This is a genomic window from Salinimicrobium sediminilitoris (assembly GCF_020866905.1).
GTDB classification, from domain to species: Bacteria; Bacteroidota; Bacteroidia; order Flavobacteriales; family Flavobacteriaceae; genus Salinimicrobium; species Salinimicrobium sediminilitoris.
In genome coordinates this window covers 1-51383 of the sequence record NZ_JAIVCC010000015.1, presented here as the reverse complement: position 1 = coordinate 51383, position 51383 = coordinate 1, and the positions used below count along the sequence as shown (strand labels likewise).

40 protein-coding genes are annotated in these 51383 nt (G+C 42.7%); 17 read left to right on the top strand and 23 right to left on the bottom strand.

Annotated elements, in window-relative coordinates; all coding sequences use genetic code 11:
* Window positions 1-116: 116 nt before the first annotated feature.
* Together lipB and LA313_RS13615 are read right to left on the bottom strand one after the other, a co-directional pair.
* Window positions 117-815: a lipoyl(octanoyl) transferase LipB gene (gene lipB / locus LA313_RS13620; RefSeq protein WP_228915907.1), complete on the bottom strand. Its 699-nt coding sequence runs from the start codon at window positions 813-815 to the stop codon at window positions 117-119.
* A gap of 47 nt (window positions 816-862) precedes the next feature.
* The gene (locus LA313_RS13615) at window positions 863-991 is read right to left on the bottom strand and encodes a YqaE/Pmp3 family membrane protein (protein WP_228915915.1); all 129 of its coding nucleotides are present in this window, start codon (window positions 989-991) and stop codon (window positions 863-865) included.
* Between the two features lie 146 nt (window positions 992-1137).
* On the opposite strand from LA313_RS13615, the gene lysS reads away from it, so the two are divergent.
* Complete coding sequence (gene lysS, locus LA313_RS13610; protein ID WP_228915905.1) at window positions 1138-2835, top strand: lysine--tRNA ligase; 1698 nt, start codon at window positions 1138-1140, stop codon at window positions 2833-2835.
* 149 nt (window positions 2836-2984) lie between these two features.
* Here lysS and LA313_RS13605 read toward each other — a convergent pair whose 3' ends face one another.
* Both LA313_RS13605 and LA313_RS13600 read right to left on the bottom strand, forming a co-directional pair.
* The gene (locus LA313_RS13605; protein WP_228915903.1) at window positions 2985-3986 is read right to left on the bottom strand and encodes a PorP/SprF family type IX secretion system membrane protein; all 1002 of its coding nucleotides are present in this window, start codon (window positions 3984-3986) and stop codon (window positions 2985-2987) included.
* Window position 3987: 1 nt separating this feature from the next.
* Complete coding sequence (locus LA313_RS13600) at window positions 3988-5847, bottom strand: T9SS type B sorting domain-containing protein (RefSeq protein ID WP_228915901.1); 1860 nt, start codon at window positions 5845-5847, stop codon at window positions 3988-3990.
* Between the two features lie 245 nt (window positions 5848-6092).
* Here LA313_RS13600 and LA313_RS13595 point away from each other — a divergent pair, with 245 nt between their 5' ends.
* Window positions 6093-8570: a zinc-dependent metalloprotease gene (locus LA313_RS13595; RefSeq protein ID WP_408641378.1), complete on the top strand. Its 2478-nt coding sequence runs from the start codon at window positions 6093-6095 to the stop codon at window positions 8568-8570.
* Between the two features lie 56 nt (window positions 8571-8626).
* Here LA313_RS13595 and LA313_RS13590 read toward each other — a convergent pair whose 3' ends face one another.
* From LA313_RS13590 to LA313_RS13540, 10 genes are all read right to left on the bottom strand, one after another.
* Complete coding sequence (locus LA313_RS13590; protein WP_228915897.1) at window positions 8627-9850, bottom strand: permease; 1224 nt, start codon at window positions 9848-9850, stop codon at window positions 8627-8629.
* 43 nt (window positions 9851-9893) lie between these two features.
* Window positions 9894-13187, bottom strand: a complete 3294-nt coding sequence (locus LA313_RS13585) for a heavy metal translocating P-type ATPase (RefSeq protein WP_456300206.1) — start codon at window positions 13185-13187, stop codon at window positions 9894-9896.
* Window positions 13188-13269: 82 nt separating this feature from the next.
* Window positions 13270-13764, bottom strand: coding sequence for a DUF305 domain-containing protein (locus LA313_RS13575; protein WP_228915895.1), 495 nt, complete (start codon window positions 13762-13764; stop codon window positions 13270-13272).
* A gap of 31 nt (window positions 13765-13795) precedes the next feature.
* On the bottom strand, window positions 13796-14341 hold the full coding sequence (locus LA313_RS13570) for a DUF3347 domain-containing protein (protein ID WP_228915893.1): 546 nt from the start codon (window positions 14339-14341) through the stop codon (window positions 13796-13798).
* Between the two features lie 137 nt (window positions 14342-14478).
* Window positions 14479-15018, bottom strand: coding sequence for a helix-turn-helix domain-containing protein (locus LA313_RS13565; RefSeq protein ID WP_228915911.1), 540 nt, complete (start codon window positions 15016-15018; stop codon window positions 14479-14481).
* A gap of 27 nt (window positions 15019-15045) precedes the next feature.
* Window positions 15046-15639 (bottom strand): DUF3347 domain-containing protein, encoded by a 594-nt coding sequence (locus LA313_RS13560; RefSeq protein ID WP_228915891.1) that lies wholly within the window; start codon window positions 15637-15639, stop codon window positions 15046-15048.
* Between the two features lie 24 nt (window positions 15640-15663).
* The gene (locus tag LA313_RS13555) at window positions 15664-17424 is read right to left on the bottom strand and encodes an efflux RND transporter periplasmic adaptor subunit (protein ID WP_228915889.1); all 1761 of its coding nucleotides are present in this window, start codon (window positions 17422-17424) and stop codon (window positions 15664-15666) included.
* Window positions 17408-18661: a TolC family protein gene (locus LA313_RS13550; RefSeq protein WP_228915888.1), complete on the bottom strand. Its 1254-nt coding sequence runs from the start codon at window positions 18659-18661 to the stop codon at window positions 17408-17410. The genes LA313_RS13555 and LA313_RS13550 overlap by 17 nt, the downstream gene beginning before the upstream one ends.
* Window positions 18658-22488: an efflux RND transporter permease subunit gene (locus LA313_RS13545; RefSeq protein ID WP_228915886.1), complete on the bottom strand. Its 3831-nt coding sequence runs from the start codon at window positions 22486-22488 to the stop codon at window positions 18658-18660. Before LA313_RS13545 ends, LA313_RS13550 begins: the two co-directional genes overlap by 4 nt.
* A 76-nt stretch (window positions 22489-22564) precedes the next feature.
* The gene (locus LA313_RS13540; protein WP_408641377.1) at window positions 22565-22963 is read right to left on the bottom strand and encodes an HYC_CC_PP family protein; all 399 of its coding nucleotides are present in this window, start codon (window positions 22961-22963) and stop codon (window positions 22565-22567) included.
* Between the two features lie 184 nt (window positions 22964-23147).
* On the opposite strand from LA313_RS13540, the gene LA313_RS13535 reads away from it, so the two are divergent.
* Window positions 23148-23345 (top strand): Rossmann-fold NAD(P)-binding domain-containing protein, encoded by a 198-nt coding sequence (locus tag LA313_RS13535; RefSeq protein ID WP_228915882.1) that lies wholly within the window; start codon window positions 23148-23150, stop codon window positions 23343-23345.
* A gap of 234 nt (window positions 23346-23579) precedes the next feature.
* On the opposite strand, the gene LA313_RS13530 is transcribed toward LA313_RS13535, so the two are convergent.
* Window positions 23580-24017: an exosortase F system-associated membrane protein gene (locus LA313_RS13530; RefSeq protein WP_228915881.1), complete on the bottom strand. Its 438-nt coding sequence runs from the start codon at window positions 24015-24017 to the stop codon at window positions 23580-23582.
* A complete protein-coding gene (xrtF, locus tag LA313_RS13525) occupies window positions 24001-24558 on the bottom strand; it encodes an exosortase family protein XrtF (RefSeq protein ID WP_228915879.1) in 558 nt (185 codons plus the stop codon). Before xrtF ends, LA313_RS13530 begins: the two co-directional genes overlap by 17 nt.
* A gap of 87 nt (window positions 24559-24645) precedes the next feature.
* Between xrtF and LA313_RS13520 the strand changes: the two genes are divergently transcribed.
* A complete protein-coding gene (locus LA313_RS13520; RefSeq protein ID WP_228915877.1) occupies window positions 24646-25101 on the top strand; it encodes a GAF domain-containing protein in 456 nt (151 codons plus the stop codon).
* Window positions 25102-25198: 97 nt separating this feature from the next.
* Here LA313_RS13520 and LA313_RS13515 read toward each other — a convergent pair whose 3' ends face one another.
* Together LA313_RS13515 and LA313_RS13510 are read right to left on the bottom strand one after the other, a co-directional pair.
* Window positions 25199-26518, bottom strand: a complete 1320-nt coding sequence (locus LA313_RS13515) for a serine hydrolase domain-containing protein (RefSeq protein ID WP_228915875.1) — start codon at window positions 26516-26518, stop codon at window positions 25199-25201.
* Between the two features lie 77 nt (window positions 26519-26595).
* On the bottom strand, window positions 26596-27849 hold the full coding sequence (locus LA313_RS13510) for an ABC transporter permease (protein ID WP_228915873.1): 1254 nt from the start codon (window positions 27847-27849) through the stop codon (window positions 26596-26598).
* A gap of 147 nt (window positions 27850-27996) precedes the next feature.
* Between LA313_RS13510 and purH the strand changes: the two genes are divergently transcribed.
* Genes purH through rodA form a run of 6 tightly spaced genes read left to right on the top strand, consistent with a single transcriptional unit; the run spans window position 27997 to window position 35093 of the window.
* A complete protein-coding gene (gene purH / locus LA313_RS13505; protein ID WP_228915871.1) occupies window positions 27997-29523 on the top strand; it encodes a bifunctional phosphoribosylaminoimidazolecarboxamide formyltransferase/IMP cyclohydrolase in 1527 nt (508 codons plus the stop codon).
* A 39-nt stretch (window positions 29524-29562) separates the two neighbouring features.
* Entirely contained in the window at window positions 29563-30591 is a 1029-nt protein-coding gene (locus LA313_RS13500) for a rod shape-determining protein (protein WP_029034217.1), read from the top strand.
* A gap of 9 nt (window positions 30592-30600) precedes the next feature.
* On the top strand, window positions 30601-31428 hold the full coding sequence (mreC, locus tag LA313_RS13495; protein ID WP_228915869.1) for a rod shape-determining protein MreC: 828 nt from the start codon (window positions 30601-30603) through the stop codon (window positions 31426-31428).
* Window positions 31421-31927: a rod shape-determining protein MreD gene (locus tag LA313_RS13490; RefSeq protein ID WP_228915867.1), complete on the top strand. Its 507-nt coding sequence runs from the start codon at window positions 31421-31423 to the stop codon at window positions 31925-31927. Before mreC ends, LA313_RS13490 begins: the two co-directional genes overlap by 8 nt.
* Window positions 31924-33837 carry a penicillin-binding protein 2 gene (gene mrdA, locus LA313_RS13485; RefSeq protein ID WP_228915865.1) on the top strand — a complete coding sequence of 638 codons (1914 nt, stop codon included), beginning with the start codon at window positions 31924-31926 and terminating at the stop codon, window positions 33835-33837. The genes LA313_RS13490 and mrdA overlap by 4 nt, the downstream gene beginning before the upstream one ends.
* Window positions 33838-33842: 5 nt before the next feature.
* On the top strand, window positions 33843-35093 hold the full coding sequence (rodA, locus tag LA313_RS13480; protein ID WP_228915863.1) for a rod shape-determining protein RodA: 1251 nt from the start codon (window positions 33843-33845) through the stop codon (window positions 35091-35093).
* Window positions 35094-35409: 316 nt separating this feature from the next.
* Here the strand turns inward: rodA and LA313_RS13475 are convergent, their stop codons facing one another.
* On the bottom strand, window positions 35410-37542 hold the full coding sequence (locus LA313_RS13475; RefSeq protein ID WP_228915909.1) for a carboxy terminal-processing peptidase: 2133 nt from the start codon (window positions 37540-37542) through the stop codon (window positions 35410-35412).
* Between the two features lie 146 nt (window positions 37543-37688).
* On the opposite strand from LA313_RS13475, the gene surE reads away from it, so the two are divergent.
* The 5 genes from surE (at window position 37689) to LA313_RS13450 (ending at window position 42469) form a co-directional block, all read left to right on the top strand.
* Window positions 37689-38471 carry a 5'/3'-nucleotidase SurE gene (gene surE / locus LA313_RS13470; RefSeq protein ID WP_228915861.1) on the top strand — a complete coding sequence of 261 codons (783 nt, stop codon included), beginning with the start codon at window positions 37689-37691 and terminating at the stop codon, window positions 38469-38471.
* Complete coding sequence (locus LA313_RS13465; protein ID WP_228915858.1) at window positions 38464-38745, top strand: hypothetical protein; 282 nt, start codon at window positions 38464-38466, stop codon at window positions 38743-38745. The genes surE and LA313_RS13465 overlap by 8 nt, the downstream gene beginning before the upstream one ends.
* A gap of 1 nt (window position 38746) precedes the next feature.
* Window positions 38747-39865 (top strand): lipid-A-disaccharide synthase, encoded by a 1119-nt coding sequence (gene lpxB, locus LA313_RS13460; RefSeq protein WP_228915856.1) that lies wholly within the window; start codon window positions 38747-38749, stop codon window positions 39863-39865.
* Window positions 39862-40416 (top strand): C40 family peptidase, encoded by a 555-nt coding sequence (locus LA313_RS13455; protein WP_228915854.1) that lies wholly within the window; start codon window positions 39862-39864, stop codon window positions 40414-40416. Before lpxB ends, LA313_RS13455 begins: the two co-directional genes overlap by 4 nt.
* A gap of 118 nt (window positions 40417-40534) precedes the next feature.
* Complete coding sequence (locus LA313_RS13450) at window positions 40535-42469, top strand: ComEC/Rec2 family competence protein (RefSeq protein ID WP_228915852.1); 1935 nt, start codon at window positions 40535-40537, stop codon at window positions 42467-42469.
* Window positions 42470-42527: 58 nt separating this feature from the next.
* Here the strand turns inward: LA313_RS13450 and LA313_RS13445 are convergent, their stop codons facing one another.
* The 4 genes from LA313_RS13445 to LA313_RS13430 form a co-directional block, all read right to left on the bottom strand.
* Window positions 42528-43079: a thioredoxin family protein gene (locus LA313_RS13445; RefSeq protein ID WP_228915850.1), complete on the bottom strand. Its 552-nt coding sequence runs from the start codon at window positions 43077-43079 to the stop codon at window positions 42528-42530.
* 93 nt (window positions 43080-43172) lie between these two features.
* On the bottom strand, window positions 43173-44960 hold the full coding sequence (locus LA313_RS13440) for a peptide MFS transporter (RefSeq protein WP_228915848.1): 1788 nt from the start codon (window positions 44958-44960) through the stop codon (window positions 43173-43175).
* Entirely contained in the window at window positions 44960-46555 is a 1596-nt protein-coding gene (locus LA313_RS13435) for a peptide MFS transporter (RefSeq protein ID WP_228915846.1), read from the bottom strand. The genes LA313_RS13440 and LA313_RS13435 overlap by 1 nt, the downstream gene beginning before the upstream one ends.
* Window positions 46555-48756 carry a S9 family peptidase gene (locus LA313_RS13430; RefSeq protein ID WP_228915844.1) on the bottom strand — a complete coding sequence of 734 codons (2202 nt, stop codon included), beginning with the start codon at window positions 48754-48756 and terminating at the stop codon, window positions 46555-46557. Before LA313_RS13430 ends, LA313_RS13435 begins: the two co-directional genes overlap by 1 nt.
* Window positions 48757-48965: 209 nt before the next feature.
* On the opposite strand from LA313_RS13430, the gene LA313_RS13425 reads away from it, so the two are divergent.
* The gene (locus LA313_RS13425; protein ID WP_228915842.1) at window positions 48966-50279 is read left to right on the top strand and encodes a hydroxymethylglutaryl-CoA reductase, degradative; all 1314 of its coding nucleotides are present in this window, start codon (window positions 48966-48968) and stop codon (window positions 50277-50279) included.
* The gene (locus LA313_RS13420; protein ID WP_228915841.1) at window positions 50279-51202 is read left to right on the top strand and encodes a GYDIA family GHMP kinase; all 924 of its coding nucleotides are present in this window, start codon (window positions 50279-50281) and stop codon (window positions 51200-51202) included. The genes LA313_RS13425 and LA313_RS13420 overlap by 1 nt, the downstream gene beginning before the upstream one ends.
* Window positions 51203-51383 lie beyond the last annotated feature (181 nt).

Here is a 51383-nt window from a genome sequence, read left to right as displayed (position 1 = left end):
AAAGGAATTAGTAATTTTACAATGAATAGATTAATAACCAACTTCTAAAAATGGTCAACTCTATTTAGGACTCCACACTATTAAAACCTTAAACCATGAACCTCAAACTTTGAACCTTAAACTAGTGACGCTTCAAAAAGGGCGGAAAAGTGCTTCTTTATTTTTTGTTTCACCTCGTCCACAGGAACTTCTTTGACTCCAAGCTCCACATTTAATGAAGTAACCGCTTTACCTTTTATTCCGCAGGGAACGATATTGTCGAAATAGCCAAGATCTGCATTCACATTAAATGCAAAACCGTGCATGGTTACCCATCGGCTGGCGCGAACGCCCATCGCACATATTTTCCTTGCAAAAGGAGTTTCGGAATCCAACCACACTCCTGTTTCCCCTTTACTGCGGCCGGCTTTTACTCCGTATTCCTCAAGCGTGAGAATTATAGTTTCTTCTAAAAGTCTGAGATATTTGTGAATATCTGAAAAGAAATTTTCAAGGTCAAGAATAGGGTATCCCACTATTTGTCCGGGGCCATGATAAGTAATATCCCCTCCCCTGTTGATCTTGTAAAAAGTGGCATTTTTTTGTTTTAATTGCTCCTCATTGATCAAAAGATGGGAGATATCTCCGCTTTTTCCAAGGGTATAAACATGGGGATGCTCTACAAAGAGAAGGTGGTTTTTTGTAGCTTCTACAGTTCCTTCTCTGCGATTGGAAATTTTTTGATCCAGAATCTCCTTAAAAAGTTGTTCCTGGTACTTCCAAATTTCTTTGTAATCCCGCAGTCCTAATTCCTGAAAATTTATGTTTTTATTCAAATCGTATATTTAGAATTGAAATATGAGCTCGAGAAGTGAGATTGGTATTACCTCTTGTTATTTAAAATGATCAAAGCTGCGATCACACCGGGAATCCATCCCAGAAGGGTAAGGATCAAAACAATTAAAATAGACCCACAGCCTCTGTCCATTACAGCCAGCGGTGGGAAAAGAATCGATAATATTACTCTCCAAAGACTCATAAGTATTGCAAAGATATCAAAATTTACCGCAACCTTCTAAACGGCCTCCTCCTCAAAAAACAATTGATTGGTAGTCCATTAGTCTGTATCTTTGCCAGTCGAAATTTGAAATTAAAAACATGCATTTATCTGAACAGGAAATCATTCGTCGTGAGAAACTTGACTCTCTGCGAAAATTAAATATTGATCCTTATCCCGCAGCTCTTTATCCCGTTGACCATACTACTTCGGAAATTAAAGCTGAATTTGAAGAAAACAAGAAGGTGGTAATCGCCGGTAGGTTAATGTCAAGAAGGATCCAGGGAAAAGCTTCATTTGCTGAAATTCAGGACTCCACCGGAAGGATTCAGGTGTATTTCAACCGTGATGAGATCTGTACCGGGGATGATAAAAGCAAGTACAACGATATTTACAAAAAACTCCTCGACATAGGAGATTTTATAGGAATTGAAGGAGAGCTTTTCAAGACGCAAGTAGGAGAAAAGACGGTAATGGTTAAAAATTTTACCCTTTTAAGCAAGTCTTTAAAACCTCTTCCGCTTCCAAAGACCGATAAGGAAGGTCACATTTTTGATGAATTCAATGATCCCGAATTACGTTACCGTCAGCGTTATGCCGATTTGGCTGTAAACCCAAAGGTAAAAGAGATCTTTATCAAAAGGACAAAGCTGTTCAATGCGATGCGTAACTTTTTTAACGACAAAGGTTACTTTGAAGTTGAAACGCCCATTTTGCAATCCATTCCGGGGGGAGCAGCTGCAAGGCCGTTTATCACGCATCACAATGCGCTGGATATTCCACTCTACCTAAGGATCGCGAACGAACTTTACTTAAAGCGTCTTATTGTAGGTGGTTTCGACGGAGTATATGAATTCTCAAAGAACTTCCGCAATGAAGGTATGGATCGTACGCATAATCCCGAGTTCACTGCCATGGAGATCTATGTAGCTTACAAAGACTACAACTGGATGATGGAGTTTACAGAGAATTTGCTGGAGCATTGTGCAATAGCCGTAAATGGCACTACAGAGGCTACCTTCGGAAAGCATCAGGTGGACTTTAAAGCTCCGTATGCCCGAATCACGATGACCGATGCCATCAAGAAATTCACCGATTTCGATATTACCGGAAAGTCTGAAAAAGAACTTTTTGAGGCTGCAAAAGGCATGGGTATAGAAGTAGATGAAACCATGGGTAAAGGAAAGCTTATCGATGAGATCTTTGGTGAGAAATGTGAAGGCAACTTTATTCAGCCAACATTTATTACAGATTATCCTAAAGAAATGAGCCCGCTTTGTAAAGAACACCGCGAAAACCCCGAATTGACCGAAAGATTTGAACTCATGGTTTGCGGTAAAGAGATCGCTAACGCCTATTCTGAGCTAAACGATCCTATCGACCAGCGAAACCGTTTTGAGGAGCAACTAACACTGTCTGAAAAAGGTGATGATGAGGCAATGTTTATTGACAATGATTTTTTACGTGCCCTGGAGTACGGAATGCCACCATCATCGGGCCTTGGTATTGGGATGGACAGGTTGATCATGTTCCTTACCAACAAGCAGTCCATTCAGGAAGTACTTTTCTTCCCGCAAATGAAGCCGGAGAAAAGAGCTGCCACTCCAAAACCTGAAGATTTTATAAAAATTGGGGTTCCTCAGGAATGGGTAGATACCGTTATGCACGAGTTTGGAACGGTTGCCAAGCTTCAGGAAAATAAGGCCACCCAGGTCCACCAGAAGCTGAATGGTCTTCGTAAAAAGAATAAACTACCCGTTGCTGCGCTGCAGCTTGACGAAGTAGAAAAGTGGTTTTAAAATACCCTTTTTGACACTATAACAGAAACGGTCTTAAAAGCCTTGATTGCGTCAACCTGATCTTGTTTCAGGTTCTGGTTTGTTTTCAACCAAAATAAGATTCTGAAATAAATTCAGAATGACGTAAGATGTACTTTTAAGACCGTTTCTTAATTTATGGCAGGGCAGCCGCAATGGTAGCGTTTACGTGCGGCACCAAAATTATAACCCAAAGTGATCTGATGAAAACCGCTGTTGCTTAATACCACATCATTAAACTGCTGTGAATAGGTGTATCCAATAAGAAAACTGCGATACTCCACGCCGGCAAAAGGAGTGACATATCTCAAATTTTCATTATTCTCTTCTACTTTGTCAAGTCCCTGCCGGTAAGATAAACCTGCCCAAACCTGGCCAAAATCAAAATTCCTGTAGCCTTTGAGGTTTGCGTCAATTGCTTTTTCACCTGTATCTTCAGCCAGTTGTAGCATAGTAGAAGGTTCCAAAAACCAGTCGTAAGAAGGAGAAAAAATATAACCGGCCGTCAAAAAGTACTTCCTTTGATTCACAGCGATATTTTCAGAATTAAATAGTTCTCTGTTAACCGGCAACAGATTTTTAGCGGCAAAATGAACATAAAGTTCCTTTTTAAAGTAGGACATTCCCACGTCCATATTGGCGTAAGCCACAGAAATCTTTTCCTGCCCCAGTACAGGATCTGGCTGAGTGAAGCCACTTTGATCGAGCCGGTGCTGGATCACACCTGCGCTTATCCCAAAACTCAACCTGTGTAACTCAAGGTCTCGGGAAGGCAGCCTCAAATGATAAGCAAAAGTTCCGTAGGCTCCCGATTTTGAAAAATTGCCATTACGGTCATTAAATATTATAGCTCCTATCCCTTCTTTGTTTCCTAGTCTCCCATTGATTGTAAGAGTTTGCATTCCAGGTGCGTCGTCTGCATCAAACCATTGCTGCCTTGCAGTGATCCGCAATTGATTTCTTCCCGCTGCTCCAGCAAGTGAAGGATGAAGAAGAAATAAATTATCTGTGAGGTAATCTGAATAGGTCGGAATAATTTCCTGGGCAGTTACAACACTTACTTCCAATAAAAATATGAGGATCATTATCCAAAAAGGGGATTCTTTGAGTATATTTTTTTTGTTTTGGCGCATCCTAACGTTTTAAAGTAAAATGTCCCTTAACAGGTTCAAAACCTTCTATTGAAAGGTGAAACCAGTAATCATCTGAGGGCAGATCTTTTCCACTAAAGGTTCCATCCCAGTAAAATCCTTCTCCTTTTCCGGAAGCCAGTATTTTTCCATAGCGGTTAAAAATTCTTATCTCTGAACTGCTGAAATATTCGATCCCTTTCAATTCAAACCTGTCATTGATTCCGTCATTATTGGGAGTGATAAATTGAGGCATCACAATATGAGGGAATTCTTCAGAAACTGTGTTGCAGCCTTCATTATCCCGTATATAAGCAGTGTAAACTCCGCCGGAAATATTTTGGAAAATATTAGATTCCTGGAAATTGTTACCGTCCAGGGAATACTGGAACTCTCCTGCATTTGCCGGTTCAATAATAACAGAAGTACCTTCGGAAGTTATATTACCAATACCTGCAATATCTACTGCATTTACTTCAAATCGCTTTGTTGAACTACAACCATTGGAATTGGTAATTATGACTGAATAATTCTGGGGTTGACCCACTGATATTTTTTGGGTGGTGGCACCGGTATTCCATAGATATGTGAAATTACCCACCCCGGCGTCAAGTTTAATTTGATTTTCTAAACAAAGTTGCCTCTCTTCATCGACAACCTCGGGTTTTGAAAAGATTTGTAGTTTCACCGGAGTTCTCGGGCCGGGATTACAATCAAACCCCGTCTTTTTAGCTTCGGCATAATACGTTCCTTCAGCAGGAGGAACAAAAGCGCTTCCCGATGCCACTTCCACCCCGCCTGTAGCACTATCATACCACCTAACCGATTCGTCACTCTCCACTACGACCTCAAGCGATGGGACCGGATCCCCTTCACAAGCATCCTGATCACCCAGACTCACCGGAGCTTCAGGAGTTTCCACTATAATTACTGCAAAAGATTCAGAAACCGAACTGCAGAGATTAGTAACCAGATTCACTGCATCTTCAGCCACTTTCACCCTGTAATATCGGGTCGAACTAATGGGAGAAGCAGAAAAATTCATTCCTGTTTCCCCCGCAATATCCTGCCAGTTCACCTCATCTACACTTTCCTGCCACTGGAAAGCGTGACTGGTATATACTGTATTATCCGGAGTTGCGGTAAGTTCAACTGTGACAGGAGCGTCAGGTTCGCAAACTTCAAGAAAGGTTTCAGAAAGATTCGGAGAACTTACTTCAGTCAGGTCGCCACAGGATCTAAAAATAATATCATCAATTGCCAGATCATTTCCGCAGCCACCAACTCCGTTATTAAACATTTTTAATATCACCTTATTCTGACCTGCCTGAGATCTGAAGGTAAGGGCTTTTTGAGTCCAGACGGGATTAACTGAGGAATAAATATCTCCGGTACTCCCTTCAGCCAGAACAATATTGCCTGTTTGATCAAGGATCTGGAATTTTACATTAATAGGAATTTCCCCATTAGGACAAATACTTCTTGAAGCATTGAAAATATTTATCAGGAAAGCAGAAAATTCATAAGTTGTGGCCTCACAAAGACCAGAAATTTCTCTTTGAAAGAACAGTCCGGCATTATTGTCATCTGCATTGACAATGAGCGCATTTCCATTGGACATGGTGGTATTAGGCAAATATGAATGCCAGCCGCCAATTTGCTGCCCAATAGTGCTCGAAATGGTATAAAAGCCATCGTAAGGATCCCCCGACACAGGAATATAGGTTGTGGTTCCTGCAGGCAAGGAGCCAGAGGAAAAATCCTCATGAAAAATTGGAACTCCTTTACTTCCCTCACAAAAACCCAGCTGGGAAAAAACATTCCCAGAAATGGCGAAAAAGATAAGGAATAAGAGGTTTTTCATCTTCCTTCAAAGGTACGGGAATGAAGATAGACTTTAACAAAACCTTAGCAGCTTCTTTTTATGATCTTTATCATGATTTTCATTCCTCTCTATTTCATTTTAAACCTTTTACTCCCTCTTCTGTCCAAGTATTAGCAAAATGCACCTCACTTTATTTTAACAGGTTTGGGTTAGGCAACCGAAATCGGTTTTTATAAATTGGGCAATTCTTAACTAATTAATTCTAATTAATGAACAACCGATTAATGTTCCGGCTGGTTATTGTTTTTTTCTCTTTCTCAATAACCAGTTGTGCTGTATTTCAACCTGAAAAGGACAAGAAAACGGCAGCCGCTAAAGACTCTTCAGAAAAAGATAAAAACGGGATCAAAGCCTACGATAAGGTGATCACCAAAAAAGCAAAATCCGACACCGGACTTTTCACAGTACATCAAATTGATGACGATTACTACTACGAGATCCCAGACAGTCTTTTTAACCGTGAAATGCTTATGGTTACCAGGATCGCCCAAACAGCATCGGGCATTGGTTTTGGTGGCGGAAAACAAAATGAGCAGGTGCTTCGCTGGGAAAAGAAGAACAAGAACGTCCTTTTGCGTGTGGTATCACACGATGTATATGCTGCCGATTCTTTACCGGTTCATGAAGCTGTAAGGAATTCCAACTTTGAACCTATCCTTTTCTCCTTTGACATTGAGGCTTTTCATAAAGACTCAGTGAACAATTCAACAGTGATCAAGGTTACCGACCTTTTTAAAAAGGATGTACAGGCTTTAGGTTTTCCTGAAGGACGCCGCAAAAGCTACAAAATAAGCCGCCTGGATGATAGTCGTTCTTATATCGACACCATCCGCAGCTATCCTAAGAACATCGAAGTTCGCCACGTAAAGACTTACAATGCAGGGGAACCACCTTCTAATTCAAGCACGGGATCAATTTCAGTAAAAATGAGTAATTCCATGATCCTGCTCCCAGAAGTTCCTATGGAAAGAAGGTATTATGATGAGCGGGTAGGTTGGTTTACTACAGGCCAAACTGATTATGGACTGGACGCTCAAAAAAGTGAAACTGTACGCTATCTTGACCGCTGGAGACTAGAGGTGAAGGAAGAAGATATGGAGAAATTCAAGCGAGGAGAACTGGTTGAACCCAGGGAACAGATCGTTTACTACGTAGATCGTGCGACTCCAAAAAAATGGATCCCATACATCAAACAGGGAATTGAGGACTGGCAGGTTGCGTTTGAAGCTGCAGGCTTCAAAAATGCGATTATTGCAAAGGATCCTCCATCAAAAGAAGAAGATCCTGACTGGAGCCCGGAAGATGTTCGCTACTCTGTAGTGCGCTACCTGGCTTCTCCAATCCCAAATGCCAATGGTCCTCACGTAAGTGATCCACGTTCGGGAGAGATCCTGGAATCAGACATTAACTGGTACCACAATGTAATGACCCTCTTAAGAAACTGGTTCTTTGTACAAACTGCAGCTATTAATGAAGATGCCCGCGGAGTTGAATTTAAAGATGAGATCATGGGTCGTCTAATAAGATTTGTCTCTGCTCACGAAGTAGGACATACCCTTGGACTACCACACAACATGGGAAGCAGTGTGGCTTATCCCGTAGAATCTCTTAGAGATCCTGAATTCACTAAAAAGTATGGAACTGCTCCATCTATAATGGACTACGCTCGTTTCAATTATGTAGCTCAGCCGGAAGATGGTGATGTAGCGCTAATGCCAAACATAGGACCATATGATAAATATTCTATCATGTGGGGTTATAAACCAATTCCTGAAAAAGAAGGACAAGAGGAGAAAGAAATTCTTGATTCATGGATCCTGGAAAAAGCAGGAGACCCTGTTTACAGATTTGGAGCTCAGCAAAGCGGGGTGATCGACCCTACTTCACAAACTGAGGATCTTGGAGATGACGCTGTTCTTGCCAGCCAGTATGGGATCAAAAACCTTAAAAGGATCATCCCAAACCTCATCGAGTGGACTGCCGAAAAAGGTAAAGATTATGATGATCTTGAAACCATGTATGAGCAGGTGCTTGGACAGTACAACCGCTACATGGGCCATGTTGCTGCAAATGTGGGTGGTGTGATCAAGGAAACCAAAACCTACGACCAGGAAGGTGCAGTGTATTTCCACGTTTCCCCCGAAAAGCAGAAGAAGGCAATGAACTTCCTTCAGGATGAGTTATTTTCTACCCCGGAATGGCTACTGGACCAGGAGATCTTTAACAGGATCGAATTTGACGGTAGTGTGGAAAGGATCAGAAATACTCAGGAAAGAACGCTTAACAACCTGCTTGACTTCGGAAGAATGGCAAGATTGATCGAGAACCGTGAAATGAACGGAAGCAGCGCTTACGGACTTCTAGACATGATGCAGGACCTTAGAACTGGTGTTTGGAGTGAATTGAGAAAAGGTCAAAATATCGACACTTATCGAAGAAATCTTCAAAGAGCATACATCGATCGCATGGAATATCTAATGACCGAAGAACAGTCTGAAATTCCAGCCCGCTACCGTTCATGGGTTACAAGATCAAATGTTGATGTTGCACAAAGTGATATTCGCCCTGTTGTTCGAGGAGAACTGAAAAAGCTTCAGCGTGATCTTCGCAACAGCATTGGTCGAAGCAGAGACACACTTACCCGTTACCATTTAGAAGACGCTTTGGAAAGAGTAAGTCTTATTCTGGATCCAAATAGCTAAATCCTATTTCTGAATAAATGAAAGAGCCGGATGTTTCGTCCGGCTCTTTTCTTTTTTTATATCACCCATAATCTTACAATCCAGCCCCCTAAAAGCCATACATAAGAAATTAAGGCAAGGTACTTCATGATATTTTCCATCACCTGACTCTTCGGAGCCATTTCTTTCATATGGTCAACATCTTTCCTTTTAAAAAAGCCGATGTAGATAAGAATTCCGGAAAGGATAAGAAATATAAGGTTAAGGAAAAAAGTGTAGTCGATCTGGAAATGTTCAGATTCAAGGATCTTCACGTTTTTCGGATCGGGTAGCAGACTTAACAGGTCAAAAGAATAATGCAAAACCAGGGAAGTTCCAATAAGTGCAGTAAACAGCAAAAAGAGGATAAAAAGTGACATCTTCCAGCCATAATATTTTGCATTGATCCGCAACACCGGAAATACTACCAGGTCACTGAAAATAAAAGCCATTACTCCTGCAAAACTCACTCCCTTTCCGAAGAGCAGCGCCGCCAGCGGAATATTCCCCATAGAACCAATAAAAGTCAAAAACGCAGCAACAGGCCCGACAATAATATGCTCTAAAATGGTAAAGAAGCTATAGCTTTCAACCTCCGGGCCGCTGTTGATGAAGAGGGTTCTAAAAAAAGAATCGGGCACAAAGGCAGCTACTATTCCGGCAATGGTGAAGCCAATGGTTACATCCTTCCACACCATCTTCCATTCCATGGCATATTGCTTTGCCACCTTGGCCCAGGCAGTTTCAGACTTCATCTTCTCCTTCCAGGCTTTATCTGATCCTTCATCATCATCCTCTTCTCCTTTAAGCCGCTCCCGTGTCTTTTTGATCAGTTTCTTTGGATTAATCAGCCTTACAATGAGCCAGCTGATGAGGATAAGCAGGATTCCTCCCACATACTCCCCTACCACAAATTGCCAACCCAGGAAAATGGCAATGATGATCCCCAGCTCTATTACTAGATTTGTGGAGGCAAGAAGAAAAGCTATAGAAGGAACAAAACCTGCTCCTTTTTTAAAAAGACTTTTAGTAGAAGCAAGGGCAGAAAAGCTACAGGAACTGCTAATAAAGCCGAAGAAGGTACCAAGGAGCACACCTTTCGCGTCTTTTCCTCCCATGGTTTTTTCCATCTTCTTTTCGGTAACAAAGATCTGGATCCCACTGCTAATGATATACCCGAGAATGAAAGCCCAGAGAGCCATCCAAAAAAATCCCGTACTTGTGTAAGCAGCTTCTGCCCAGTCTTTCCAAAAGTCCTGCATTCAATCCTGGTTTTAAAATTATATACTAAAATGCCATTTTTGACTAGTCAATTTTGGCAGTTCTTAATCTTAACGCATTTGCGATCACCGACACCGAACTAAAGCTCATCGCTAAAGCCGCGATCATCGGGGAAAGTAAAAGTCCGAAGAACGGGTAAAGCACTCCGGCCGCGATAGGCACTCCCAATGTATTATAGATCAACGCAAAGAACAGGTTTTGTTTGATGTTGGTCATCACTTTTGAGCTCAGCTTTTTGGCTTTTACTACCCCGTGTAAATCCCCTTTTACGAGGGTGATCTCAGCGCTCTCAATGGCAACATCGGTCCCTGTACCCATAGCGATCCCGATATCGGCTTTGGCAAGTGCGGGTGCGTCATTAATTCCATCTCCGGCCATAGCCACTTTTTTTCCTTGTGCCTGAAGTTTTTCAACCTCTTCCAGTTTGTTCTGCGGAAGCATTCCGGCTTTAAAGCCAGTGAGATGCAGTTCGGAAGCCACAGCCGCGGCCGTAGTTTGATTATCACCGGTAAGCATGATCACCTCCACTCCATCATCCATAAGTTCTTGGATGGCCTGGCGGCTTGTTTTTTTAATAGGATCGGTAATGGTGACATAACCTGAAATTTCATTGTCAATAGCGATGTATGAAACGGTTTTGCCCTGCTCCTGCTCTTGTTTTACTTTTTTCTGAAGCTCCTCTGAAACTTCAGCATTAAGCTGACTCATGAGTTTCTCGTTTCCGATTGCAACTTCTTTTCCTGAAGCTGAACCGGTCACGCCTTTCCCTGTAACCGCATTAAAGTCTGATGCTTCAGAAATAGCTATTTTTCGTTCCTTCGCATAATTCACCGTTGCTGAAGCTAAAGGGTGCTCACTCTGGGCATTTACCGATGCCATTAATTGGATCACCTCTTCTTCGGAATAACTTCCATAGGCCACCACTTTTTCAACAGAAGGCTTGCCTTCAGTTATGGTACCAGTCTTATCGATGATCAAAACATCAATTTTGTTCATTTGCTCCAGGGACTGTGCGTTCTTGATCAACACCCCGTTCTGGGCACCTTTTCCCACTCCTACCATGACAGACATTGGCGTCGCAAGGCCCAGGGCACAGGGACAGGCAATGATCAACACAGCAATGGCGTTGATGAGTGCATATACATACTGGGGTTCAGGTCCATAGATCGCCCAAATAACGAAGGTTATGATGGAAATGAACACCACTACCGGTACAAAGTAGCCTGAAATCCTGTCCGCCAACTTCTGAATAGGTGCCTGTGAGCGGCTTGCGTCGTTTACCATTTTAATGATCTGGGCGAGCAGGGTTTCATTTCCTACTTTTTCAGCCTTCATGGTGAAACTGCGGTTTCCGTTAATGGTTCCAGAAGTCACCTTATCGCCTTCAACTTTTTCCACCGGTATAGGTTCTCCCGTGATCATGGATTCGTCGATATTGGTTTCCCCTCTTTGGATACTTCCATCCACAGGGATTTTCTCCCCCGGCTTCACCCGAAGAATGTCGCCGACTTCTATCTTGTCTGTATCAATAACTTTTTCTTCTCCATCAACTACAATAGTCGCTTTGTTAGGAGCCAGTTTTAGCAATTCCTTGATTGCAGAATTCGTACGACTGTGCGCACGGGCTTCCAGCACCTGTCCCATTAATACCAAAGTGAGAATTACTGTGGCGGCTTCAAAATAGACATGCACAGTGCCCGCATGCGTCTTAAATTGCGCCGGAAAGAAGTCAGGAAATACCATCCCGAAAACACTAAATAGCCAGGCAACTCCCGCACCAATCCCAATCAAGGTGAACATGTTAAGGTTCCAGGATCTTACCGATCTATAGGCTCTTTCAAAGAACATCCAGGTTGCGTAGAAAACTACCGGCAGGGAAAGCACAAACTGTATCCAGTTCCAGGCTTCCATGCTCATCCATTCATAAATTGGGTTGCCGGGGATCATTTCTCCCATGGCAATAAGAAAGATGGGCAGTGTAAAAGCAACGGCAATTTTAAACTTTTTGACCAGCTTGTTATAGGTTTTCTGCTCCCCGGTAAGGTCAGGCTCTATTCGTACGAGATCCATTCCGCAGATGGGGCAGCTTCCAGGCTCATCCTCAACTACTTCAGGGTGCATGGGGCAGGTATATTGATCTGGTTGCACGGTCAAACTCACTTCTTCCACCAGGTCCATTCCGCAGACAGGGCAGTCTCCCGGTTTGTCATAGGTTTTATCGCCTTCACAGTGCATGGGACAGTAATAAGTTCCCGTGCCTTTCCCCTGTGGTTTTTTGGGTTTAGGTGGCGCAGAGGAATCCTGTCCGGCCAGGAAGATATTATAAGAACCCGCCTCTTCCAACAAGGCTTCCTGTAAGGCAGTTACAGGCACAGGTTTATTCATGAAAACAAAGGCCTCTGCCTTTTCCAGGTCAACTTTTGCTTTCCCGACTCCATCCACCTTCTGCAGCACATCCTGCACGTGTTCTCTACAGCCGCTACAGGTCATACCTACGATCTCAAAACGCTGCTCAAGTTGTCCATTTTTTGGAGCATCCAATATGTGATAATTCCCGCCGTCTTTTTGAAGGGCGTCTTCGAAAACCCCAACCGGAATATGCTTTTCCATGTCAATGACAGCTTCGGCTTTCTCCAGATCCACCGCTGCATTTTTTACTCCTTGAACATTGTTGAGAGTTTCTTCCACATGAGCACGACAGCCGTTGCAGGTCATACCTATGATCTTGTAGGTGTGGCTCATGCTTGCCTCAACTTTGCCAAAGTTTTCATCATCAGCGGCAGTATTATCATCAGAAACCGAACTATTTTTTTGTGGAACTTTGGCAAAGTTTGAGTTTGCTTCAGCAGTACCAGGAGCGAGGATGTGATAATTTCCACCTCCTTTTTGAAGGGCTGTTTCCAAGATGTCCCAGGGAATATGCTCATCCATTTCGATCACCGCTTCAGCCTTTTCAAGATCTACAGAAGCAGATTTCACTCCGTCAACTTTCCGTAGAGCTTCCTCCACATGAGCACGGCAGCCATTACAGGTCATGCCGGTCACCTGATAGGTATGGGTCATGCTTGTCTCAACTTTGGCAAAGTTTGAGTTTGCTTCAGCAGTACCGGGAGCGAAGATGTGATAATTTCCACCGCCTTTTTGCAGGGCTGTTTCCAAGATGTCCCAGGGAATATGCTGGTCCATTTCGATCACCGCTTCCCCTTTTTCAAGATCAACAGTGGCATTTTTCACCCCGTCAACTTCCTGAAGCGTCTTCTCAATATGAGCACGACAGCCGTTGCAGGTCATGCCGGTTATTTTATATGTATGTACCATTTTCTTTCACTTTAGACTCCAAAGTTCGCAGGAAAGAAGCCGAATGTGTTATACAATTCGGGAAAATTATGGTAAGATTCTCCTATTCCTCCTCATTCTCCAGGCGGTAAATTATCTTTTTCATTTGCGCGATCTCCCTTTTCTGAGCTTCTATAATTTCTTCAGCCAGTTTTTTAGTTTCGGGGTCATCAATATCTGCGCGTTTACTGGTCAAAATTGCGATCGAGTGGTGAGGGATCATCGCTTTCATGTACAAAACATCCCCAATAACAGGCCGCTGCGCTCTAACTAAACCTAATGCCGATACAAATAAGACAAGGCTACCCAGATAAATGGCAATATTCTTTTTTTTGTTTTTATACATTTTGAGCATAAGAGAAAGCATGATCACCGCCATAGCCGAAATACCTAGGCAAGTCATATAAAACCGGGTCATACTAAAATAAACATGATCCCATTCATAGGTGTTCATATACATCGTGATATACATAGCCACAAAGGACAAACCGAGCATTAACAAGAACCTGCCGTAATTGCTGCCACTCATTTTATGCTGTTTTTTATCTTCTGAATTCATCTTATTTTGGTTTTTGATTGGTTAAGCTTTTTTATTTTTTAATCGTCTTTTCTACCGAACCACAATCTGGCATCTTATCGCCGAAATATGGATTGTTTATTTCTTCAATATCGGCATACCAGTAAGCTCCTTTATTATCAAATGCCATTGGGCAGAACTTTTTATAAATTGTACCACCAGATAATGCATCTTCAAACATAGGTCCCGCTTTTTCTGTAAATGCCGCGAACAATTCCCTTTGCTCCTCGAGGTCCTCGGTTTCAGACATTTGCTGGGCTATAGCTTTCATCTCGGCACGCTCTGCCGAAAAGGAGGCGATCATACTTTGAGCCACATCCTGTACCTCGTCTGCATCTGCATTGGTTAAAGCCATTTTAATCTCCAGATAGTTATGCCATATTTTCCCTGTCATACCATCAATAAAATGCTGGTCGGCAATATCCGGGGTTTCTTTTGCTGCTTCTTTAATTTCTTCGGAAGTATTGATTTCCACGCTTTGTTGTTTTTCCTTGTCCTGACAGGAGTGCAGCAGGATAAAACTGAAACAAAGCATCATTAATTTAAAATAAGCTTTCATGAGTTTATGATTTAAATTTAATCTTATACTAAGTTCGGAAAAAGCCAAGGCAAAGACTCATAAAAAATTCGTAAAACCCAATATTTATCGGGTTTTTCAAGGACAGTCTTAACCACTAAAAAGGAAAGAACAAAAACCTATAGTTCGTCAAGCGGTGTGCGCTTATTTTCCTTTACCTGCTTAAAATGGGTGGGAGTCAAGCCCGTGACCTTTTTGAACTGTTTGCTCAAATGGGAAACGCTGGAATAATGCAGTTGATGGGCGATTTGGCTTAGAGAAAGCTCATCATAGACCAAAAGTTCTTTGACTTTTTCGATCTTTTGAGTGATAACGTATTGTTCAATGGTCACCCCCTGCACTTCAGAAAATAGTTTGCTGAGGGCCGAATAATCCTGATGGAACTTTTCAGAAAGAAATTCCGAAAATGTCATTTTTGGGAGATCATCAGAATTATGGATCAACTCCACAACTGTAGTTTTTATGCTCTCAATGAGCCGGGTCTTTTTATCGTCAATAAGTTCGAACCCCAATCTACTAAATCGCTCATTAAGAAGCTTCTTCTCTCCGGGAGTTAATTCCTTTTCTATCTCGGCCATACCCAACTTGACTGTAACAGGATGAAGCCCGAACTTTTCCAGTTCAGACTTCACCATCATATTACAGCGGTTACAAACCATATTTTTGATAAAAAGCTTCACCTGCTACTATTTGATAGTATCGCGAACGCTTCCACACTTCAGCATCTTGTCACCGTAGTACGGGTTACGGATCTCTTCTGAAGATGACAACCAGTAAGCTCCTTTTCCGTCAAAAGCCATAGGACAATACTGCTTGTAAACTTCTCCTGAAGATAATTCTCCCGTTAACATATTTTCCATGGCATCAGAAAGGTCCTGGAAAGTGGTTCTCTGTACATTGATATCATCTGTCTGGGCGATAGTTTGAGCCGCATTCAAAGCTTCCTCGTTACCACCGGCATTTTGTAGTGCTTCAGTCATCATTTGGGCTCCGCTCTTTGCTTCTTCAGCATTGGTATTCACCAAAGCGGTCTTGACGTGCATATAGTGGTTGTAGACAGCCTCCATGTTCTGGTTGTTGAAGGCAAGATCACCCTGGGCACCGTCATCAAGGTTCACGTTCATATTGTCCATATTGTGATCATCGGTCTCTTCCATATGCATCTCGTTTTGCATTGGCATTGCACCGTCTTCAATTTCATTTTCTTTTTTTGTCTCTCCGCATGAAGCAAGTAAAAATGCTCCAGCAAGGGCCATAATTGACATTTTTGTTCTTTTCATTTTTCTGTTGTTTATAATTATTGATTATTGAATTTGTTCTACAATTTCGCCACAAGTGAGCATGGCATCCCCGTAGTAAGGATTTCTTATTTCGGCCACGTCACTCAGCCAGTACGCACCTTTATCTGAATTCGCCATAGGACAATAGTCCACATATATAGTTTTATCACCTGTTCCAAAGGCAGCTACGGTTTTGATGAGCGCTTCAGAAAGATAAACAAAATTCTCCCTTTGCTTTTTAAGATCAGTTGTGTTGAGCCCTTCTTCAGAATGTTGCAAAAGGAACTTCTTCTTCTCCTGCCAAAAAGCTTCTGCTTCTCCCGCCATTCCTGTTGCTGTTATTTGCTGAAGGCTATTGGCAAACTGTTTTGTAAACTTCAGACTTTCCTCTGCCTGTCCCTCCACAAGGGCATCTTTTAGCTGAAGATAATCTCTCACGAGCAAATCCAGTTGCTGCTGAAATTCTCCTGAAGCCTGCGCCCTGTAGTCATACCCGCTATCCTGCAGATACTGCCTTACATCGACCTGCGCTGCGGCTGAAGTTGCGGTGGCCGGATTCATCATACTGGGTTTTCCTGCAAGTTGAGCAGCAGCATCCACAGTGAAAGTTCCATTTACCACGATCTCTTCTCCCGCAGCCAGTCCTTCCTGAACCACGTAAGCCGATCCCAGGAGTTGCCCCAGCACCACCTCTCTCATCACAAAAAGAGGATTATTTGCAGTGCCTTCGTTCACATAGACGATGCTGCGCTTCCCGGTCCACAGCACTGCCGACCTCGGAATAGTCAATCCTGAAGCTGCTTCATCGTCACCACCTCCCGTCACTACCCCCGAGACAAACATCTCCGGCTTCAGCCTTTGATCAATATTTGAAACTTCTACCCTCGCAGTAGCCACTCTGGTTTGACGGTCAATTATGGGATCTATGAAATTAATAGTCCCGGTAAAGGTTTCTCCCGGGATAGAAGCTACAGTAAATTCTACTGTGTCTCCTACATTAACCATTCCTAAGGTCCTCTCATAAAGGTCAAAAAGAACCCACATTTTTGAAAGGTCGGCAATCTGGTACAGTGGCATTCCTCTTTCCACATAATCTCCTACCTCCACTAATTTTTCTGTCACCACCCCGTTCACATCGGCGGTGATGGTAAAACGGTCTGTAGCCTTTCCGCTCTCGAGGATCCGGTTGATCTGGTTTTCCCCGATCCGCCAGTTTCTCAGTTTTTGTTTTGCAGCTTCAAAAAGTTCAGGTTGCGACTCACGAATAGCATAGGCCTGTAAAAGTTCCTCCTGTGCCGTAACCAATTCGGGTGAATAAACTACTGCCAGCGCCTGTCCCCTGCGGACTTCCTCTCCCGTAAAATTGACCATCAGCCTTTCGATCCTTCCCGGCACGTGAGTACTCTGAGTATAGGAGATCCTTTCGTCTACCACTACTTTTCCATTAAGCTCTATCTCCCTTTCTGCAGAAGTGCTACCGACTTCCTGCGTCTGGATATTGGCTAGTTTCATAGCGTATTCTGTCATTTGCACAGCATCGGGATTTTCCATGGCGTCTGAGCTTTCCAGCGGAATAAGATCCATTCCGCAGATAGGACATTTCCCCGGTTCTGTCGCCCTTATTTGTGGGTGCATGGAACAGGTCCAAACAGTTTCCTGCGCGACTTCTGAGCTGTGGTCATGAATTTCGGCATCATCGCTGCCGCCAAAAAAGAGCCAGCCAAGCAGGATCCCTGCCACCAGTGTACCGGCTATGATGAGTATATTTTTATTTCTGCCTGTCATAATCTAAAGTTTTACCCGATAAATAATCGATTCTTGCCAGTGCGGTGAGATAATTGGCCTCTGCCCCTGCCACCGCCAGCTGATATTTTAAAAGTTCCTGCCTCACCCGTAGCACCTCCTCAAAATCTGAAGCTGCATTTCGGTAAGAGGAAAGCAATAAGTTGAGTACCTGGTCTGAACTTTCTACCTGTCGCTTGTAAAGTTGCAGCATGGCTTGCGCCTCCCGGACTTCAAAAAGGGCTGCCTCCAGTTCTGCTGAAAGTTGATTTTTCAAACCTTCTTTTCGCTGCTCATAACTCTCGGCCAAAAAAGCCGCCTGTTTGCGCGCAGCTTTATACTTCCCGCGGAAGATGGGCAGACTCACCGAAAGCATCGGCATAATCGCGTCACGACCGTTATCTTCTACCGCCATGTCCATTCTCTCCCCGACGATTACATAATCCAGTCCAATTCCGACATTTGGCATTCCCTCTTTCTTCGCCAGTTCTTCACGTGCACGCGCCGATGCTGCCATATTCTCCAGTTCTTCCAGCTGAGGATTGTCTTCCACTAAGGTGTCAAAAATGGCATTTTCGGGAACTATTTCCACCTCATCCGGCACCACTACTACTTCAGATTTTTCACGGTCCAGTAAGGCATTGAACTGAGCGACCAGCACATCCTCTCTGAGCCGGATCACGTCCAAACCTGTAATGGATTCATTTCGCATGATGTCTGCCTGTAAAACATCAGACAATGCTCCGCTTCCTGCACTCACGCGGGAAAGCGCTAGGTCCTTATAGTTCTGAAGTATGTCCAGGTTCTCCTGTTGATACTGCAGCTGTTGCTCGAGCTCGTAAAGTTCATAGTATTTACTGCTCACCTGCAACAGGATCTCATTGCGGGTTTCCAGGAAAGCCTGGAATTTAGCTTCGGCCATTAAAGTTGCCACATTCTCCCGTGCCTCAAGAGTTCCAAACCAGGGGAACATCTGCATGATAGAAAACCGGGCTTCCTGCGGACCAAGCCGAGTTTCCACCATTTGGCCAAAGGCCGAAACGGTGAGGGTGGGATCGGGCAGGCTCTTCACCTGCGGTGCTTCCTGCAGGGCCGCCTCAAATTCGGAATATGCAGCCTTCACCTGCGGATTATTTTCCGCAGCGATCAACAGATAGTCCTCCAGCGTCTGAGCTTCTATGCTTCCGAAGAGAAGAAAAAACAGACCTGTCAAAAATGATATTTTTAGAGAATCTTTCATTCTGCTGTTATTTTGTTTGAGTTTCTTGTAACTACGGTTTCCCTCCATATAGCCTGTAAAACAGGTACTACGAAGATGGTCATGATCTGTATCACCATTCCGCCCACAATAGGTATTGCCATAGGAACCATAATATCTGCACCCTTTCCTGTGGAAGTAAGTACCGGGAAGAGGGCGATTATTGTTACCGCTGTCGTCATCATTGCCGGCCTTACCCGCTTTTTACCTGCTTCGAGCACTGCAGCTCTTACAGCCGGAACTGTTTGTGGATCCCGCTTCTCAAAGACCTGATGGATGTATGTTCCCATAAGCACCCCGTCATCTGTTGCGATCCCAAAAAGGGCGATAAATCCTACCCAAACCGCAACACTTAAATTGATCGTGCCCATTTGGAACAGGTCTCGCATGTTCATTCCCGAAATGCTGAAGTCCATAAACCAGGGCTGCCCGTAAAGCCAGATCATGATGAATCCGCCGGCAAAAGCCACAAATACTCCCGAAAAGTGAATGGTAGATGCAATTACAGTTTTAAACTGGAAATAAAGAAGCAGGAAGATAATGACCAGCGAAATAGGAATTACAATAGCGAGCCTCTTGACTGCCCGTACCTGATTCTCATAATTCCCCGAAAACTCAAAGCTCACCCCGGGCGGAACTACCAGTTCTCCTGTAGCAATTCTTTCAGCTATTAGATCCTGTGCGTCATTCACCACATTTACTTCGGCAAAATCCTCTTTTTTATCGAAAAGCACATAACCTACTAAAAAGGTATCCTCACTTTTAATCATTTGAGGCCCTTTTACGTACCGCACCTCTACCAGCTGTCCCAACGGAATTTGCGCTCCAGTAGGTGTTGGCACCAGGATCTGCTCAATCTCCTCCGGCGAATTTCTTAGCTCCCGTGGATACCGCACCCGGACAGGATAACGCTCCCGGCCTTCAACGGTAGTGGTGATCTCCATCCCGCCGATTGCAGTTTCAATAGTTTGCTGTACTTTTTCGATACTGAGGCCGTAACGGGCGATATTCTGTCTGTTGATGTCGAGTTCGAGATATGGCTTACCGACAATTCGATCTGCAAAGACCGCTTCCTCTTTCACCGAAGGAACCTGTTTTAGGATCTCCTCCAGTTTAAATCCAAAATTCTGGATCGTCTCCAGGTCAGGCCCGTAAACCTTGATCCCCATTGGAGCTCTCATTCCGGTTTGAAGCATCACAAGCCTGGTTTCAATAGGCTGCAGCTTGGGAGCCGAAGTAATTCCCGGAAAGCGGGTGGCACTGACGATTTCATCCCATATATCATCGGGGCTGTTGATATGCTCCCTCCAGTTTCTAAAATATTCCCCGTCTTCATCGGCTATCAGATCTTTAGCTGTGATATTCTTAAGGACCACTTCTTCATGAGGAAAGGCTTCCCCTGACTTCAGAATGAAATTTCCGTCATCATCTACCCTGAAGCGCTGCATTTCTCCATCTTCGTTCAGCATATATTCGGGTTTGTAATTGATGACATTCTCGTACATGGAAATTGGAGCCGGATCTATTGCAGTCTCCGCCCTTCCCAGTTTCCCTACAGCAACCTCAACTTCCGGAATATTAGTGACCGCCATGTCCAGCTTTTGAAGTACTTCCTTGCTGCCTTCAATTCCCAGGTGCGGCATTGCAGTAGGCATCAGTAAAAAGCTTCCTTCATTCAGCGTTGGCATAAATTCTTTACCTACGCCGGGAAATGCCTCGGAAGCACCTTCCCAGGCTGCAGTTTCCCTTAATTCCCAGCCAATTTCTTCTGCGCCGTCACCAATGAATCCGAAAATTTTTGGGAATCCCTGCCAGATCAAAAGTCCGATCAAAATGGTGATTACCGGAAGCATTAAAAAAGTTTTCTTGTTCTCCAGACACCAGGTCAATATGTTCTCATAGAACCTTACGACTGCCAAAAGCGCGACCAGAGTAAGTGCTAAAAGCACAATTACGAACAGGTAATTTTCTATAATGTGGTTACGCACTCCCAATGGCATCCAATGCCTGGTGAGGAAAAATATCGTTACGGCCAGGATAATGAAAAGTGAGATTTCTTTTGAATATTTCCCAAGGAACCCACGGCTTTTAGGTTCAAGTAGTCTCAAGACTCCAATTACCGTTAGCGCCAGGGGCAGCCACATCCCGAAGAGGAGAGCAAGGACAATTCCGCCGGCAATAAGGCTGTAGTTCCAGATGCGGTTCACTTTCTCCTTTTTCAGCTTTAAAGAGAAGAAATAGTAAGACAACATTGGCAGCACGATGATTCCGAGCAAAAAGGCTGCTACTAAAGCGAATGTTTTGGTAAAAGCCAGCGGAATGAAGAGTTTACCTTCGGCATTTTCCATGAAAAAAACCGGAAGGAAACTCACTACTGTTGTAGCCAGTGCAGTCGTGACAGCAGGACCTACTTCTATGGTAGCGTTTCGAATTACTTTTAAAAGCTTGGACCCCTGAACATCTTTATTCTCAGGGAGTTCGAGATGTCGCAGCGTATTTTCGACGAAGACAATTCCCACATCGACCATAACCCCAATGGCAATCGCAATACCAGAAAGCGCAACTACATTCGCATCCACTCCAAAGTACCTCATGGCAATGAAGGTCATGAGCACCGCGATGGGCAGCAGACTTGAAATTAAGATAGAAGCGCGAAGATTCAAGACCAGAATAATAACAACTATGATGCTGATAAGAATCTCGTCTGAAAGGGCATTTTCAAGGGTTCCTAAAGTTTCATGTATCAACTGCGTACGATCATAAAACGGAACTACGGTCAATTTACTCACCGTTCCATCCTGCAAAATCTTTGTAGGCATACCCGGAGCGATTTCCTCAATCTTATCTTTGACATTGTTGATCACCGCCAGCGGATTAGATCCGTAACGGGCAACTACCACTCCCCCGGCGACCTCAGCACCGGCCTTGTCTAAAATCCCGCGTCTTTCGGCAGGCCCCAGTGTTACAACACCAATATCAGAAATAAGGATCGGCTTGTTCTCATTGACCGCGACCACAGTGTTTTCTATATCTTCAAGAGATTCAATGTAACCCAGCCCACGGACCAGGTATTCCACTTTGTTGACTTCAATGGTCTTGGCACCAATGTCGCGGTTGGAGTTCTTCACCGCCATCATCACATCGTCAATGCCTACATTAAATGCCTTTAAAGCATCGGGATCTACATCGACCTGATATTCACGAACAAATCCTCCAACAGAAGCTACTTCTGAGACTCCTTCTACTCCGCTCAAACCGAGCTTTACATAGTAATCCTGCACCGATCTTATTTCGTGCAGGTCCCAGCCGCCGGTAACATTACCCGCTGTATCCCTTCCTTCGAGCGTGTACCAGAAAACCTGGCCCAGAGCAGTAGCATCGGGTCCCAAAGTAGGTTGGGCATCTTCGGGTAAAAGTCCGGGTGAAAGAGAGTTGAGCTTTTCAAGAATCCTGGTGCGGGACCAGTAGAATTCTACATCTTCATCAAAGATGATGTTGATGCTGGAAAACCCGAACATGGACGTACTACGAATAGACTCCACCCCCGGAATTCCGAGTAAGGCGGTGGTGAGCGGATAGGTGATCTGGTCCTCAATGTCCTGTGGCGATCGGCCGGGCCATTCGGTAAAGACGATCTGCTGATTCTCGCCCAGATCGGGAATCGCATCTACCGGCACAGGATCCCGAGGTAGGAGATCAAAATCCCAGTCGAAGGGAGAAGTGACCACACCCCAACCAATCATTAAGATTAGCAAAAGGCTTGTCACCAGCCGGTTATAAAGGAAATAACTTATTATTTTAGAAAACATTCTTTGATATTAAATTGATTAAATGTGAACAAACACAGCAACCCCGGCGTGCAGGGTCAAAAAATCAGGTTAAATATCAAATAAGGAAAGTCTCGTCAAGCAACTGTATGTCATAGACGAGCAAGGGAGGTTTGTAATGGAAAAAAGGAGTTTCAGCCTGAGGCTCTCCTTCAAAAAGATTAGCATAAGACCAGGTGAAAGAAGACAGGAAAACCTGTTTGTCAAGGTCAAGATCATCGAAAGAGATCTTTAATTCCTTTTGGCCTTCAACTACAACTTTCTCTTCATCGCAGCATTCATCTTCAGCCGAAGTAGTAATATCGCCATGCATTCCGCAGGTCTTAGCTTCAGAAAAAACAGCCTGGTCCACAAGAATTTCTCCACAGAAATGCTTGTCCACCGTAAAAGACACGGTGGAGAACAGCACCAAAAATGCCATTATTAAAGATCCGGATTTTTGAAAAAGTCTTTTCACAGAAGACAAAGGTATATATTTTTTAATTATCTGCAGCTAAGTACAAAAGTCTTCCATAATTATACAAAATCTGCTCCTCCCTAAAGACGCCAAAGGAGAATCTAATAAATATTTTGAAGACAGCGGGGTTCCCTATACCTTATTCCGCACTTCTTTTTATTGGGATAATTTCATCAACTTCTGAATGGTTCCTCAAAAAGGCGCAGATGGGGAACTATATTTTACTTTTCCTATGGCCGATAAGAAATTGCCTGGTATTGCAGCAGAAGATATTGGTAAGATTGCCTATAGAATTTTCAAGGCAGGAGATAAACACAAGAAAAAAAGCGTGGGCATTGCCGGGGAACATCTTACCGGAGATCAAATGGCCACCACTTTTTAGGAAGTCTACGGAAAGAAGGTCCGGTATAATGCTGTGGAACCTGCTGTCTATAGAAGCTTTAATTTTCCCGGAGCCGACGATCTGGGAAATGTGTTTCAATTTAAAGCAGATTTTGAAGGAGAATATTGCAAAGCAAGAGACGTGGAAAATACAAGGAAGTTAGATCCTGAATTATTAAACTTCATCCTGGCTACGTAAGAATAAGGACAGGATGCAGATTAGCCATTTTTAGGTTTAATCTGCAACAGATCTCTGCAACCTGTAATAATAAAAAGCCGGTAGCAAAATCAAAATGAGCAGTGGATGGGCCAAAAACCGCCGCACGTAAAAAGCGGCAAGGTAATCCTGTGGCTGCACGTGATGCATTAAGTAAACAAAAAACGGAAAAAGCACTATAAAAAAAGTAAGATAAATAACTCCAGAGAATTTGATGATCCCCCAACTTTGAAAGGCTACCCACAAGATCAAGAGGGAAACAAGAGTATTAAGGGAAAATCGCAAAAAGACGTTAAAAAACATTTCAAAAGAGAAATCTATCGTTTCCCCGCTTTGATAAGCCTGTTCGAAAAAATACATAAAGGGATCGTAGAAAAATTTGTATTCATAAACCCTTATAAGCGCCAGTACGCCAACAAGTCCCAGGATGATAATGATCTTAACGACTCCTTTCATATTTAATTTGTTTACTGTAAATAATAATCCAGAGCACCCAAAGAAGGAAAACAACTCCATAGATCACCAACGGGAAAGCTATGGAATGCAGAAAATGGGCATATTCAGGAAGTTCATAAATCCCAATGGCCATAAAGGCAATTCTTAAGATGTTTATCACATAAATTATTACGACTCCCGCCAGGGTGAAGAAAAACGTAGTCTTTAATTTTCCCGAGAAAGCCAACATAAAAGATACGAAGAGGATAATAATACTGGCGGCATTACAACCTTCGATAATCCGAGCCACAAATTTGCCGTTGACCATCAAATGCATGTTGGTCTCGGGGTATCCCGGTGTTACTTCCGAATTATAGTTAAGAGCCGATACCACGGCTTCACTTTGAACCGCCACAAGGTGCGTAAGAAAATCGGGGTAGTAATCTCCCCAGTCAAAATTTTGCAGGTACAAATTGTACAGCAATGCTAACAGGAGATAGGCACCTAAAAAGGTGAAAATAAACCGTATTACCGGGGCGTATTTCTGAATGAGGCGGCGCAAATTTAGCTTATGCTTTCATCAAAAGTATTTATTTAAAATCAAAGGCTAAGCTGAATTTTTAAATACTTTTGCTCAAAAAAGTAAACAATGTCATTTGATAAATTAAGAAAAGAGTCCGCTGATATTCTTGCCAATGAAAAAGCTTCTGTGGAAGCACGTCTCACCCAACTTTGTGAGTTGCTTAAAGCTGAAGTTGATTACTATACCTGGGTGGGTTTCTACTTTAAGAACGGCGATAAAAATGAACTGAAACTAGGACCTTTTGCAGGTGAACCTACAGATCATACCATCATTCCCTTCGGAAAAGGCATTTGCGGACAGGTAGCTGTGTCCAACCAAAATTTTGTGGTACCCGATGTGAAAGCTCAGGATAACTATATTGCCTGCAGCATTCATGTAAAAGCTGAAATAGTAGTGCCTTTGTTCAAAAATGGCGAAAACATTGGTCAAATAGATATTGATTCCAATGTCGCCGATCCATTTACTGAAGAAGATGAGCGCTTCCTGGAATATGTGAACGAAAAAGTAGCGGAGATACTATAATTAAGATCCTGAAACAAGTTCAGGATGACGGAAATAAAATAAGGGGTGCCAAAAAAGTCATTTTTGGCACCCCTTATTTTTTAGATTCTTTACCGCCCTATTCTTCGCGGGTCAATTCATAAGTACCACCGCCCTGCATCAATATCATTTTATCGGCTTCTGGTTCGAATTCCAATTTTAATCCGGCGCGGGTGAACTGGAACTTATTTTCATCATAAGCTTCAAGAGGAAAAGATGGCTGCCCGGTTCCCTGCCCCATCAAAGTTCCATCTTCTACAAAGATCTCCAGCTTTAGCGGGAAGGTTTCATTGCCATAAGTACCAGTATATTCCTGAAGTTTTTCTTCGGGCACTTCCATGGAAGGCTCAAAAGAAGGGAGTGTGAAGTCCAATCCCCAATAGATACTCATAGCTCCAATCACTATTTCATTAGGTGAAAAATCGGTACCGTTGGAAATATAAGATACGGCCAGGTCTTCTTCGGGATAGTAAGAACTCATGGAATTGAATCCATCTATTCCCCCGGTGTGACCGTACAGGGTTTTATCGTTAAAGGGAAAATTAAAAAGCCCCATTCCGTAACCATTTTTGAAAGTTTTCATCTGCTCAAAAGTTTCCTGTTGCAGCACTTTCCCTTCAAAGAGAGCTGTGTAGAAGGAATTAAGATCTGAAGGGGTGGAAACAATTGCTCCTGCGCCCATGGGGATGCTCATATCGGTTTCGGTAGCAGGTTTCCAATCCTTTTTCTTTTGGTAAGAAAAGGCTTCAGCATTATCTGAATTTATTTTTCCGCCGTAATATGTATCTTTCAGCCCAAGCGGTTCTATGATTCGCTTTTTAAGCACCCCGGCATAGCTGTCATTCTCTACGTCCTGCAGGATGAAAGAAAGCAGCACATAATTAGTATTGGAGTATTCGTTCTTTTCCCCCGGCTGGAAGGAAGGTTTATGGGCTTTAAATATTGCCAAAAGCTCCTCTTTGGATTTAGGCTCCTCCATGTAATCAAGGTAAGCGTCTTCATTAGTGAAATTAAAAAGCCCGCTTTGGTGCCTTAGCATATCTTCAATGGAAATTTTTTCTGCATTAGGAAGAGTAGGATAAAATTCTGAAAGTTTGGTGTCAAGCGACAATTTTCCCTCTTCTACCATTTGCAGGATCATAGCGGCAGTAATTGTCTTGGAGATAGATCCAATGCGGTATTTGGTTCGCGCGTCGGCCTTAATATCTTTTGACACATCGGCATATCCAATACTTTTTGTGTAAACAGGTTTGCCGTTCTTATGAACAGCAAAGCTACCCATCCCCTTGTTATTCTCTTCAACAGCTTCAAAAAGACCGTCCATTTTCTGAACATCGAATTCCTGTGCCCCGACTATCGAAACACAAATGAAAGCCAGAATTGTGAATAATTTTTTCATGTTAGGTTGATTAAAAGATTGACTGACAAATTAATCTACATACGGTAATTTGATGTTATACAAAGTGATGTGAAGTTTTACATTCCGGTTCTAATAGCTTCAACAGGATCCAGTTTCGATGCTGAAATTGCCGGTACTATCCCCGAGATTAACCCAATGACTGCCGATACTGCTGTACCTATAAACATATTCGAGGAAGAAAGAATGAACTGAAAACTTCCTGTGAACTGGGAGACCACAATAGAACCGACCCACACGAGGAGTAGACCTATAAGACCACCTATAACAGAAAGTATTATTGCCTCAAATAAAAACTGAAACAAGATGAACTTGTTCTTGGCTCCGAGAGATTTTTGAATACCAATAAGGTTCGTACGTTCTTTCACACTCACAAACATGATGTTAGCAATTCCAAAACCACCGACAAGGAGAGAGAAACCACTGATTATAAGTCCAAAGAAATTCAGCTGACCTGTCATGTTATCAATGAGATCGGTAAAACCTTCCAGTTGATTCACAAAAAAGTTGTTGACATCATCGCGTCGTAACCCCCTGAAGTTTCGGAGCTGTTGTGAGATATAGGCTATTAATTCATTGCTGTCAACATCTGGATCAGGCTTGATAACCACCTGCGGAAAGGTACCGCGATTGCTTCCGCCGTAGATCCTTCTTACAACATTAACAGGTACAAACACATTAGTATCGTGACTACCACCAAAAAGACTCGCTCCCTTCTTTTCCAGTACGCCAATTACGGTAAATTTCCTTCCGTATAGCCTTACCTCCTGCCCCAGGGCATTACGGTTTCCAAAGAGGTTCTCGTAAACATCATGCCCCAGCACAATGACGGGTGTACCACTAACAGATTCAGCCTTATTAAAGAAGCGGCCTTCTTCAATCTCAAGAGCTTCAATATCATAATATTCTGAAGAAACAGCAGCAATACCTACATTTGATGCTGTTTTATCGCTGTACTTAATATTTTCGGGGGGCACATTGAGCACGTAAGACATAGCCGAAACATCGGGTACAGAGCGGCTTAGATATTCATATTCCTCATAACTAACATCGGGGAATTGTTCCCTTTTCCATTGTGGCACCTCTGTGGGGCCAAAAGAAAAACGGGTGAGGATCATGGTGCGGTTATCCAGCGAGCTCAGGCTTCCCTTAATTTCCTTCTCCAGTGAATCTACTGCGGCAAGTACAGCAATAATCGAGAAAATCCCAATGGTGACTCCCAGAAGAGACAACATGGTTCGCAGTTTATTGTTTTTGAGAGCGCTTATTGCGAAAAAAAAACTCTCTTTAAGAACCCTTAAATATATTAACATCGTAGTTTTTATGAGTTATTAGATACCTGCACTCCATAAGACGCCGGGTTTGAAAATTCGTTACAAAATAATTATATAATTAAAGGTAGCAGCCCCTTAATTTTATATCGAAATAATTACTTTTGCAACCTCAACAAAACCAACATAATGAGCGACTTCAAATCGGCTAAATCTGCACTTATTTCAGTCTTTGATAAAGACGGGCTTGAACCTGTAGTAAAAAAACTTAATGAGCTGGGAATCACCATCTATTCTACGGGAGGAACCGAAAAGTTTATTAAGGACCTGGGGATAGATGTAGTTCCGGTTGAGGATATCACCTCTTATCCTTCCATTCTTGGGGGACGGGTTAAGACCCTGCACCCAAAGGTTTTTGGAGGCATTTTAAACCGAAGTAAAAATGCGCAGGATAAGGCTGAACTTGAACAATATGAGATCCCACAGATCGACATAGTGATCGTGGACCTTTATCCTTTTGAAAAGACAGTAGCTTCGGGTGCTTCCGAAGAAGATATCATTGAAAAAATTGACATCGGCGGGATTTCCCTCATAAGGGCAGCCGCCAAGAATTATAATGATGTGACCTGTGTATCATCTGTAGATGATTATGCCGAATTTTTACAGATCATATCAGACAGCAACGGAAAAACCAGCCTTGAGGATCGTAAAAGATTTGCTGCAAAGGCTTTTAATATTTCCTCACATTACGATACGGCAATTTTTAATTATCTCAATGAAGATGAATTGACCTTCAAACAAAGTTTCAATGGGGGACAGGAATTAAGATACGGTGAGAATCCCCATCAAAAAGGGCGTTTTTACGGAGACTTTTCTGCCATGTTTGACAAGCTGCATGGGAAGGAACTTTCATATAACAATCTGCTGGACGTTGATGCTGCAGTGAACCTTATGAACGAATTTCAAAATGACGCACCTACTTTTGCTATTTTAAAGCACAACAATGCCTGCGGACTGGCACAGAGGGAATCTTTGCTTGAGGCTTATAAAGATGCTTTGGCAGGGGATCCTGTTTCAGCCTTCGGTGGAATATTGATCAGCAACACCGAGATTGATGAAGCTACTGCCGGGGAGATCCATGAATTGTTCTGCGAAGTTGTTATAGCTCCGGGTTATTCCGAAGCAGCTTTGGATATTTTAAAAGGAAAAAAGAACAGGGTATTACTGGTTCAGAAGAAAACAAATCTTCCGGAGAAGCTGGTACGCACCTGCCTTAATGGAATTTTGGTTCAGGACAGGGATTCAAAAACAGATTCCAAAGAAGATTTAACTTACGCGACAAACAATAAACCTTCACAACAGGAGTTAAATGACCTGTTGTTTGCCTCCAGAATTTGCAAACACACAAAGTCAAATACTATCGTCCTGGTAAAAAACAAACAATTACTTGCGAGCGGTACCGGTCAAACCTCCAGGGTAGATGCCCTTCGACAGAGTATCGACAAAGCAAACTCCTTTGAATTTGATCTTAAAGGAGCGGTAATGGCAAGTGATGCTTTTTTCCCGTTCCCTGATTGTGTAGAAATTGCTGACAAAGCCGGGATCACTGCTGTAATTCAGCCGGGTGGATCTATTAAGGATCAACTAAGTATAGACTATTGCAACGAGAACAATCTTGCTATGGTAATGACCGGCACAAGACATTTTAAACATTAATTTTATTACATTTACCAAACCTCAACTAATCGACTAAAAATGGGATTTTTCGACTTTCTCACTGAAGAAATAGCTATAGATTTAGGAACTGCCAATACACTTATTATCCATAACGATAAGGTTGTGGTTGACAGTCCTTCTATCGTGGCCCGCCACCGTACTACCGGTAAGATCATTGCCGTTGGGAAGGAAGCTGCGATGATGCAGGGAAAAACCCATGAGAATATCAAAACTATTCGTCCATTAAAGGACGGGGTAATTGCCGATTTCGATGCATCTGAAAAAATGCTTACCATGTTCATTAGGGAGATTCCTGCACTTAAAAAGAAGATGTTCACCCCCGCTTTGAGAATGGTGATCTGTATCCCTTCAGGAATTACTGAAGTGGAGATGCGTGCGGTAAAGGAAAGTGCCGAAAGAGTTAACGGGAAAGAGGTTTATTTAATACATGAACCAATGGCTGCTGCCATTGGGATTGGAGTAGATATTATGCAACCAAAAGGGAACATGATCGTGGATATAGGTGGTGGTACTACCGAAATCGCAGTGATAGCCCTTGGAGGAATTGTGTGTGATAAATCGGTTAAGATCGCAGGAGACGTTTTTACAAATGACATCGTTTATTACATGCGTACGCAACACAACCTTTATGTTGGAGAGCGTACTGCTGAAAAAATAAAAATCCAGATTGGTGCTGCTACCGAAGATCTTGAGGTACCACCAGATGAAATGAACGTTCAGGGAAGGGATCTTCTAACAGGAAAGCCCAAGCAGGTGAATATTTCCTACCGGGAGATTGCCAAAGCCCTTGATAAATCGATTTTAAGGATCGAGGATGCCGTGATGGAAACCCTTTCACAGACTCCGCCGGAACTTGCAGCCGACATTTACAACACCGGGATATATTTAGCCGGTGGAGGATCGATGTTGCGTGGACTGGACAAGAGATTATCACAAAAGACCGATCTTCCGGTTTATATTGCCGAAGATCCTTTACGGGCAGTGGTTCGCGGAACGGGTATTTGCCTGAAAACCCTTCATCGTTACAAGGGGATCTTGATAAAGTAGGACTAGCTTATGCAGCAAATAATTAATTTTCTTATTCGCAATAAGAACAATATTCTATTCTTATTGCTGCTAACCTTTTCCCTGTTTTTGACCATCCAGTCACACTCCTATCAAAAAAGTAAATTTATTAGCTCTGCCAATTTCATGAGCGGCGGCATCTACAGCTGGACCAGCAACATCAACAGCTATTTTCATCTTGAACAATATAATTTACGTTTACTTGAAGAGAATAAAAGACTCCGCACCCGCCTTGCCGGGTATGAAGATTCTTTGGAGATCGAGACCTATAAAGACACCAGTAGCTTTGATGCCGATTACATTTTTAGAGCATCTGAAGTCATTAATAACAATTACGCCAAAATAGACAATTACCTCACAATTAAAAGTGGGGCCCGTGATGGAATTGAGAGAGATATGGGCGTAGTTACAAGTAAGGGAATCGTGGGAATCGTGGAGAACGTTTCCCCAAATTATTCCACAGTAATTTCGATCCTCAATTCTAATTCGAGAATAAACGCGCAGTTGAAACGCTCCAATCACTTTGGAACTTTGGTGTGGAATGGAGATGATCCCGCCGTTGTGCAATTAACCGATGTTCCATCGGTTGCACCTTTAGCCGAAGGAGACACCATTATTACCGGAGGACGCTCTCTTATCTTTCCCAAAGGCATACCTATAGGGGCCGTGAAGAATTTTTCACTGGACCAGAGCGAGAGCTACTATAATATTGATATTCAATTGTTCAATGACATGACCAACATTGGATATGTTTACATTATTGAAAACACTAGTCAAAGTGAAATAAGAGCCCTTCAAAATCTTTCTAAAGATGAATAGTGTAATTTTCACCAACACCCTTCGATTCGTATTGCTGTTATTAGTACAGGTGCTGTTGTTGAATAATATTAATTTTTTGGGTTACATCAATCCTTACCTATACGTTCTCTTTATTCTTCTGTACCCTTTCAATGCTAATCAAACTCTTTTCATATTTCTAAGTTTTCTCCTGGGGTGGGGAGTAGATATTTTTGAGGACAGCGGCGGCATAAATGCAGCAGCATGCGTCGTTGCTGCCTACATTCGGCCGGCAATCCTTCGGTTTTCTTTTGGAGTGAGCTATGACTATCAAACCATTAAATTCTCAAGTACCCAACCGGGATCACGATTAAGTTACGTATTGATCCTTGTGCTTGTTCATCATTTTGTATTGTTTTTGTTGGAATTTTTCAATTTTGCACATTTATTGTTACTTCTTAAAAAAACATTTTTTTCGGCAGTGTTTACAATAATTCTTGTTTTTCTAACGCTTGCATTATTCAACAAACGATCCAGATGAGAAAAGTCTTACTCTACATCATAGTCATCACCTCCGGAATTATTTTCCTGGCCAGGCTATTCTACCTGCAAGTGATGGATGATTCTTTTGTGGGCCTCTCAGAGAATAATGCTATAAAAGTTGTTTATGATTACCCCCAGAGAGGTTTCATATTTGATCGTGATGGAGAGCTTCTTGTTTCCAATCAACCGTCTTATGACGTTATGGTCATTCCCCGTAACCTGAAACCTTTTGACACCACGGAGTTATGTAATATTCTTAGCATAACTACAGAACAGTTAGTAGAGCGACTGGATAAAGCAAAAATTTATTCCCCCCGCCTGCCATCGGTAGTAATACCACAGCTTACGAAAGGCGAATACGCTTACCTTGCCGAAAAAATGCGGAAATATGAAGGTTTTTATATTCAGAAACGATCATTGCGCGATTACTATACAGAACATGGAGCTAATGTCCTGGGATACATAACCGAAGTCAACCAGCGTATCGTAAACGAAAATCCTTATTACCTTTCCGGAGACCTCATTGGGCGTCAGGGAATTGAGGGTTATTATGAAGAATTATTACGAGGTGTAAAAGGAGTAAAATATATCCAAAAAGACAGGTTTAACCGCGATATCGGACCTTACAAAGAAGGTATTTATGACACCCTTCCAAAAAAAGGAAAAGACATAAAAATTACCATAGATTCCGAACTTCAGAAATATGGCGAACTTCTCATGGAAAACAAGAGAGGTGGTATTGTTGCTATTGAACCGGCAACAGGAGAGATCCTGGCCATGGTGACAGCCCCGACCTATGATCCTGCCGACCTGGTAGGCCGTAAAAGATCTGAGAATTTCACTAAGCTATGGCTGGACTCTATTAATAATCCTCTTTATGATCGGGGGCTTTTGGCAGAATATCCACCAGGATCGCCTTTTAAGACCATAAATGCCCTTATCGCCTTACAGGAAGGCGTGGTGAATACAGGCGACCGTTTCTCCTGTAATGGGGGCTATTTCTATGGGAGAGGCCGCAAAATGGGATGTCATGCCCACGCCAGTCCCTTGGATATGGTTCCCGGAATAGCCCAATCCTGTAATGCCTACTTCGCCAACGTCTACAGAAGAATAATTGAAAAATATCCTACTCCACAGGGAGGAGTAGATGCCTGGGCAGGACATTTAAAAAGCTTTGGGCTGGGAGATTATCTTGGCTCCGATCTTTCCACAGGCCGTCCAGGGAAGATCCCTACTTCAGAATATTATAATAAGATTTACGATTACCCTACCTACAAATGGTTCTCAACAGCCACCCTTTCTAATGCCATTGGACAGGGAGAAGTTCTAATGACTCCAATACAATTGGCAAACATGACGGCTGCGATTGCAAACAGGGGTTGGTTCTATACTCCGCATATCCTTAAGGAAATTGAGGGTTCCCCGCTAAAGAAGGAAGAATTTACCGAGAAGAAGTATACCACAATTGATCCCGAGCATTTTGGGCCTGTTGTGGAAGGAATGCACCAGGTTTACAAGGCAGGTACTGCCGCTGCACTTCAAATCCCCGGAATAGAAATCGCCGGAAAAACCGGTACTGCCGAAAACTTTACTAAAGTGAACGGCACAAGAATGCAGCTCACAGACCATTCTATTTTTATCGCATTTGCCCCTGTTGATGACCCTAAAATAGCCATTGCCGTTTTCGTAGAAAATGGGTACTGGGGAGGTAGGTACGCAGGTCGAATTGCAGGTCTAATGATTGAAAAATATATCAAAGGGGAAATCACCCGGAAAGATATGGAGGACTGGATCCTTAAAAACAGTCTTGAAGACGAATACACGAAACCATATAGCGGAGAACCGTTCTTAATCAATGACGGCAAAAAATATGGCTGGGTTGAAAAGAAGCCCAAAAGAATTAATTAACAGCTATGCCCAAGACAATTTCCCAGTTCGACTGGCTTACTATTCTTATTTATTTCTTACTGGTAGCAATTGGGTGGGTTAATATTTATTCGGCATCACTTGATGATACTGTCACTTCTGCGTTCGAATTCGGACAGATCTATGGGAGACAATTGTTATGGATCCTTCTAAGCGTACTTTTAATAGTGATTCTACTCTCCCTGGAAGCGAAATTCTATGAACGTTTTGCAAGTGTCATCTATACAATTTCCCTGATTTCTATTCTGGGCCTCTTTTTCTTCGGAAAAACAATTAATGGCGCTACTTCCTGGTATGCCTTCGGAAGCTTTTCCTTACAGCCGGCAGAATTTGCCAAGGTGGCAACTGCTCTGGCCCTTTCAAAGTTTATTAGTGATATTCAAACGAACATTCGTGACCTGTCTGACCAATTCAAGGCCTTTGTAATAATTGCCCTCCCTGCTTTGATCATTCTACCACAACCCGATGCAGGGAGTGCCATGGTTTATGCTGCATTTTTCTTTCCGCTTTACAGGGAAGGACTTTCCGGGGTCTATTTGATCGCAGGTACGATAGGAGTGCTGGTCTTTGTTCTTACGCTGCTATTCAGTCCTATTTGGGTTTCTATTGGTGCAACTGCAGTGGTCATATTCGTGTATTTCTTCAGAAAGAGAAAGAAACCGGGGATCATTGTTTATTTGAGCATCCTCATCATGGCTATAGCTCTTTCCTTCTCGGTAGATTATATCTTTCAAAACATTTTTGAACAGCGTCACCGCGATCGTTTCAACATTGTTCTTGGGAAAGAAGTGGATAACCGCGGAATAGGCTACAATACTAACCAGAGCGAAATCGCGATTGGCAGTGGAAGCTGGTTTGGCAAGGGATGGACTGAAGGCACCCAGACAAAAGGAAATTTCGTTCCTGAACAACATACAGATTATATCTTTAGTACGGTAGGCGAGGAATGGGGTTTTGTGGGAAGTTCAGTGGTCATCTTCCTGTTTATCTTCTTAATGCTGAGGATCATCCACATGGCCGAAAGGCAGAAATCCCAATTTAACCGGGTATACGGCTACAGCGTTGCAGGGATCCTTTTTGTACACTTTTTTGTGAATATTGGAATGGTTATAGGCATATTCCCAACGGTGGGAATACCATTACCATTCTTTAGTTACGGAGGTTCGGGACTGTGGGCGTTCACAATACTTCTCTTCATTTTCATCAAGCTGGATTCCGATAGAATGTCCTTCTGGTAGGCACCCTGAGTAGGGAAATATAATTTCAAACATATAACTGAGGATCTTTAAAAACTTCTTCCGATTGCAGGAGAGTTAATGATGTCCCCTTTCCGAAGCGAAGCAGATATTTCCTGAATATAATTAGTGGCTAATGTAATCCCACTTATCTCTCTATTTATCCTCCCCGTTGGCTCTAATGCTTTTCTTTATCAGGCCGCTGAAGATCCATATTCCTATCAATTCTAAATTCTATAGTGATTAATTCTAATACCAATAAGGCATAAAAAAAGGGCTTTAAAAAAAGCCCTTTTTGGAATCTAAATTTTTCTTCTTCTTATTTTTTAATATCGGCAAGACCTGACTTCTTGATGTTATTCATCTTCATGTCCTCAAGAACATGAACAGCCTCTTCCATATAAATATCACTCCTTAAGTTCTTGTGCCATCTTTCTCTCTTTTGAGCAAGCACGGTATCTACATCGAATAATTCTTTTTCATAAGGAAGAGATTCAAAGCTAAGATCAGACTCATATTCAGAAATTTTATCAAATTTCTTAGCCTGCTCTTCATTGAGCTCCATTTCCCTGCTGTATTCAGCATAATTAAGTGGGAAGGAAGTACTGTTACGCTGATCTCTTATCCATTCGGCGTTCTGCTTTATTAGCTCAATATTTTTATTCTCTTCCATTCTCTTTTGGCTGTTGGACATTGTCTCCTCAAAATCAATATATCCATCCCACGGCTCAAAAGATGCCGCTTCAATTTGATCCCATGGCAGCGGATTCTTCTGGTCCTTCTCCCCTATGTCAATGAAAGAATAACGATCTGGCACCACAACATCACTTTTAACACCTTCTAATTGAGTAGAACCTCCGTTCACTCTGTAGAACTTCTGGGTGGTCATTTTCAAAGCTCCAAGATCTCCGAGATCATTATTTCTCACCCATCGGTTAAGGTCAAGCACATTTTGCACTGTTCCCTTTCCATAGGTTTGTTTACTCCCAATGATCACTGCTCTCTTGTAATCCTGCATTGCGGCTGCAAGAATTTCTGAAGCCGAGGCCGAAAGTTCATTCACAAGTATTACCAATGGACCATCCCAAAGGATTGAGGAATCATTATCCTTTAATATCTCCTGACCCTCCAGTTTGGATTTAACCTGTACAATAGGACCTTCTTTAATAAATAAACCGGCGATATCCACAACAGTTTTTAAGGATCCTCCTCCATTGTTCCTAAGGTCAAGCACAAGCCCGTCCATTCCTTCTTTTTTAAGTCTTATGATCTCCTTCTTAACATCGGAAGCTGCGTTTCTTTCGGAATAATCTTCCATATCAAAATAGAACTTCGGTAGGTTGATCACTCCATATACACGGCCATTTTTTTCCACTTTAGCCGCCTTGGCATAAGTTTCTTCTATTTCTACCACATCCCGAATAATATCTACTTCCTGGATTGTCCCATCAACTTTTTTAAGGGTAAGGGTCACTTTAGATCCTTTTGGGCCTTTGATCAAATTAACTGCATCGTCAAGCCGCATTCCTACAACACTTACAGCCTCTTTCTCGTCTTCCTGCTTCACTTTGATGATCTCATCCCCAACTTCTACTTCTTCGCCTCTCCAGGCCGGACCTCCGGAGATCACTTCGACGATCTTTACATTATCATTTTTCTTTTGAAGACGGGCACCAATACCTTCAAGCTTTCCACTCATGGCCATATCGAAACGATCTTTGTCCTGAGGTGCAAAATAGAAAGTGTGTGGATCAAACTCCTCTACAATAGCATTGACATAGACAGAAAACCAATCTTTTCTCTCAAGGTCATCACTAAAATCAAAATATTCATTTAGAGAATTTTTGGTTAATTCCCGGGCTTCCTCTTCAAGTTGTGCGTCTGTCTTTACAGCATAATCTGGATCCTTCTCCAATTCACGCTCCTGCTCTTTCTTTTTATCGTAAAAATTTGAAATGGCCGAAAACTTAAGCTGCTTTCTCCATCTTTCCTTCATTTCTTCTTTAGAGGTAACATAGCCTCTTTTACTGTAATCTGTATCCAGCGCCTCATTCTTATTGAAATTGAAAGGCTTTTCAAGGACTTCTTCGTAGATCCTTTCAGCTTCGGCCATACGTTCTAGCAAACGGGTATGAGTAAGGTCGAAAAAGTTGATCTCACTGTTTTTTATCTGGTCATCGATAAGGGTTTCATACTGCTGAAATTCTTCAATATCACTCGCATAGAAATATCTTTTTAAAGGATCAAGAGCCTCGAGATAATCTTTATAAACTTCAGAAGAAAAGGAATCATCAATTTCCTTGGCATCATAATGTCCATTTTTAAGAACGTATGATATCAATTCAATTAAGGTTTTATCTTTATTGGGGTCGTTGAATGTCTTTGTGGTAAAACTGCAAGAGGCCGCAGCAAACAGCAAAACCAGCACCAGTAGTTTATAGTTCCTTTTCATCATGGATTGTATTTTCGTCATTAGTATACCTGTAATACAGTAAAAACTATGCCAACTTCTATAGTCTTCTCCTTTTTTGTTAATTTACGAATATAAGCCTTTCCTCAGGAAATTAATTTATTTTAGCAGCCATAAATTTTTCATAAATGTCTCAGGAAAAACCGCTGATCTTAGTAACCAATGATGACGGAATTACGGCTCCCGGAATAAGAGCCTTAATAGATGTAATGAAGCAGCTGGGAGATGTAATCGTGGTAGCACCCGATAGTCCGCAGAGTGGAATGGGACACGCCATTACCATTAGCGATACCCTCTTTTGTGACCAGATAACTGTCAAGGAAACATACAAGCACAAGGAATACAGTTGCTCGGGTACTCCGGCCGATTGTGTGAAGATCGCAACCCAGGAAATCCTGCACCGCAAACCCGATCTTTGTGTGAGTGGTGTAAACCATGGTTCCAACTCTTCCATTAACGTAATTTATTCTGGCACCATGAGTGCCGCGGTGGAAGCAGGAATTGAAGGGATCCCCGCAATAGGCTTTTCTCTTTTGGATTATTCCTTAAATGCCGATTTCGAACCCTGTAAGAAGTTTATAAAACGAATTACCCGGCAGGTCCTAAAACACGGACTCCCAAAAGGGGTGGTTCTAAACGTAAACCTTCCGAAGTTAAAGGAATCGGAGATCAAGGGAATCAAAGTCTGCCGGCAGGCTAATGCCCGGTGGGAAGAAGAATTTGATAAAAGAACAAATCCGCAGGGGCGGGATTATTACTGGCTCTCAGGGAAATTCATCAATGAAGACGAGGGAGAAGACAGCGATGAATATGCCCTTTCACAGGGTTATGTTTCTGTCGTACCTGTTCAATTTGACCTTACGGCACATCAATTCCTTAGGGATCTAAATACCTGGGACCTGAATGATTAAGAAAGAGATCCTTATCGGTTTTTTGGTAGGCATAGCGGCAAACCTAATTGGGATGCTCATTTACATCCTGCTTTTTTCAGATTTATCTGTGTTGGAAACACTTCAGGAATCAATGCGCGGTGGATTTATCGGCACCCTTATAACCGCAGGAGCAATCCTGAATTTCCTCCCATTTTTCTACTTTCTGAAAAAAGAAAAGATCTATCGTGCCCGGGGAGTTTTAATGGCCTCGATTCTTGCTGCAGTAGTCATTGCCATAATTAAGCTCACTTAATATGAAGTATTATATTATCGCAGGAGAAGCTTCGGGAGACCTACATGCGGCAAACCTCATGAAGGCTCTCAAGAAGACCGACCCTGAAGCCGAATTCAGGTTTTGGGGAGGGGATTTAATGCAGGCCGAAGGCGGCACTCCCGTGAGGCACTATCGCGACCTTGCATTCATGGGTTTTGCCGAAGTCATTATGAACCTGCGTACAATTCTGCGCAATATTTCCTTCTGTAAAAAAGACATTAAAGATTGGGATCCACACGTCATCATTTTTGTGGACTATCCCGGCTTTAATTTACGAATTGCAAAATGGGCCCGTAATGAAGGCTACAAAACCCATTTTTATATCTCTCCACAAATCTGGGCCTGGAAAGAGAACAGGATAAAGGACATTCAGCGGGATATCGATGAAATGTATGTTATCCTGCCTTTTGAGAAAGACTTTTATGAGAACAAACATGACTACAAAGTAAATTTTGTTGGTCACCCCCTCATTGATGCCATTGCCGATCGCGCTCCCGCAGATATCAAAAAAATAAGAGAAGAACATGGCCTAGACGACAGGCCTGTGATCGCCCTTCTCCCCGGAAGCCGAAAACAAGAGATCTCCAAAATGCTGGAGATCATGCTGAGTGTCACCGACGATTTTAAGGATTACCAATTCGTCATCGCAGGAGCACCCAGCCAGGAAGAGGAGTTTTACCGGCCGTTCATTAAAAAGAAAAATGTACACCTGGTAATGAACCGCACTTATGATGTTCTTGAAATATCCACTGCTGCCCTTGTAACCTCGGGTACAGCTACCCTGGAAACTGCCCTTCTCAAGGTGCCGGAAGTTGTTTGCTACAAAGGCAATTTTATCTCCTATCAAATCGCAAAACGGGTCATCAATTTGGAATACATCTCCCTGGTAAATCTTATCATGGAGCGGGAAGTGGTTAAAGAACTTATTCAAAATGACTTTAAACGTCCTAATCTTAAAAAGGAACTTTTCAAAATTCTGGACGGGGAACATAGAAAAAAGGTCTTTGCAGATTATTATGAACTGGAGCAAAAATTAGGAGGCAAAGGCGCAAGTGAAAAAACTGCACGTCTTATTTTTGAAAAAATTTCAGCTTCATGAAGATCTGGAAGTTCTCACTCTTGCTACTCGTTATTACTTTAACTTCCTGTGGTGCCCAAAAAAATACTGCAGCACATCAGCAGCAAATAGCTCCCGAAAGACAACAGTCTTATGCGGCGCTTCCCGATTTTTACGATCCCGATGAAGAGACGATAGAAGAGCTTGCGGAAGAAACATTCAATATCGTAGATTATGCGTATCAATTTTTGGGGACCAGTTATAAATACGGGGGCACCACTACCCAGGGCATGGACTGCTCCGGCCTGGTTTACACCTGTTTTTTAGAAAATAATATTGAACTGCCACGCTCCTCCCGGGATATGGCACTATTGGGCGAGCAACTCGATCTTCCGCAGGTAAGAACCGGAGATCTGTTGTTTTTTAAAACCGACAGGCGAAAAAAGAACATCAATCATGTAGGACTTGTAGTACAACTGGATGACGACAAGATCCTTTTCATTCATTCCAGCACCTCCCGCGGGGTGATCATTTCGGCTCTTGAGGAGACTTATTGGCGCGAACATTTTGTGATGGCCCGCCGCATACTTTAAATTATTATCTTCGGGTAAACACCTGATAAATAATAGTTTGAACACGGCAATAATCCGACTCACCCTTTTGCTGCTTCTGGGAATTTGGAGCGGCTTTTTCCTGGAATTACCCCTTAAAATGGCCTTTTTGACACTGCTGCCGGGGCTAACCCTGTTTTTCATCGCCTACTTTAGGGCAAGAAAGCTGCTTTTCCCCGATCTATTCTTCGGAAGCAGTGTGCTTCTCCTCTTTTTTCTCCTCGGAATTTTTGTCACCAGCCTTCACCTGCCGCAGAATCAGCCAAATCACTATCTCAACAAAATCTCTTCGGAAGAAATCCCCCTCCTGAAGCTTAGCATCAAAGAAAGCCTGAAGCCCGATCTCTACAGCATGAAATTCATAGCCGAAGTTGAAGCGGTCAATCGAGAAACCTCCTATGGGAAACTCCTTCTTCTCACTCCAAAAGACAGCCTTAAAAAGCCATTTTTGGAAGGTGAGAAGATCATGCTTTCCGCGCCTCTGGATCCTATCGCCGCTCCTCTCAATCCACATCAATTTGATTACTCCGCTTTTATGTCCCGAAAGGACGTATGGCGACAATCTGATTCCCGGAAAGGAACCTATATCAAATTATCAGACCACAATTCTGGAGTTAGGATTGCAGCGGCAAACTTTCGAAAGAAAATAACTCACGCCTTAGAAGAAAATAATTTTGGGAAAGACGAGCTTTCGCTGGTCCAGGCACTGCTGCTGGGCCAAAAGCAGGACATTTCTGCTGAAACCTATAATAATTTTGCGGCAGCGGGCGCTATTCATATTCTGGCAGTTTCGGGGCTGCACGTGGGGATCATATTACTCCTGCTGCACCAGATCTTTAAACCCCTGGAAAGGTTCAAAAAGGGCAAATTGATAAAAACTCTGATTGTCATTTTATGTCTCTGGGGTTTCGCCATTCTTGCAGGGCTTTCCCCTTCGGTAGTGAGAGCGGTTACCATGTTCAGTTTTTTGGCGGTAGGAATGGAAATCAACAGGCGAACCAGTGCCCTTAATTCGATTTTCCTATCCCTCATGCTCCTCCTGCTCATCAAGCCCCAGTGGATTTTTGAAGTGGGTTTTCAACTTAGTTACCTCGCGGTACTTTCTATTATTCTTTTTCAACCTCTTTTGCACCGCCTCTACTCTCCCTCTAACCGAATTGGCAAGTATTTCTGGGATCTCTTAACGGTTACCATTGCTGCGCAGGTAGGTGTCCTACCTCTAAGTTTATACTATTTTCATCAATTTCCCGGTCTTTTCTTTCTGTCAAACCTACTCATCCTTCCTTTTCTGGGCCTCATCCTCATTTTGGGCGTGCTGGTGATCTTTCTGGCACTTTTAGATATTCTCCCCTCCTTTCTTGCTGAAGCTTATGAGAGGATCATTGAAACGCTTATTGAGACCGTGAACTGGATTGCAGGTCACGAACAATTTCTATTCAGGGATATTTCTTTTAACCTTTCTGAAGTCCTATCCTGGTATTTCTTTTTCTTCCTCGTGTTCCTGCTGTGGAGATCCTTTAACTACAGAAGGATCATTGCTGTTCTTTTTAGTGTATTAGTTCTTCAGTCAGTTTATATCACTTCTGAATTTCAAAAGGGTGACCGCCTAATCATCTTTCATAAAAGCCGCAGCAGCGTAATTGGGTTAAAGGAGAAGAGTAAACTTGAAGTATACCATGATCTAAAGGTACCGGCCGAAGATTTAAAACTGCTTCAGAATTATATGGTAGGAGAAGATCTCTCCGGTATAGAAGAAAGACCTATGAAAAACATTTACCTTCAAAAAGGGCATTTTCTGATGGTCATTGACAGCAGCGGAATCCTTCCGCAGGAAACTCCATCTAACGTTAAGCTGCTCCTTACAGGCTCCCCCCGCTTAAACCTCGAGCGGGTTTTGAGTACTTACACGCCGATGGTGATCATTGCCGATGGTAGTAATTATCCTTCCTTCATCAAAAAATGGAAAGAAACGGCAATTGAAAACCACATCCCCTTTTATTATACCGGGCGGGACGGTGCTTATATTATTGAATAAAAAAACCTCACAGGATTAAAAATCTGTAAGGTTTTTTTATTCAATAATTATTTCACTTCTAATTCGAAACTGCGAATTCATTATTAAATCCTTCAGAATAAGATTGAAAAGCTTCAGGACTGGTAATATCCTTATAATCCTCTCCCACGAACATCTTCAGAAATAGTTCCAGCTGATGCGGAGTCCGGTAACCCGGAATTGGGCCAATTAAATCCCCCTTTTCATCAAAAAAGACCAGACTGGGATAACCTGTGATCTTCATCGCCCGGGCGAAATCATGCTGACTGTTGCGCCCTCTCCTGTTAGGATCATAATTGGGATTTTTAAATGTCATTCCGCGGTAATTTACTTCCTCTGTTCCTTCGGCATTAAACTTTACAGGATAATAATTTTTATTCACATACTCTATAACATCCTCATTAGAAAAAGTGTTTTTATCCAGCATTTTACAGGGGCCACACCAGGTGGTATAGGCATCCAGAAATATTTTTTTGGGCTTTTTCTTTTGAGCTTCAAGTGCTTCATTCATAGTCATCCACTTGATCTCTTGCGCTACCAGAGCAGGTGTCGCAAGTAGCAATATTATAAGACTTAGAATAATTTTTTTCATGCTTTTTCCTTCTCCTTTAGCAATAGTCATACCTAATTTTAAAAAAATACGCCCTCATAAAGAGGGCGTAAAAATACATTTTTTAGAAAGAAATTATTTTACTCCGTGCATCAATTTCTTTAACAAAGGATTTAAGAGCGCCACCAATACTCCGGCTGCAATTGGCACAATTGTAAATATGAGGAAGAAAGCAGACAAACTATACTGTTCGGTGATCTCATCAATCATTCCTCCAAAGGAACCTGCCAGTTTATTTCCTATTGCAATTGCCAAATACCACATCCCAAACATGAAAGCGATCATTCGCGCCGGTACAAGTTTACTTACATAAGAAAGTCCCAGCGGAGATAAACATAATTCCCCCAGGGTATGAAAAAGGTAGGCCAGGATAAGCCATATCATACTCACCTTTGCACCTTCGGCTACACCACTTGAGCCAAAGGCCAGTAAGCCAAAACCTATTCCCAGAAGAATTAATCCAAAGCTGTACTTCCATGCGGCAGAAGGATTATACTTGCTCTCCCACCATTTTGAAAAGAAAGAAGCAAAAACAATGATAAAGAATGAGTTAAGTATACTAAACCACGAAACGGTGATCTCTGTCGCATCCCCCTGAAATTCCCTTACCAGCATCCAGATCACAATTGCCCAAATTATTCCAAAGCAAATAACCAGCACGATGTTAGAACCTAAAACCCGCTTATAGGTCTGTCCCCATAACAGGAAGAGCACCCAGGTGATAATCATAAGAGGTATTACCGTGAGAAGAGTGTTAAAAATATTGAAAACTGTCGCCCCTGTACCTGTCAGCAATCGGTCTACAGAATCACGTGCAAAAATAATTAGAGAGGTAGCTCCCTGTTCAAATGACATCCAGAAGAAAACAGTAAAAAAGGCAAAGATGATCACTGCAATCATTCGGTCACGAACAACTTTTGCATAACGGGCAATTCGGGAAATAACCAGAACGAGGAACAGGCCAAGCCCAATTAAAGCCAATGCTATAGGCCCCGAAAAAGGCTCTCCTCTAAAATCGAACGGCATTACAGCCGGAAGAAGATTGAGATCTGCAATCCTGGAAACCGGATCATTGATCAAATACAACAAACCAATAACAGAGGTTGCAAGAACAAGAATCTTATCAAAAAGGGTAAATGGGTTGTGAGTATGATCTTTTACTCCCGATGCTTCTTCTTTAGCCTTTTCTTCGGCAAGTTTAGCTTTATCTGGCACCCCACCTATGTTACCAAAAAGGGGTTTTGCCAGCCAAAACTGAAGGGTTCCCAGGAACATAAAAATACCGGCAAGACCAAAGCCCCAGCTCCATCCTACTCTTTCGGCGAGGTAACCGCACAGCATCATTCCAAAGAACGCTCCGGCATTAACTCCCATGTAAAATATGGTATAAGCCCCATCTTTCTTGTCGGGTTTACCATCATACATTTCCGAAATAATGGAGGTGATATTAGGTTTAAAGAAACCCGTACCTATTACCAGCAAGGCCAGACCAAAATAGAGGGAGAATTCTGTCTCCAATGCCATTGAGGCGTGACCTGCGGTCATAATAGCTGCTCCAATGACTACAGCCCAGCGATAGCCGGTGATCTTATCGGCAATGATACCACCTGCAATAGGTGTAAGGTAAAGTAACCCGGCATAGGTTCCAAAAAGGGCACCTGCATTTTCTGCACTCCATCCCCAACCCGGGTTATCCACTCCTACAATTGCCATTGTAAGGAAGTTGATAAGGAGTACTCTCATACCGTAGAAAGAGAAGCGCTCCCACATTTCGGTAAAGAAAAGAACAAAAAGGCCTGCGGGGTGACCTAAAACTTTTGATTTAAAGAAATCGTTCTCTGCCGCTGGAACCGTAGCTGCCATTATCTTCTTCTTTTATTTTCTTCTTTTTCTACGAGATCTTCATCTCCAAGTTCAAAATTTTCCTGCTGTGGTAACTCTCTCTCTTCATCTTCCACACCATGAGTAAGACGTTTAAGAGGTTTGAGCATTAATAACACCAGTACGGCAAAGGCGACGGTGAAGATCGTAATACCCATGAAAATAGTTCCATCCCCGGCTTCGGAAGAGTATTCTCCCACGATCCCTGCAAGCTTGTTTCCAAGACCTGTCGCTGCAAAGTAAACCCCCATCATTAAAGAGGCGTATTTCACGGGAGCTAACTTAGTAATAAAGGAAAGTGCCACCGGCGAAGAACTCAGTTCCCCTATTGTGTGGAAAAGATAAGCTAATACCAACCAGTACATGGCTGAAGCTCCATCGTTCTGAAATTCCATTGAGGCAAAAACCATAAAAACGAATCCAAGTCCCATTATAATAACCCCTATCGCCATTTTGAAAATAGAAGAAGCTTCTTTACTCTTCAATTTTCTCTTAGCCCAGAAGTTGGCTACGATCACCCCGAAAATGATAATGAAAAGTGCATTTAAGGACTGAAACCACGAAGCAGGCACTTCGCTACCTATCAATGGCAGACTAAAAGGCAAGGACCTGTCGGTTTTTTCAAGAGCATAGATGTTCATAAGCCCTCCTGCCTGTTCAAAGGCTCCCCAGAATACGATTACAAGGATAAAAGAGAGTAACATCACCACGTAGCGGTCTTTCATCACCTGAGTTGTAAGATCCTTGTATACCATCAACATCATAGCAGTTACGAAAGTCAGGAATATGAAAAGAAAACCGTATGCTATATCTATGGCAAGAAGATAATAGATTGACCCTGCCAGTAATACAGCAGTGACTGTTAACTGTACCGGAGATTTAAAAAGATCTGTAAACATTCCTCCAAAGGAAGCACCGGAATCTCTTTCAGCTTTTGAGAGCAGGTTACCCACCTCTACAAGATATTTTTGCCCCCACAGGTAAACGAGAAGTCCGAGTGCCATGGCTATTCCTGCAAGACCGAAGCCCCAATGCCATCCAATATTCTCACCAACATACCCTACAATTAAACTTGAAAGAAAAGCTCCAAGGTTGATCCCAATGTAGAAAATAGTAAATCCTTTATCACGACGAATGTCTCCTTCTTTATAAAGACCTCCCACCATAGTAGAAATGTTTGGTTTAAGCATTCCAACACCGGCAATGATCAACCCAAGCCCTGTATAGAAGGCCCACATTTCTTCAACTGCCAGGATTCCGTGTCCTGCCACTAAAATTATTCCTCCCCACAACACCGCCTTTTTCTGACCAAGAACTTTATCGGCTATAATACCCCCGGGGATGGAAGCAACATATACTAACATGGTGTACCAGCCGTAAAGAGCCAAAGCTTCGGCATTGGTCCAGCCCAATCCGGCATTACCGCCCTGGGTAGCACTTACAAGATAAAGCACCAGGATGGCGCGCATTCCATAATAGGAAAAACGCTCCCACATTTCGGTGAAAAACAGAATGTAAAGACCTACCGGGTGACCAAATAATTCGCGCCTATGCGCTGCTGTTGTTGCCTGTGCCATTATAGGGAAGATTTGATATTAGGGTTAATTTGTAAGTTTTCTTCAATAAAATTTGTCATGAGCGTGTAAAGGTGCAAACGGGTATTCCCCCCGTAAATGCCATGATTTTTGTCGGGATAGATTGCCCAGTCAAACTGCTTATTTGCCTGCACCAATGCCTCGATCATTCTCATGGTATTCTGTACATGTACATTGTCATCTCCTGTACCATGAATAAGCAGGTAATCTCCTTTTAATTTTTCTACATGGTTGATGGGAGAATTCTCATCATATCCCGAGGGGTTCTCCTGCGGAGTAGTCATGTATCTTTCGGTATAAATACTATCATAGAACCTCCAGCTGGTTACGGGAGCAACCGCAATTGCCATTGCGTAAACGTCATTACCTTTTAGCAATGCATTGGAAGACATAAAGCCTCCATAACTCCAGCCCCATATTCCCATATTCTCCTCATCAATGTACTCGCGATTTCCAAGGATCCTGGCTGCTTCAATGACATCTTCAACCTCAAACTTCCCAAGTTCCTTCTGAGTCACTTTTTTAAAAGCAGCACCTTTAAAACCGGTACCGCGGGGATCGATACCAACAACAACATAACCTTTACCGGCCAGCATTTGATACCAGTAGTCATTTGTGCTGTTAAAGCGGTTTCCTACTTCCTGTGAACCGGGTCCTGAATATTGTGCTACAAACAACGGATACTCCATTGAAGGATCAAAATTTGGTGGTTTGATCATCCACATGTTAAGATCGGAACCATTCACTGCAATAGTAGAAAATTCCTTGGGAACGATCTTGTATTCTGCCATTTTCTTAAGCAGCTTCTCATTGTTAAGTACCTCCCTTACAAGCTTTCCATTCTTAGCAAGGTGCAGTGTAAATTCATAAGGCGTAGTTGCGCTGTTATAGCTGTTGATGAAGTAGGTATAATCTGCACTAAAATCAGCACTGTTTTGGCCTACCTTATCTGTAAGTTGCTTTTTATTCTTTCCGTTGGTTTTTACCGAGAAAACATTACGGTTGATACTTCCATTCTCGGTACTTTGATAGAAAATCGTATTTGTTTTAGGATCAAGCCCGTAATAATTGGTCACTTCCCAGTTTCCTCTGGTCACCTGGTTCTTCAGCTTTCCTGTCTTATCGTAAAGGTAGATATGGTTCCAGCCATCTTTTTCACTGGTCCAGATAAAGCTGTTGTCTTGCAAAAATGTCAAATTATCGGTCACATCCACATAAGCCTCATCGGTTTCAGTAAGTACAACTTCAGCTTCATTTTTTTCAGCATTCACAAAAATAAGGTCCAGCACATTCTGATGGCGGTTTAGAACCTGTGCACTTAAAACATCTGGATCATTTGTCCATTTGATCCTCGGAATATAAAAATCTTCATAATCCCCCAGATTAACATCTAAGATCTGTTCCTGCTGAAGATCATAAATATGCAGGCTGACATCTGAATTTTTCTCTCCGGCCTTAGGGTACTTAAAAGTAGATTGTGAAGGATAAAGCTCCTGCCCGTAGACATCCATTGAGAATTCGGGCACTTCAGTTTCTTCAAATTTTAAAAAGGCGATCTTTTCGCCGGTCTTGTTCCACTGGAAAGCCCGTACAAAGGAAAATTCCTCTTCATACACCCAGTCGGCAACCCCGTTGATGATCTTGTTCATCTCCCCGTCATTGGTAACCTGCGTCACTTTGCCTGAAGAAAGATCCTTTACAAAAATGTCATTTTTGAACACATAAGCAACCTTCTCACCATTTGGTGACAGGGTAGGTTCTTTGATTTTTTCATCGGAAATCTTTTTTAGTTCGCCGCTTTGCAGCTCGTACACGTAGAAAATTCCGCGGGTGGAATGCCTGTAGATAGATTCTATCTCTGTACCAAGTACTAACTTGTTCTCGTTTTCACTGAATTCATAGCCAGAAAAAGCCCCGATCTCCTCAAGATCTTTACTATTTAAAATTGTACGGGTCTTCTCCCCGGTTTTATAGGAGTAAACATCTATGGAAGATGTACCGGCGCTACGGTCAAAATTCAAAACCACATATTCGTTTCCATTATTGAGGGATTGCAAGGCTTCCATCCTTTCCTGCCGGAAAGTTCCTCCCCAAATATCTTCAAGTGTAATGTCTTTTTTCTGTGCAGTAAGAACTGTTGTGGCCGAAAGAAAAAGGGCAAAAAGCCCGTGGGTCAACTTCATTATTTGCGATTAAAATTTTTGCTTGCCAAGTTTAGTAAAAATTCGGCTAAAAAACAGGTTTTCTCTTGTTAAATCATAAGAAGATGTTAATGAAATAAAGGGTTCAAATGGCAAGATGAGCAGATTTTCTTTTTCGGCCACTTCCATACTTTCATACCCTGTCGCGTTTCTTCCAGTAATTGTATCTTTGCACCTCCAAATTTTACATAATGAACGAACCAATTTCGGGATTTTCCAAGCTATCAAAAAAGGAGAAAATTGAGTGGCTTAGCAGCACTTACCTCGCCTCCAACACAAAAGCTAAAGAGATATTAACTCAATACTGGAATTCCAACTCCAGCCTGCAACAACTTCACGAGGAATTCACCGAGAATACCCTTACCAATTACTACCTCCCATTTGGGCTTGCACCAAATTTTCTTATAAATGACCGGCTTTATGCCATCCCTATGGCTATCGAAGAAAGCTCGGTAATCGCTGCGGCCAGCAAAGCCGCAAAATTTTGGGGCAGCCGCGGAGGCTTTAAAGCTGAAGTCCTGGGAACCCAAAAAATTGGGCAGGTGCATTTCATGTATTCGGGTGACCGGGAGAAGCTTCAGGCTTTTTTCAGCAATGTGAAACCACGCCTGCTGGAGGCTGTTGCTCCCCTTACAAAAAACATGGAAAAAAGAGGCGGCGGAGTGATCAATGTAGAACTGCGGAATAAAACCGATCTTTTGGGCGGTTACTATCAGCTGCACTGCACTTTCGAAACCAAAGATAGTATGGGTGCGAATTTCATCAATTCCTGTTTAGAACGCTTTGCTGAAACCTTCCAGTCCGAAGCCAAAACTCATGAAGCTTTTGATGCTTCAGAAAGGGAGATAGAGATCGTGATGAGCATTCTTTCCAACTATGTACCCGATTGTATAGTAAGGGCCGAAGTCTCCTGTCCCGTAAACGAACTGGCCGATCATGGCCTAACAGGTGAAGATTTCGCAGCAAAATTTGTCAGGGCCTTAAAAATAGCTGAAGCAGAACCTTATCGTGCAGTAACGCACAACAAAGGCATCATGAACGGCATTGATGCCGTAGTTCTTGCAACCGGCAACGATTTTAGAGCGGTGGAAGCCGGGATCCACGCTTACGCCTCAAAAGAGGGAAAATACAGCAGCCTTTCTCACGCCGATGTGAGGGACGGGAAATTTAGATTTTGGATGAAAATTCCGCTGGCTTTGGGAACAGTAGGAGGTCTAACGGGACTACATCCGCTTTCGAGGATCGCACTTGAGATCCTGCAAAAACCTTCAGCCGAAGACCTGATGAAGATAGTGGCAGTAACCGGACTCGCACAAAATTTTGCGGCAGTAAAATCCCTAATTACCACCGGAATTCAGCAGGGCCATATGAAAATGCACCTTATGAACATCCTTAACCAGTTGCAGGCAACTCCCCAGGAAAAAGAGGTATTGGTAGCACATTTTAAGTCCCATAACGTTTCCCACAGTGCAGTCGAAGAGCAAATTGAAAAATTGAGACAGTAATGCAGAAATTCCACAGCCATGGAAAATTATTGATAAGCGGTGAATACGTCGTGCTCGATGGGGCCACTGCCCTCGCTTTACCTACAAAATTTGGACAGGATCTCGAGGTAAAAAAGATGGGAACCCCCATCGTACGATGGCAAAGCCTTGATCACAAGGAAGAGCTATGGTTTAAGGATGAATTTGCAATTGCAGATTTAGGAACTCAGGAAGTTCCCTTAATGCATCAAAATGATGAGGTGTCAAAAAGGTTGTTTTTGATCCTGTCTTCCGCAGCCGAAATGGCTCCCAATGTCTTCAAAAACAGCAACGGCTTTGAAATTACTACAAAAGCCGATTTTCCTAGAGTCTGGGGTCTTGGAACCTCCTCCACGCTGGTCGCGAACCTTTCAAAATGGCTGGAAATAGATCCATACAAGCTCCTGGAGCGCACTTTTGGAGGCAGCGGATACGATGTAGCCGTGGCCATGAATGGTGCAGCCATAACCTTTGAAAAACATGCTATGGAAAATAGCATTTTGAAGACCTCGTTTGATCTCCCTTTTAAGGACCAACTCTTTTTTGTACACCTTAATCAAAAGCAGAATAGCAGGAAGTCGATCGAACACTACAGGCAACAGGACAAAAAGACCTTAGACACGGCCATTGAAAAGATATCGGCGCTTACACATAGCCTTATCAGCTGCAGGGACCTTTTAGAATTTGAGCTGTTACTGGAGCTGCATGAGAATGTTATTTCACAGCTCCTGGGACTTCAAAAGGTAAAAAGCCGATTGTTTCCTGATTATCCCGGGGCAGTAAAAAGTCTTGGGGGTTGGGGCGGTGATTTCGTGCTGGCAACGGGCAAAGAAGACAATATGAAATACTTCAGAGAAAAAGGCTACTCTACAATTCTTTCTTTTGAAGAAATGATCCTTCAATAGATACTAAGGACAGCTTGAATTAAACGAGTCTTTCTTAAACTTCCTCCCTCGAAAAAATTTACGACTACCAAAATACGACTACCAAAACCTGACTCAAATAAAACAAAAGAGGTCGTCTAAAAAGTAATTTTTAGGCGGCTTTTTTTATTGTCAATATGTGAAGCAATACTTTTTCCTCTTT

Bases quoted from the DNA above. Each gene is read 5' to 3' on its own strand.
- lysS (WP_228915905.1), top strand. From the start codon at position 1,138: ATGCATTTATCTGAACAGGAAATCATTCGTCGTGAGAAACTTGACTCT.
- LA313_RS13605 (WP_228915903.1), bottom strand. From the start codon at position 3,986: ATGCGCCAAAACAAAAAAAATATACTCAAAGAATCCCCTTTTTGGATA.
- LA313_RS13600 (WP_228915901.1), bottom strand. From the start codon at position 5,847: ATGAAAAACCTCTTATTCCTTATCTTTTTCGCCATTTCTGGGAATGTT.
- LA313_RS13595 (WP_408641378.1), top strand. From the start codon at position 6,093: ATGTTCCGGCTGGTTATTGTTTTTTTCTCTTTCTCAATAACCAGTTGT.
- LA313_RS13590 (WP_228915897.1), bottom strand. From the start codon at position 9,850: ATGCAGGACTTTTGGAAAGACTGGGCAGAAGCTGCTTACACAAGTACG.
- LA313_RS13585 (WP_456300206.1), bottom strand. From the start codon at position 13,187: ATGGTACATACATATAAAATAACCGGCATGACCTGCAACGGCTGTCGT.
- LA313_RS13575 (WP_228915895.1), bottom strand. From the start codon at position 13,764: ATGAATTCAGAAGATAAAAAACAGCATAAAATGAGTGGCAGCAATTAC.
- LA313_RS13570 (WP_228915893.1), bottom strand. From the start codon at position 14,341: ATGAAAGCTTATTTTAAATTAATGATGCTTTGTTTCAGTTTTATCCTG.
- LA313_RS13565 (WP_228915911.1), bottom strand. From the start codon at position 15,018: ATGGTTTGTAACCGCTGTAATATGATGGTGAAGTCTGAACTGGAAAAG.
- LA313_RS13560 (WP_228915891.1), bottom strand. From the start codon at position 15,639: ATGAAAAGAACAAAAATGTCAATTATGGCCCTTGCTGGAGCATTTTTA.
- LA313_RS13555 (WP_228915889.1), bottom strand. From the start codon at position 17,424: ATGACAGGCAGAAATAAAAATATACTCATCATAGCCGGTACACTGGTG.
- LA313_RS13550 (WP_228915888.1), bottom strand. From the start codon at position 18,661: ATGAAAGATTCTCTAAAAATATCATTTTTGACAGGTCTGTTTTTTCTT.
- LA313_RS13545 (WP_228915886.1), bottom strand. From the start codon at position 22,488: ATGTTTTCTAAAATAATAAGTTATTTCCTTTATAACCGGCTGGTGACA.
- LA313_RS13535 (WP_228915882.1), top strand. From the start codon at position 23,148: ATGGTTCCTCAAAAAGGCGCAGATGGGGAACTATATTTTACTTTTCCT.
- LA313_RS13530 (WP_228915881.1), bottom strand. From the start codon at position 24,017: ATGAAAGGAGTCGTTAAGATCATTATCATCCTGGGACTTGTTGGCGTA.
- LA313_RS13520 (WP_228915877.1), top strand. From the start codon at position 24,646: ATGTCATTTGATAAATTAAGAAAAGAGTCCGCTGATATTCTTGCCAAT.
- LA313_RS13515 (WP_228915875.1), bottom strand. From the start codon at position 26,518: ATGAAAAAATTATTCACAATTCTGGCTTTCATTTGTGTTTCGATAGTC.
- LA313_RS13510 (WP_228915873.1), bottom strand. From the start codon at position 27,849: ATGTTAATATATTTAAGGGTTCTTAAAGAGAGTTTTTTTTTCGCAATA.
- purH (WP_228915871.1), top strand. From the start codon at position 27,997: ATGAGCGACTTCAAATCGGCTAAATCTGCACTTATTTCAGTCTTTGAT.
- LA313_RS13500 (WP_029034217.1), top strand. From the start codon at position 29,563: ATGGGATTTTTCGACTTTCTCACTGAAGAAATAGCTATAGATTTAGGA.
- mreC (WP_228915869.1), top strand. From the start codon at position 30,601: ATGCAGCAAATAATTAATTTTCTTATTCGCAATAAGAACAATATTCTA.
- LA313_RS13490 (WP_228915867.1), top strand. From the start codon at position 31,421: ATGAATAGTGTAATTTTCACCAACACCCTTCGATTCGTATTGCTGTTA.
- mrdA (WP_228915865.1), top strand. From the start codon at position 31,924: ATGAGAAAAGTCTTACTCTACATCATAGTCATCACCTCCGGAATTATT.
- rodA (WP_228915863.1), top strand. From the start codon at position 33,843: ATGCCCAAGACAATTTCCCAGTTCGACTGGCTTACTATTCTTATTTAT.
- LA313_RS13475 (WP_228915909.1), bottom strand. From the start codon at position 37,542: ATGAAAAGGAACTATAAACTACTGGTGCTGGTTTTGCTGTTTGCTGCG.
- surE (WP_228915861.1), top strand. From the start codon at position 37,689: ATGTCTCAGGAAAAACCGCTGATCTTAGTAACCAATGATGACGGAATT.
- LA313_RS13465 (WP_228915858.1), top strand. From the start codon at position 38,464: ATGATTAAGAAAGAGATCCTTATCGGTTTTTTGGTAGGCATAGCGGCA.
- lpxB (WP_228915856.1), top strand. From the start codon at position 38,747: ATGAAGTATTATATTATCGCAGGAGAAGCTTCGGGAGACCTACATGCG.
- LA313_RS13455 (WP_228915854.1), top strand. From the start codon at position 39,862: ATGAAGATCTGGAAGTTCTCACTCTTGCTACTCGTTATTACTTTAACT.
- LA313_RS13450 (WP_228915852.1), top strand. From the start codon at position 40,535: ATGGCCTTTTTGACACTGCTGCCGGGGCTAACCCTGTTTTTCATCGCC.
- LA313_RS13445 (WP_228915850.1), bottom strand. From the start codon at position 43,079: ATGAAAAAAATTATTCTAAGTCTTATAATATTGCTACTTGCGACACCT.
- LA313_RS13440 (WP_228915848.1), bottom strand. From the start codon at position 44,960: ATGGCAGCTACGGTTCCAGCGGCAGAGAACGATTTCTTTAAATCAAAA.
- LA313_RS13435 (WP_228915846.1), bottom strand. From the start codon at position 46,555: ATGGCACAGGCAACAACAGCAGCGCATAGGCGCGAATTATTTGGTCAC.
- LA313_RS13430 (WP_228915844.1), bottom strand. From the start codon at position 48,756: ATGAAGTTGACCCACGGGCTTTTTGCCCTTTTTCTTTCGGCCACAACA.
- LA313_RS13425 (WP_228915842.1), top strand. From the start codon at position 48,966: ATGAACGAACCAATTTCGGGATTTTCCAAGCTATCAAAAAAGGAGAAA.
- LA313_RS13420 (WP_228915841.1), top strand. From the start codon at position 50,279: ATGCAGAAATTCCACAGCCATGGAAAATTATTGATAAGCGGTGAATAC.